This window comes from Streptomyces yangpuensis (assembly GCF_024666385.1).
In the GTDB taxonomy this organism is placed as follows: Bacteria; Actinomycetota; Actinomycetes; order Streptomycetales; family Streptomycetaceae; genus Streptomyces; species Streptomyces yangpuensis.
This window is the reverse complement of sequence record NZ_CP102514.1, coordinates 2,551,168-2,608,838: the sequence shown is the minus strand read 5'-3', so window position 1 is coordinate 2,608,838 and position 57,671 is coordinate 2,551,168. Positions and strand designations below refer to the sequence as shown.

The window sequence follows — 57,671 nt, the reverse complement described above, 5'->3', positions numbered from 1 at the left end:
CCAACTGCTCTGCATGGCGCTGATCCTCGGCGGGGTCGGGCTGGGAAGTGCCCGGCGGTAGGTTCGGGCCCATGACCGAGTGGGACATCAAGAAGCTGCGGATCCTGCGGACCCTCGCCGAACAGGGCACCGTGACCCGGGCGGCCGAGGCTCTCCACATGACGCCCTCGGCCGTGTCCCAGCAACTGACGAACCTCGCCCGGCAGCTGGGGGTGGTGCTGCTGGAGGCGCAGGGCCGCCGGGTCCGCCTCACCGACGCCGCCCACCTCGTGCTCCGGCACGCGGAGGCGGTGTTCGCGCAGCTGGAGCGGGCCGACGCGGAACTGGCCGGCTACCTCGCCGGGGACGCGGGAGAGGTACGGCTCGGCGCGTTCTCCACCGCCGTTCCCGCGCTGGTGGTCCCGGCGGTGGCGGAACTGCGCAGGGCCCATCCGGGCGTGGAGGTACGGGTCCGGGAGACCGAGGCCGCGGAGTCGTACGAACTCCTGTCGGCCGGAGGTGTGGACCTGGCGCTCTCGCTGGCCGCCCACGCACCGACCGCGCGGGACCGGAGGTTCACCCGGGTCACGCTGATGGAGGACCCGCTGGACGTGGCACTCCCGCCCGGGCACCCCCTGCGGGACGCGGCGGACCTGCGGCTGGCGGACCTGTCCGGGGATCCGTGGATCTACGGGGGCAGCGGGCCGTGGTCGGAGATCGCCCGCGGCGCGTGCGAGGCGGCGGGCTTCGTGCCCGAACAGGCCCACTCGGCGTCGGGCTGGACCGCGATCCTGGCCATGGTCGAGGCGGGGATGGGCGTCGCCCTGGTCCCCCGGATGGTGTCGAGCCGGGCCTCGGGGGTGGCGGTCCGGGTGCTGTCGCGGGACCGGCCGACGCGGCACGTGATCGCGGCGGTGCGGCGCGGAGCCGAGTCCGCTCCCGCGGTGGCGCACGTCCTCACGGCTCTGCGGACCGTCGCTGCCGCACGCTGACCGCGGGGCTCCGCCCCGGACCCCGCGCCTCAAACGCCGACGGGGCTGGATTTTCCAGCCCGTCCGGCGTTTGAGGACCGGGGGTCCGGGGGCGTAGCCCCCGGGACAGGCAGGCCCTCAGACCTGAGCGGAGGCGGCAGCGGCCGCGTCGGCCGCCTGGGCCTTCAGGGCGCGCTCGACGCCCGCGCGGGACTCCGACACCAGACGCCGCAGCGCGGCGTTCGGCGCGGCCGAGGCCAGCCACGCGTCCGTCGCGTCCAGGGTCTCCTGCGAGACCTGGAGCGCCGGGTACAGGCCCACCGCGATCTGCTGGGCGATCTCGTGGCTGCGGGTGTCCCAGACCTCCTTGACGGAGGCGAAGTACTTCTCGGTGTACGGGGCCAGCAGCTCGCGCTGGTCGGTCTGGACGAAGCCGCCGATCACCGCCTCCTGCACCGCGTTCGGCAGGTCGCCGGACTCCACCACCGAGGCCCAGGCCGCCGCCTTGGCCTCCGCCGTCGGGCGGGCCGCCCGGGCCGTCGCCGCGTGCCGCTCGCCGGCCGCCGTCGCGTCCCGCTCCAGCTCCGCCGCGATGGCCGCCTCGTCGGCCACGCCCGTCGCGGCGAGCCGCTCCAGGAACGTCCACCGCAGCTCGGTGTCGACGGCCAGGCCCTCGATCTCCGCCGAGCCGTCCAGCAGCGCCGACAGGTAGGACAGCTGCTCCTCGGTGCGGGCGGTGGCCGCGAAGGCCCGCGCCCACGCCAGCTGGTGGTCGCCGCCCGGCTCCGCCGCACGCAGGTGCTCCAGGGTGGCCTCGGTCCAGGCCGCCAGGCCCTCCTCGCGCCACGCCGGGTCGGCGTACAGGTCGACGGCCAGCTTCACCTGGCGGTGCAGCGACTGGACGACGCCGATGTCGGACTCCTTGCCGATGCCCGAGAGCACCAGCGAGACGTAGTCACGGGTGGCGAGCTCGCCGTCACGCGTCATGTCCCAGGCCGAGGCCCAGCACAGGGCGCGCGGCAGGGACTCCGTGAAGTCGCCGATGTGCGAGGTGACCGCGGCGAGGGAGGCCTCGTCCAGGCGGACCTTCGCGTACGACAGGTCGTCGTCGTTCAGCAGGACCACCGTCGGGCGGGTACGGCCCACCAGCTCCGGCACCGTCGTCAGCGCGCCGTCGATGTCCAGCTCGATCCGGTCGGTGCGCACCAGTGCGCCGTCCTGGAGCTCGTACAGGCCCACCGCGATGCGGTGCGGGCGCAGCGTGGACTCGCCCTGGGCGCCGGCGGGCAGCGCGGGCGCCTCCTGGCGGATGCCGAAGGCGGTGATCACACCGTCGGCGTCGGTGCTGATCTCGGGGCGCAGGACGTTGATGCCGGCCGTCTCCAGCCACGCCTTCGACCAGGCGGTCAGGTCGCGGCCCGAGGTCTCCTCCAGGGCGCCCAGCAGGTCCGACAGGCGGGTGTTGCCGAAGGCGTGCGCCTTGAAGTAGGCCTGCACGCCCTTGAAGAAGGCGTCCGTGCCGACGTAGGCGACGAGCTGCTTGAGCACCGAGGCGCCCTTGGCGTACGTGATGCCGTCGAAGTTGACCATGACGTCGTCGAGGTCACGGATGTCGGCCATGATCGGGTGCGTGGACGGCAGCTGGTCCTGCCGGTACGCCCACGTCTTCATGGAGTTGGCGAAGGTGGTCCACGCGTGCGGCCACTTCGAGCCCTCCGCGTACGCCTGGCACGCGATAGAGGTGTAGGTGGCGAACGACTCGTTCAGCCACAGGTCGTTCCACCACTCCATGGTGACGAGGTCGCCGAACCACATGTGGGCGAGCTCGTGCAGGATGGTCTCCGCGCGCACCTCGTACGCCGCGTCCGTCACCTTCGAGCGGAAGACGTACTGGTCGCGGATGGTGACCGCGCCCGCGTTCTCCATCGCGCCCGCGTTGAACTCCGGCACGAAGAGCTGGTCGTACTTGGCGAACGGATAGTCGTAGGCGAACTTCTCCTGGAACCAGTCGAAGCCCTGCCGGGTCACGTCGAAGATCTCGTCCGCGTCGAGGAACTCGGCGAGCGAGGGCCGGCAGTAGATGCCGAGCGGTACGGACTGGCCGTCCGGGCCCTCGTAGGAGCTGTGCACCGAGTGGTACGGGCCGACGATCAGCGCCGTGATGTACGAGGAGATGCGCGGGGTCGGCTCGAAGCGCCAGACGTTGTCCTTGACGTCGGCGGGCGCCGGCGTCGGGGAGTTCGAGATGACCGTCCAGCCCTCGGGGGCCGTCACGGTGAACTGGAACGTGGCCTTCAGGTCGGGCTGCTCGAAGCTGGCGAAGACCCGCCGCGCGTCCGGCACCTCGAACTGGGTGTAGAGGTAGGCCTGCTGGTCGACCGGGTCGACGAAACGGTGGAGGCCCTCACCGGTGTTGGTGTACGCGCAGTCCGCGACGACCCGCAGCTCGTTGGCCCCGGCCGCGAGGTGCGCCAGGGCGATCCGGGAGTCGCGGAAGACGGCGGCGACGTCGAGCGACTTCCCGTTGAGGACGACCTCGTGGACCGCCGGGGCGACCAGGTCGATGAAGGTCTCCGCCCCTGCCTCGGCCGACTGGAAGCGCACGGTGGTCACGGACGGGTAGGTGCCGCCCTCCTGCGCACCGCTGAGATCGAGTTCGATCTCGTACGAGTCGACGGTGAGCAGCTTCGCACGCTGCTGAGCCTCTTCACGGGTGAGGTTCGTGCCTGGCACGCGGTCATCTCCTTCGATGGTGACGTTGCCCGGACATCCTTCCACGGGGTGAGGGCTGCCGCCTCTGAGTAATCCACGGGCGAACGCGAGGTCGCAAACCTGCCGGACCGCCGTGCCCGGCCCGGGCACGCTGAGGGGCATGAGCAGCAGATACCGGGCCAGGCCCATCGAGGAGGCGGCGCTCGAGGAGCTCCGCGTGCGCGACGACGCGGGACGCAGCCGCGTCCCCTACACGGACGGGGAGGGCGGGGCACCCCTGCGGTGCTGCCTTCGCGTCAGTACGGCGGGGGAGCGGATCACGCTCGTCTCCTACGCGCCGCTGCGCCGCTGGGCGGCCCGGACCGGTGCCGATCCCGGCGCCTACGACGAGCAGGGGCCCGTTTTCGTCCACGCCGAGGACTGCGGCGGTCCCGCGGGCGGCGGCGGGTACCCCTTCGCCCGGGCGGGAGTGCAGCGCACCGCCCGGCGGTACGACGCCCGCGGGCACATCCTCGGCGGGCGGGTCCTGGACCTCGGGGAGGATCCGGACGGGGTGATCGAGCGGGCCCTCGACGAGGCCTTCGCCGATCCCGGGGTGGCCCTCGTACACCTCCGCTTCGCCGAGTTCGGCTGCTTCCAGTTCGAGGTGCGCCGGCCCTGAAACGGCGGGAGGGCGGGCGCCGTGCGGCGTCCGCCCTCCGGGTCGTGCGGGGTGGGATCAGCCGCGCAGTTCCTCGGCGACGAGCTCCGCGATCTGGACCGCGTTCAGCGCGGCGCCCTTGCGGAGGTTGTCGTTCGACACGAACAGCGCGAGGCCGTTCTCCACCGTCTCGTCGGCGCGGATGCGGCCCACGTACGAGGCGTCCTGGCCGGCGGCCTGGAGCGGGGTCGGGATCTCGGAGAGCTCCACGCCGGCGGCGTCCTTCAGCAGCTCGTAGGCGCGCTCGACGCTGATCGGGCGGTCGAAGCGGGCGTTGATCTGGAGGGAGTGGCCGGAGAAGACCGGCACGCGCACGCAGGTGCCCGAGACCTTCAGCTCCGGGATCTCCAGGATCTTGCGGGACTCGTTGCGGAGCTTCTGCTCCTCGTCGGTCTCGAAGGAGCCGTCGTCGACGATCGAGCCCGCGAGCGGGAGCACGTTGAAGGCGATCGGACGCTTGTAGACGCCCGGCTCGGGGAAGTCGACGGCACCGCCGTCGTGGACCAGCCCGGTCGCGCCCTCGGAGACGGCCTTGACCTGGCCGTCGAGCTCGGCCACACCGGCCAGGCCGGAGCCGGAGACGGCCTGGTAGGTGGTGGCGATCAGCGCGGTCAGGCCGGCCTCGTCGTGCAGCGGGCGCAGCACCGGCATGGCCGCCATGGTGGTGCAGTTCGGGTTCGCGATGATGCCCTTGGGGCGGTTCTTGATCGCGTGCGGGTTGACCTCGGAGACGACGAGGGGGACCTCGGGGTCCTTGCGCCAGGCGGAGGAGTTGTCGATGACGACGGCGCCCTGCGAGGCGACCTTCTCGGCCAGGGCCTTCGAGGTGGCGCCGCCCGCGGAGAAGAGCACGATGTCCAGACCGGAGTAGTCGGCCGCGGAGGCGTCCTCGATCGTGATCTCGCGGCCCTCCCACTCGATCGTCGTGCCGGCGGACCGGGCCGAGGCGAACAGGCGCAGCTCGTCCACCGGGAACTTGCGCTCGGCGAGGATGCTGCGCATGACTGCGCCGACCTGACCGGTGGCTCCGACGATTCCGACCCTCACGGTGACTCCTTCTGCTCCGTACGACGCGGGCGCGCGTGAGGCCATCATGCGTTCGACCCCACGCGCCTTGTCCAATCTATTGTCCGAGGAACGGACGGTGTTCTGAATGTGAACACCCATGACGAGTGCGTGGCGGCCGTGTTTCACGCCCCCTGTACGACCGTTTTGCCTGATCGGGACCGGTTAGCGTCCGGTCTGTCGTGCCCGCTATCCGGACATGATCGACTTCAGGCCGAACCACAGACTCGGGGAGATCCACCGTGCGCGCCATCCGCCGCCACAGCCACCGCCGCCGGTCCATACCGGCGCTCGCCGCCCTCGCGGCCGTCGCCCTCGCCGCACCCGTCCTGCTCGCCGCCGCCCCGGCCTCCGCCCACCCGCGCGAGGGCCGGCTCGCCCGGGAGCTGGTGGAGGAGGTCACGGCCAAGGGCGCCCACCGCCACCTGAAGAAGTTCCAGCAGATCGCCGACGCGAGCGGCGGCAACCGCGCCGCCGGCACCCCCGGCCACGCGGCCTCGGCCGCGTACGTGCACGACACGCTGAAGACGGCCGGGTACGACGTCCGGTACCAGGACTTCGACATCCACGAGGCGCACACGCGGACGGAGCGGACCACGGTCCTCGGCCCGGACCCCCGCGAGCTGGCCACGGCCGCCTTCACCTTCACCAGGTCCACCCCGGCGGGCGGCCTGACCGCGCCGCTCGCGCCCGCCCGGGTCGACGAGACCCCCGGCTGCACGGCGGACGACTACCCGACCGGTGCCTTCACGGGGAAGATCGCCCTGGTCAAGCGGGGCGCCTGCACCTTCCTGGAGAAGCAGCGGGCCGCGGCCGCGGCGGGGGCGCTCGGCGTCATCGTCTACAACCACAGCGGTACCACCCCGGTACGGGGCGGCTTCTCCTCGCCCACCGAGGGGATCATCCCGAGCGCCGGCATCACCCTCGCCGACGGCGAGGCGCTGGCCGCCGCCGCCGGCCGGGGCGAGGTGACCGTACGCCTGGACCTGGACCAGGAGCACCTGAGGAAGACCACCCGCAACGTGATCGCCGAGACCAGGGGCGGCCGCTCCGACCGCGTGGTCACCGTCGGGGCGCACCTCGACTCGGTGCCCGAGGGCCCGGGTATCAACGACAACGGCTCCGGCTCGGCCGGGCTGCTGGAGGTGGCCCTCAAGCTGGCCGAGGAGGGCGCCAACAAGAAGGGGAAGGGGACCGCCAACAAGGTCCGCTTCGGCTGGTGGTCGGCGGAGGAGCTGGGCCTGCTCGGCTCGGAGCACTACGTCGCGCAGCTGTCGGAGAAGCAGAAGAAGGACATCGCGCTCTACCTGAACTTCGACATGATCGCCTCGCCGAACCCGGTCCAGTTCGTCTACGACGGCGACGACTCGGACCGGACGGGCGCCGGGGCCGGCCCGGCGGGCTCCGCGCAGATCGAGGCGCTGATCAACGGGTTCCTCGACAGCAAGGGCAAGCCGCACGAGGGCAGCGACTTCGACGGCCGCTCCGACTACGGGCCGTTCATCGCGAACGGTATCCCGGCCGGCGGCACCTTCACCGGGGCCGAGGGCATCAAGACCGCCGAGCAGGCGCGGCGCCACGGCGGCACCGCCGGGGCTCCGTACGACCCGAACTACCACGGGGCGGGCGACGACCTGAAGAACATCGACCTCAAGGCCTTCGACACGAACCTGGACGTCATCGCGCACGCGGTCGGCACCTACGCCGAGTCGCTGCGCACGCTCGGCCGGCCGTAGGGGCTGTCCGGGGAACGGCCCGAGGGGGCGGTGCTCGTCAGAGCGCCGCCCCCTCGGGTTTTCCCTGCAGAAGGTGCTACGGGAGGACCTTCTCGATCTGCACGCTGCCGGTGCCGGCGGCGGTGCCGCGGGTGTTGAGCAGCTCGACCTGGCCGAAGAACTGACGGCCCTCGGGGGCCGCGCTGGTGACCAGGACGTTCGCCGAGACCTGCGCGGTGGCGCCGGTGGCGAGGTTCACCGTGGCGGCCTCGTCGACCTGGACGGAGCCCAGGGCGGCCGAGAAGAACACGTCGCGGTAGTCGTACGTGGTGGAGCCGGACGGGACGGCGTAGCCGATCACCTTGACGGTGTAGGTGCCCGCGGCCGGGTTCTTCAGGCTCACGGCCTCCTCGGAGTCGCCGTCGGCGGCGGAGCCGACCTTGACGCCGTCCTTGTAGACCTCGAGGTCGAGGTCGGCGCCGGTGTCGGACACCTTGCCGATCGCGACGTCGAGGCGGGAGGTGCCGGCGGGGACGGCGATCTCGGTGGTGTGGGTCTCACCGTTCGCAATGGTCGGCTTGGCGACCTTCGCGGAGCCGAGCGGGCCGCCCTTGAGCTTGCCGTCGCCGATGGCCGCGCCGGCGTTCTTGACGCTCCACTGGACCGGGGCGGGGGTGCCCTGCTTCACCTCGGGCAGGACCTTGACCGCGGGGTCGAAGGCCGCGCCGAGCACGGAGACGTCCAGCTTGAACGGGTTGTCGAGCACCGGCGACGTACGACGGGCCTCGACCTCGATCTCCCAGACGCCCGGCGTCGGCTCGGGGTACGAGCGCACGTCGGGGCGGCAGGTGTTCGCCGGGTTGTCGTAGTTCGGGTAGCAGTTGGTCGTGGCCGTCGGGTCGACCGGCACGCCGTACGGGTGGATCGCGATGAAGCGCGTCTGGGCTCCGGCCGCGAGACCGCTCAGGGCGACCTCCAGGCTCTTGGCGCCCGGCGGCACGGTCACGAAGTACGACTTGTGCGTGTTGCGCTGCACGGTGGAGGACTCGGACAGGGAGAACGCCGGCGCGGCCAGGGGGGCGGAAGCCACGACGGTGGTCAGGATCTGCTTGTCGATGCCCTCGGTGGTCTCGTCGTCCAGCTGCAGGATGCCGCTGTGGACGCCGGCCGTCTTGGCGTTGGCCTCGACCTTGATGGTGACGGGCTTGTTCAGCGGCAGCGTGACGTAGTCGTAGCCGCCGATGATCTTGAAGGTGCCGTCGTTGTTGCGCCAGCTCAGGTCGTGCCGGGTGCCGTACTTGACGCCCGTGGTGCGGGTGACGACGACGTTGTAGACCTTCTTCTGGCCGACCTTGAGGCCGCCCTCGCGGTCGTACAGGCCGGTGCCGAAGCCCGGGGTCTTCAGGAACTGGTCGATCGCGGTGTCGACCGGGGCCTTGACCGTGAACTCGTTGGCCTTGGCGTCGCGCTGGACGGACTCCCAGGCGCCGTTCACGTCGATCAGACCGGAGCCCTGCGCGTGCGCCGGGACGCCGTCGATCTTCTTCGCGGAGCTGGTGAGCGCGACCCGCAGGGAGGCCGGGGTCAGCTTGATGCCCTGCTGCTTCGCGGCCGAGATCAGCAGTGCGCTCGCGCCCGCCGCCTGCGGCGAGGCCATCGAGGTGCCCTGGAGCATGCCGTAACCGGCCGGCAGGCTGTAGCCCGCCTCCTTCACCGGCGCGCCGGGCAGCCAGGTCTGGATGGTGTTGATGGCCGCGCCGGGGGCGCTGATGGTCGGCGTGAAGCCGCCGTCCTCACGCGGACCGCGCGAGGAGAAGGGGAACATGTTGTACTTCGTGCTCACGCCGGAGCCGTAGTTGGCGGCCCACGTCTCCTTGGAGACCGAGGCGCCCACGGAGATGACCTTGTCCGCGAGGGCCGGGTCGCCGATGGTGTTCACACCCGGACCGGAGTTGCCGGCCGAGATGACCAGCTGGACGCCGTAGGTGTCGACGAGGTTGCGGTAGAGCTCGGCGCGCGCGTTGTTGCCGTCGTTCAGCGCCGGCAGGCCGCCGATCGACATGTTGACGATGTCCACGCCGCGGTTGACGACGAGGTCGATCATGCCCTCGGTCAGTGCGATGTTGGTGCAGCCGCCGGACCAGGAGCAGGCGCGCGAGGAGACGAGCTTGGCGCCGGGCGCCTCACCGTTCATCTTGCCGCCGAAGAGGCTGTTGGCGGCGGTGATGCCGGCGACGTGCGTGCCGTGCTCGGACTCGATGATGCCGATGTTGACGAAGTCGGCCTTCTTGCCGACCCAGTCCCCGCCCAGCGGGTCCATCGGGACGTCCTTGCGGATCTCGATCACGAACGGGATCCGCTCGGCGACCTCGGTCGCCGGGTTGTCCGTGCCGAAGTAGCCGATCTGGTAGCCGTCCTTGTACGGCTTCATCGGCTCGTTGTTGGTGAAGTCGCCGTCCTGGTCGGTGTCGACGCGGACGGTGCCGGCGGCGGCGTCGTAGAGCATGCCGAACCGGTCGGTGGTGTCCCCGTCCCGGTTGACGTCGCCCGCCATGTCACCGGTGGCGGTGATCGACTCGCTGAACCGGCTCCACTGGAAGCTGCCCTCGGGCGCCTTCCAGCTCTGGCCGCCCGCGGTGAAGGTACCGCCGGCCGCGGTCACCGGGGTGATCTGGGCGCGCCAGGTGCCGTCGTTGTCGGTGATCGGGTCGGTGGCCGTCACCCAGTCGACGATCTTGCGCTCGCCGGTGGTGGTCTTCTGCAGGGCCGGGTGGCCGAGGTCGACACCCGAGTCCATGATGCCGATGGTCACGCCGCGGCCGTCGGCCTGCGGGTTCTTCTCGACGAACTCGACCGCGCCGGTCTCGAAGGACGGGTTGTACGGGTTCTTCGCCGGCGTGTTCCCGTCCGGCGCCGCGTACGTCTCGGCCGCGGTCTTCTTGACCGTGCCGCTCTCCCGCCCGGCGTCCGGGCGCGGGTCCGGCAGCTGGATCTCGTGACGCAGGTCGATGCCGTGCACCGAGGACAGCTTGGCGGCCGCCTTCAGCGCGGCCTCGGCCTTGCCCGTCGGCAGGGTGGCGCGCACGTAGCCGAGGTTGTCGTACGTCCGGCCGACCGAGGCGCCCTGGACGGCGTCCAGCTGGTCGGCGACCTGCTTGGTCTGGCCGGGGGCGGTGGCGACCATGACGGTGACGTTCGCGTCACCCTTGGCCTTGGCCTCCTGGAGCAGTTCGACGTCGGCCGAACCGAGCTTCTGGTCGGCGGACTTGACCGCGGGCGAGGTGCCCGGGGTGTCCGCGCCGGTCGCCGCGAACACGGGCCCGGCACCGGTCGCCGCGAGGGCGGCGACCAGGCCGGCCGCGGCCGCGACGCGCGCGACGCGTCTTGCCCCGGGTATGGAACTGGGGGATTCGAGGGTCATCAGCATCCCTGGTAAGTGAAAGATACGGTCCGGATTTCGGTGCCGGATGACCGGTCAGCTTTCCTCAACCGACAGGTCTTTGGGGAGGGATGTCATCGACCGAGACCTGTCGTGGCGGACATCCGCCAGTGCGGGAATTCCGCCAGTGAGGCCGTATCCGGGCACAGTGGTGCGAACCACAGGGGCTGAAGAGTTGATTTATCGACTTAGTGGCCCCAAGTCGGCACCGGGGTGCAGTCGTTCCCCGGTGCGGGTGTGACAGATTTTGTGCGGTCAGCGCTCGCGCGTGCGCGCGTAATGGCGCGATGCCTTCGCGCGGTTTCCGCAGGCGGACATGGAGCACCAGCGCCGGGTTCCGTTGCGCGAGGTGTCGTGGAAGTGCAGGACGCAGGTCTCGGAGGCGCACTTGCGGATCCGGTCGGGCGCGGTGTCCAGCAGTTCCAGGTAGTTCCGGGCGGCCGTCCAGGCCGGACCCCAGGTGCGGTCGTCGAACTCGGCGCGCTCTCCCGGGCCTTCGGCGGTCAGCGTGGCGCGGATGCGCCCGTGCTCCAGTACCGCGTCCACCAGGGCGCGCGCGCTCTCGTCGGCGGGGTCCGCGACCGCCCGGGCGAGTGCCTCGCGGGCGGTCATCAGATGGACGAGGGTCGGGGCGTCGGCCCGGAAGCGCCCGGCCAGCCCTGCGGACTCCAGCCAGACCGCGAGCCCTTCGACCCGGCTCAGCCCGAAGGCCCCGGCGAAGAGGTCGACGAGCTCCCCCTCCCGCATCCAGCGGGTGTTCAGCAGGTCGAGGGCGATCGGCTCCCCGGTCAGGGGCCGCGGGTCCGCCGTCGTCATGTCCGTCTCCTCGCTCGCTAACCCCTCAAGAGTACGTGAGCGGTTGACGCCTTCCGCTCTAACCCTTAAATTGAATATAGAAGGTTAGAACTCGTGGAACGGCCCCTGGGGAGGACCCGTCATGACCACCGCCATCAGCAAGCTCCGCACCGGACACATCGGCCTGAACGTCACCGACCTGGAGCGCTCGCTCGCCTTCTACCGGGACGCCCTGGACTTCCAGGTGCTGGGGGAGGGCAAGGAGGAGGACCGCCGCTACGCCTTCCTCGGCCGGGACGGCGAGCTCGTCCTCACGCTCTGGCAGCAGGCCGACAGCGCCTTCGCACCGGCCGCGGCCGGACTGCACCACCTGGCGTTCTCGGCCGGCGCCATCGAGGAGGTGCGCGCGTACGAGGAGCGGCTGCGCGGCCTCGGCGTCGACTTCGCCCACGAGGGCGTCGTCGCGCACCGCGAGGGCGCGGCCTCCGGCGGCATCTTCTTCCACGACCCCGACGGCACCCGTCTGGAGATCTCCGTACCGACCGGCGCCGAGGGTGCTCCCGCTCCCACCGCGGGGGCGCCGACCTGCGGGTTCTTCTAATGGGCGGCGTCTACCACTGGGGGTCTGTGGCGGTGCAGGAGCGGGTCGGCGTACGCGGGCCGGCCGAGCACGTCGGCCGCTCGATCGGTACGGGCATCCGCGACGTCGCCGCTGCCTTCCTGGAGCTCCAGCCGCACCTGGTCGTCGGAGCCGCCGACGACGCCGGCCGGATGTGGGCCTCCCTGCTCACCGGGCCGCCCGGCTTCGTACGGGCCACCGGGGCGCACCGGGTCACCGTCACGGGCGGTCCGCCCGCCGGCGACCCGCTCGCCGAGGCGCTGGCCACGGCCGGGACCCGGGTCGGGACCATCGCGCTCGACCCGCGCACCCGGCGCCGGATGCGGCTGAACGGAACCCTCACGGCCACCCCGCGGGGCTTCGCCGTCGAGGCCGAGCAGGTCTTCGCCAACTGCCCGAAGTACCTGCAGCAGCGGCAGCCGCTGGAGCTGGTCGCGGACGGGGCCGGCGTGGTGCGCCGCGGGGACGCGCTCACCCCCGGCCAGGTGCGGACCGTGCGGGGAGCCGACACCTTCTTCGTCGCCACCACGGCGGAGTCGGAGGGTGTCGACGCGAGCCACCGCGGCGGACTGCCGGGCTTCGTGGAGGTCCTCTCCCCGGTCGAGCTGGCCTGGCCGGACTACGCCGGGAACGCGATGTTCCTGACCCTGGGGAACCTGATGACCGACCCGCGGGCCGGGCTGCTCTTCCCGGACTGGGAGAGCGGTGCCGTCCTCCAGCTCAGCGGCCGGGCCCGGACGGAGTTCGCGCCCGACGGCGGCCGCCGCACCCGCTTCTGCGTGGAGTCGGTGGTGGAGGGCGTTCATCCGGGGCGGCTGCTGTGGAGCACCCCGGAGTACTCCCCTCACCTGGGGAGCACCACCAGGTAGGCGGCGGGCTCGTGGTCGCCCGAGGCCGTCAGGGCGGTCCGGATGACCGCGGCCTGCTGCTCGGGCCAGTCGCGCAGCTTGCGCGGGGTGATGTGCAGGACGGTCACCCCGAGCCGCTCCAGCGTCTCGCGCTTGCGCACGCACTCGGACCACTCCTCGTCCTCGCCCTGGCGCGGGGCACGGGTGTCGATCTCCACGGCCACCGAGTGCTCGGGCCAGTACGCGTCGACCCCGCCCAGGTGCGGGCCGCCGGGGATGCGCAGGTCCACGTTCCAGACGGGGTCGGGGAGTTCCCAGCCGCGCACGAGGTGGTACAGCCGGTCCTCGGCGATGGCCCGCCCCTCCGCCAGGAGGGACTCGACGGCGTCGACCACGTGCGGCCGGTTCAGCAGCCGGGCCACCGTCAGCTCGCGTACGACGGCACTCGGTTCGCAGTGCCCGCTGCGGACGGCCTCGCTCAGCAGCCGGCGTACGGTGCCGGCGTCGGACAGCTGCGCGACGGCGTCGGCGACCGCCCGGGCGACGGGCGCGACGGGCAGCCCGGTGACCTGCTGGGACCGGGGCGCGGTGTGCGTGCGCACGATCCGTACGTCCCCGGTGGAGCGGAGCCGCCGCAGGCCCGGCACCAGTACGTCGATGTGCGCGACGGCGGTCAGCGGGGGCGCGGAGGCGAAGCGGTACAGGGCCAGCGCCGCCAGCCCGGTGATCATGGCCTCGCCCCCGCCGCGCCGGCCCGCGTACAGCAGCGCGGCGTGCAGCCGTTCCTCGCTCGTCGCCGGCCCGGAGTGGAGCAGGAACACGCCGGGCAGGATCTGCTGCCAGGGCCGCTCGGCGGCCTCGGAGGCGCTCACGCCGTGCTCGCGCAGCTGTGCGAGGGTCAGCACGCGGGGGCTGTTGCCGGTGAGGTGGGCGAGGGGGAGGGGTGCGTTGTGGTTCATGACGCGGTGATTCCCTCAGGCCATGGCCTTGCTAACCCCTGTTACACGCTCGTCGACAAATCCGGACAAGCTGGGGCTAAAGTACGGGCGTTCGACTGCCGATGGGGTGCGCCCGTACGGGGGACCTGCTCCCCGGGCTCCGCCCGGACCCGGTCCTCACCCGCCGGACCGGCTGGAGAATCCAGCCTCGCCGGCGTTCGAGGCGCGGGTCCGGGGCGGCGCCCAGGCGGCGCCCCCGCGGACTAGGGGGTGTCCGCCGCCGCGTCGCACCGCTGCGCGGCAAGGGCCCGGGCCAGGTCGTCGCGGGACTCCAGCACCAGGCGGCGCAGCGCCGGGGCGGCGCCCTCGTGCCCGGCCAGCCACGCGTCCGTGGCCTCCAGCGCGGCGGCGTCACCCTGCAGCGAGGGGTAGAGCCCCTTCACGATGTCCATCGCGATCTGGATCGACCGGTCCGCCCACACCCGCTCGATGACCTCGAAGTAGCGCCCCGTGTGCGTGGCCAGCAGGTCCCGCTGCGAGGGCTGCTGCATGCCCGCGATCGTCGACTCCACCAGCGCGTTGGACAGCGCGTCCGACTCGACCACCGCCGCCCACGCCTGGTCCTTCACCGCCTGCGAGGGGCGCGCCGCCAGGCACCGGACCTGGTGCCGCTTGCCCGACGCGGTGTCGTCCCGGGCCAGTTCGGCGGCGATGACGCCCTCGTCCACCGCCCCGTGCGCGGCCAGCGGCAGCAGGAAGTCCCAGCGCAGCTCCTGGTCCACGTCGAGCCCGTCGATCCGCGCCGACCCCTCCAGCAGCCCCAGCAGCAGCTGGAAGTCGCCCTCCGTCGCCGCGCTCGCCGCGAAGAACCGCGCCCAGGTCAGCTGGCCCTCCGACCCCGGCTCGGCCACCCGCAGCTGGTGCAGCGCGCCCGCCGCCAGGTCCCGGCTGCCCTGCTCGCGCCGGTCCGGCGCCGTGTAGTGGGTGACCGCGGTCTGCGCCTGCGCGTGCAGTTGCTGCAGGACGCCGACGTCCGTCTCCCGGCCCGCGTGCGCCAGGACCAGCGAGACGAAGTCGCGCGCCGGCATCAGGCCGTCCCGCGTCAGGTTCCACAGCGCCGACCAGCCGAGCGCCCGCGCCAGCGGATCCGTCAGATCCCCCAGGTGCGCCCGCAGCGTGGCCAGCGAACCCTCGTCCAGCCGGATCTTGCAGTAGGTGAGGTCCTCGTCGTTGACCAGGACCAGGTCGGGCCGGTCCTGCCCGGCCAGCTCCGCGATCACCGAACGGGCGCCGGAGACGTCCGCCTCGGCCCGCGCGTAGCGGACCAGCGCACCGTCCGTCTCCAGCCGGTACAGGCCGACGCCGACCCGGTGCGGCCGCAGCTCGTCGCCCTCCTGGACGACCGCGAGCTCGGTGATCCGCCCCTCCGCGTCGTAGCTCACCACCGGAGTCAGCGCGTTCACGCCCGCCGTCTGGAGCCAGGCACGCGACCACTCGGTCATGTCCCGCCCGGACACCTCGCCGAGTACCGACAGCAGGTCGTCCAGCGTGGTGTTCCCGTACGCGTTGGCCTTGAAGTAGCGGCGCGCGCCCTCCAGGAACGCGTCCCGGCCGACGTAGGCGACCAGCTGCTTGAGCACCGCCGCGCCCTTGGCGTAGGTGATGCCGTCGAAGTTCAGCTTCGCGTCCTCCAGGTCACGGATGTCGGCCGTGATCGGGTGCGTGGACGGCAGCTGGTCGGCGCGGTAGGCCCATGCCTTGCGGTTGTTGGCGAAGGTCACCCACGCCTGGTCGAAGCGGGTGGCCTCGACGAGTCCGAAGGAGCCCATGAAGTCCGCGAAGGACTCCTTCAGCCACAGGTCGTCCCACCACTTCATGGTGACGAGGTCGCCGAACCACATGTGCGCCATCTCGTGGAGGATCACGTTCGCGCGCCGCTCGTACGAGGCCTGCGTGACCTTGCCGCGGAAGATGTACTCCTCCCGGAAGGTCACCATCCCCGGGTTCTCCATGGCGCCCAGGTTGTACTCCGGCACGAAGGCCTGGTCGTACTTCCCGAAGGGGTAGGGGTAGTCGAAGATCTCGTGGAAGAGGTCGAAGCCCTGCTTGGTGACGAGGAAGATGTCGTCCGCGTCGAAGTGCCTGGCCAGCCCCTTGCGGCACATCGCGCCCAGCGGGATGGTGAGGTCCCCGCGGGTGTAGGTGTCGGTCACGTAGTGGTAGGGGCCCGCCACCACGCAGGTGATGTACGTGGAGATCGGCGCGGTCTCGGCGAACCGCCACACCGCACCCTCGCGGGACTCCTCGGCGCCATTGCTCCACACCTGCCAGCCCTCGGGCGCGGTCACCTCGAAGCGGTAGGGCGCCTTCAGGTCCGGCTGCTCGAAGTTCGCGTACACCCGCCGGGCGTCGGCCGGCTCGTACTGCGTGTACAGGTAGACCTCGCCGTCCTCCGGGTCCACGAAGCGGTGCAGGCCCTCGCCCGTCCGGCTGTACGCGCAGTTCGCGTCCACCACCAGGACGTTCTCGGAGGCCAGGCCGGCCAGGGCGATCCGCGAGCCGTCGAAGACGGCGGCCACGTCCAGCGCCCGCCCGTTGAGGGTGACGGAGTTGACCGAAGGGGCGATCAGGTCCGCGAAGGTGGCGCTGCCGGGGACCGCGGCCCGGAAGCGGACCGTCGTCACCGAGCGGAAGGTTCGCGGGCCCTGCGCGGGCTCGGCCTCGTCGACCGCCGACCGGATGTCGAGGACGACCTCGTACCCGTCGACGGACAGCAGCTCGGCCCGCTCGCGGGCCTCCTCGCGGGACAGATTCTCTCCGGGCACCTGCACTCCTTCGTGCGTGATCGCGTTCTTGGGTCGAATCCTCGCACGAGGGGAATGCGCGCGACGGTGTCCTGGTTGGGGACGGAGGACATGCGCCGTTGATGCCTTTTTCCCGCCTGAGACCGACACCGAGGAGAGACATGACCGAGACCCAGGTGCGCGAGAAGACCCCGGTCGACTTCTGGTTCGACCCGCTCTGCCCTTGGGCCTGGATGACGTCCCGTTGGATGCTGGAGGTCGAGAAGGTCCGCGACGTCGAGGTGCGCTGGCACGTGATGAGTCTCGCCGTCCTCAACGAGAACAAGCTCGACGAACTGCCCGAGGTCTACCGCGAGCTGCTCGGCCCCAAGGGCTGGGCTCCCGTGCGCGTCGTCATAGCGGCCCAGCAGAAGCACGGCGACGAGGTCACCGGCAAGCTCTACACCGCGCTCGGCACCCGCATCCACAACGAGGACAAGGGCCCGACCCGCGAGGTGATCGCCGAGGCGCTGGCCGAGGTCGGCCTGCCGGCCGAGCTGCTCGCGTACGCCGACTCCGACGAGTACGACGAGGTGCTGCGGGCCTCGCACAACAACGGCATCGACCGTGTGGGCCAGGAGGTCGGCACACCGGTGATCTCCGTTCCGGGCGCCGACGGCGAGGGCGACGTCGCCTTCTTCGGTCCGGTGGTCACCCCGACCCCGCGCGGCGAGGCCGCGGCCCGGCTGTGGGACGGCACCCTGCTCGTCGCCTCCACGCCCGGCTTCTACGAGATCAAGCGCACCCGCACCAAGGGCCCCTCCTTCGAGTAGCCCGCACGGCGAAGACACGAAGACACGAAGACACGAAGACACAGAAGACCCCCGCGAGTCACGTCCTCACGGGGGTCTTCTGCTGGACACGCCCGCCGGTGAAGGTTGAGAAGACGATCACGAGGCGGACGGGCTCGGGGGTGCGATCAGCCCTTGACGGGGATCAGCAGCGGGGTGTTGGCCTTGGCGTCGGCGTAGCGCCTGGAGACGTCCTGCCAGTTGACGACGTTCCACATCGCCTCGATGAAGTCCACCTTCTGGTTCTTGTACTGCAGGTAGAAGGCGTGCTCCCAGGCGTCGAAGACCAGGATCGGGGTGCTGGCGACACCCACGTTGCCCTGGTGGTCGTAGACCTGCTCGACGACCAGACGGCCGCTGACGGGCTCGTACGCGAGCACGCCCCAGCCGGAGCCCTGGGTCGCGGAGGACGCGAAGGTCAGCTGCTTCTTGAACTTCGCGAAGGATCCGAAGGACTCGGTGATCGCGTCGGCCAGGTCGCCCAGGCCGTCGGCCGCGGTGGGCTCGCCGCCGCCCTCGCCGGTCTTCGGGCTGGCCATGTTGTGCCAGTAGATGCTGTGCAGGATGTGGCCGGAGAGGTGGAACGCGAGGTTCTTCTCGAGGCCGTTGAGCGCGCCCCAGTTCTCCTTGTCGCGCGCCTCCGCCAGCTGCTCCAGCGTGTTGTTGGCGCCCGTGACGTAGGCCGCGTGGTGCTTGTCGTGGTGCAGCTCGATGATCTGCGGATTGATCACCGGCTCCAGCGCCGCGTAGTCGTACGGAAGCTCAGGAAGCGTGTAGATGGCCATGCGTGTTATCCGGTCCCCTCGGCGTGCCAATCGCTTATTGCAATCAATGCGCAACTGCACGCTAGCAGCATCTATTCCGCCTCACACGTAAGGGTCACCTCTGTGAACGCAGGTGGGCCCCGTGCGTCCGCACGGGGCCCACCTGTGGTCGAGGGGTGTCAGCGGGCGGCGGGCGCCCGGCGCTGCAGCAGATATCCGGTCACGGCGAGGGCGACGGTGAGCCCGCCCGTGAAGATCACCTGGACCCGGGTGTCCTCGCCCAGCGCCATCAGCACCAGGACCCCGGCCACCCCGGTCAGCGCCACCCAGGTCAGGTACGGGAAGCCCCACATCCGCACGACGAGCTTCCCGGGAGCCTCGCGCTCCAGCCGCCGGCGCAGCACGAACTGCGAGACGGCGATGAAGCCCCAGACGACGAGGATGACGCCGCCGACCATGTTCAGCAGCCAGGCGAACAGGGTGTCCGGGTACCAGTAGGACAGCAGCACGGTGACGAAGCCGAAGCCGGAGGAGGCGAGCACCGCCCGGCGCGGCACGCGGCCGGTGACCTTGCCCAGCGCCTTGGGGCCCTGGCCGCGGGAAACGAGGGAGTAGGCCATGCGGGAGGAGCCGTAGATGTTGGCGTTCATCGCGGACAGCAGGGCGATCAGGATGACCACGTTCATGATCTCGCCGGCCGCCGGGATGCCCAGGTGGTCCAGGGTGGCCGCGTAGGGGCCCTGTTCGGTGACCTTCGGGTCGTTCCACGGCAGCAGGGTCACGATGACCAGCATCGAGCCGACGTAGACGACGGCGATGCGCCACATGGTGGTCCGCACGGCCTTGGCCACGCCCTTGACCGGATCCTCCGACTCGGCGGCGGCGATGGTGACCGTCTCCAGTCCGCCGTACGCGACGACCGAGGCCAGCAGGCCGACCAGCAGGCCGTCGACCCCGTTGGGCAGGAAGCCGCCGTCGTGCAGCAGGTTGGCCGTGCCGGGCGCGCCGGTACCGGGCAGCAGGCCGAGGACGGCCAGCACGCCGAGGCCCAGGAAGAGGCCGATGGCGCCGATCTTGAGGGCGGAGAACCAGAACTCGAACTCGCCGAAGTTCGAGACGGCGGCCAGGTTGGAGCCGCAGAACAGCGCCATGAAGACCAGCACCCACATCCACGACGGGGTGCCCGGGAACCAGCCCGTCATGATGTGCGCCGCGCCGATGGCCTCGATGGCCACGCCCACGCACAGCAGCGTCCAGAACATCCAGCCGGCGGTGAACCCGGCCCACGGACCGATCGCTCGCTCCGCGTGCACCGAGAAGGAGCCGGAGGCGGGGTTGGCGGCCGACATCTCACCGAGCATCCGCATCACGAACATGACGAGCAGTCCGGACGCGGCGTAGGCGAGCACGATCGAGGGGCCCGCCGCGGCGATGCCGGCTCCGGAGCCGACGAAGAGTCCGGCGCCGATGACACCACCGAGGGCGATCATCGAAAGGTGGCGCTGCTTGAGGCCGTTGCCGAGCGGGGATCCGGTGTCGGTCCGCGGCGTTTCGGGCGGTGTCAGGGTGCTCTGGCTCATTGCGGGTGTGCCTGTCCGGTTGTGCGGGGGGACGTGATGAGGTGCCCCAGTCTCACCTCTGTCCGATCTTCGGATGATCGGCGTCCGGTATTCGGACAGCCGAATGACCGGCCGTGATCACACCCGTACGCTGCCGGCAGGACGCGGGTGACGCGACGACAGGTGACGGGGGGACGACCGGATGGACCACGGCGTAAGGGAATTGGCCGCCACGGGCCGGGGGGTGCTCGTCACCGGGGCCTCCCGGGGGATCGGGCGGGCCGTCGCCACCGCCTTCGCCGAGCAGGGTGACCGGGTCGCGGTGCACTGCACGGCCCGGCATGCGGACGCCGAGCGCACCCTCGCGGACCTCCCGGGCGAGGGCCACGTCCTCGTCACGGCGGACCTCGGCGACCCGGCCCGCGTGGAGGCCCTCGCCGCCGAGACCGAGGAGGCCCTCGGCGGCATCGACGTCCTCGTGAACAACGCCGCCGTGATGCTCGCGCACCCGCTGCCCACCACCTCGTACGCCGACTGGCAGGAGGCCTGGCGCCAGACGGCCGCCGTCAACCTCTTCGCCCCCGCCAACCTCACCCACTGCGTCGCCCGCCGCATGATCGACGGCCGGCGGGAGGGCCGCGTCGTCAACATCGGCTCGCGCGGGGCGTTCCGGGGCGAGCCCGACCACCCCGCCTACGGCGCCACCAAGGCGGCCCTGCACGCGCTCGGCCAGTCCCTCGCCGTCTCCCTGGCCCCGCACGGCATCGCCGTGGCCTCCGTGGCGCCCGGTTTCGTGGCCACCGAACGGGTCGCCGGGCGGCTCGAAGGGGAGGAGGGCGAACGGATCCGGGCGCAGAGCCCCTTCGGCCGGGTCGGCACGCCTCAGGAGGTCGCCGCCGCCGTGCTGTACCTGGCCTCGCCCGCGGCGCGCTGGAGCTCGGGCACCGTGCTCGACGTCAACGGAGCCTCGTACCTGCGCACCTGACGCGCGAAGGCCCCCGCGCCGGGTGCGCGGGGGCCTTCGGGGGGTGTGAGCCGTGGACAGCGGCCGTGGACAGCGGCCGAGCCGGCGGGCGGTCAGGCCTTCGGGCCGCGCCGCTCCCGCAGCTCGCGGACCCCCGCCATGGCGAGGACCAGCAGGGCGGCGCCCGTCGACCACAGCAGCTGCGGGCGCGCGGAGTCGTCGAACAGCATCAGCACCAGGACCGCCGCCATCCCGGCCAGCGCGGCCCAGGTGGCGTACGGGAACAGCCACATCGGCAGGACCAGCCGCTCGGGCATGTCCCGCTCGATCCGGCGGCGCAGCTTCAGCTGCGAGACCGCGATCAGCGCCCACACGAACAGCAGGACGGCGCCGACCGCGTTGAGCATGTAGAGGAAGATCGTGTCCGGCCACAGCAGGTTGAGGACCACCGAGACGAAGCCGAAGGCCACCGACGCGAACACGGCCCGGCGCGGCACGCCGCCGCCCGAGACCTTCAGCAGCGACTTCGGCGCCTCCTCACGCTCGGCCAGCGAGAAGATCATGCGCGAGGACCCGTACAGGTTCGCGTTCAGCGCCGACAGCAGGGCCACGAACACCACGATGTTCATGATCTGGCCGGCGCCGGGGATGCCGATGGAGTCGAGGACGGCGACGTAAGGGCTCTGCCCCGGCTCCAGCGAGTCCCACGGCAGCAGGGTCACGATGACGACCATCGAGCCGACGTAGAAGAAGAGGATGCGCCACACCGCGCTGCGCACCGCGCGCGATACCGAGCGGGCCGGGTCGTCGGACTCGGCGGCCGCGATGGTGACGACCTCCAGGCCGCCGAAGGCGAAGATGACGGCCAGCATGCCCGCGACCACGCCGCCGAAGCCCTGGGGGAAGAAGCCGCCGTGGCCGGTCAGGTTGGTCATGCCGACCGGATCCGTGTCCGGGAGCACACCGAAGATCGCCAGGGTGCCGAGGATCAGGAAGAGCACGATCGCGCCGACCTTGAGGGCGGCGAACCAGAACTCGAACTCGCCGAAGTTCTTCACCGCGGCCAGGTTGCTCACGGTGAAGACCACCATGAAGAGCAGCACCCAGACCCACTGGTCGACCGAGGGCACCCAGCCGTTCGCGATCTTCGCAGCGCCGGTGGCCTCCACGGCCAGCACCACGACCAGCAGGAACCAGTACAGCCAGCCCGCCGAGAAACCGGCCCAGCGGCCGAGCGCCCGCTCCGCGTAGACGGAGAAGGAGCCGGAGGCGGGCATCGCGGCCGACATCTCGCCCAGCGCGCGCATCACCAGCATCGCGAGGACGCCGGCGAGGAGGTAGGAGCAGATGATCGCGGGGCCGGCGATGCCGATGCCGGCGCCGGAGCCGACGAAGAGGCCGGCGCCGATCACGCCGCCGAGCCCCAGCATGGTCAGGTGGCGCTGCTTGAGGCTGTGGCTGAGGGGTTCCGGGGGCAGGTCGCCCGTCGTGGGAGGTGCGTCTGGCAAACGCTCACGCATGAGGAGTGCTCGTACTCTCGTTCGGCCCAGCGGTGGTGGGGACTCCGCCATTGGCTTGGCAGGATCCAACAGTCTCGCTGAGCGGCGGTCGTCCGTGCAAAACGGACGTGTTGTCGGATGTTGCTCGTGACGAGGATCACGCTGCGCCGACCAGGGGCGTTGCCTTTGTCCGGTCCCCACCAATGGGGGGAGCGGGGCTTTGTCCCGGGCGGCGGTGGGGCGGCTCCGGACCCCGCACTAACGTCGGTGATCGTCCCGACCCCCACCACTGTGCGGAGCCCCTGATGAGCACTGCTTCCGTCTCCCTCCGGCCCGGCGCCGTCCTCGCCGACCTGCTGCCCGCGAGCCGCGTGCGCGATATCGCGCTCGTCGTCGGCGGCGCCGCCCTGACCGGGATCGCCGCGCAGATAGCGGTGCCGGTCCCCGGCTCCCCGGTCCCCGTCACGGGCCAGACCTTCGCCGCGCTGCTCGTCGGCACCGCCTTCGGCGCCCGCCGCGGCTTCCTCTCGCTGGCGCTGTACGCCCTCGTCGGCATGGCCGGCGTGCCGTGGTTCGCGGGCGGGACCTCCGGGGCCGGCGGCGCCTCCTTCGGCTACGTGCTCGGCATGATGCTCGCCGCCACCGTCGTCGGCGCCCTCGCGCGGCGCGGCGCCGACCGCTCGGTCCTGCGTACGGCGGGCACGATGGCGCTCGGCTCCGCGGTGATCTACGCGGTGGGCGTGCCGTACCTGATGGCCGCCACCGGGATGTCCCTGGGCGCGGCCGTCGCGGCGGGCCTGACCCCGTTCCTGATCGGCGACGCCCTCAAGGCCGCCCTCGCGATGGGCGCCCTGCCGGCCGCCTGGAAGCTGGCCGGCCGCCGCGGCTGACGCGGGTCCCTCCTACGGCCGGAGCCCGGCCCACCTGACGAGGCGGGCCGGGCTCCGGCGTGTGTACGGGACGCGGTCGGGCGGTCAGCCCTGGACGGCGGCGCGCTTGCGGCGCAGGTCCAGGACCACACCGACGGCCACGACCAGGCCGGCGACGAGGGTGGACAGGGTGACCACCTCGCGGTTGGCGTCGTCCACGAACATGTAGCCGATCACGAACACGATCAGTGCGGCGGTGGCCCAGGTCAGCCACGGGAAGAGCCACATCTTCACGGTCAGCTTCTCCGGGGCCTCGCGGACCAGGATCCCGCGCATCTTCAGCTGGGTGAAGCAGATCACCAGCCACACGAAGAGCGCGATGGCACCCGAGGAGTTCAGGAGGAAGTTGAAGACCGTGTCCTTGAAGGCGTAGTTGAAGTAGACGGCGACGAAGCCGAAGACCGTGGAGCCGAGGATCGCGGCGACCGGGACACCCTTCTTGTTGACCTTGGCGAACGCCTTGGGGGCGTCGCCGCGCTCACCGAGCGAGAAGGCCATGCGGGAGGCGGTGTAGAGGCCGGAGTTCAGGCAGGAGAGCACGGCGGTCAGGACGATGACCTCCATGATCGTGCCGGCGTTCGCGATGCCGATCGAGTCGAGGGCGGCGACGTACGAGCCCTTCTCGGTGATCGACTTGTCGTTCCAGGGGAGCAGCGTCAGCACGACGAAGATCGAACCGAGGTAGAAGACGCCGATACGCCAGATGACGGAGTTGGTGGCCTGCGTGACCGCCTTGCGGGGGTTCTCCGACTCGCCGGCGGCGAGCGTGACGATCTCGCTGCCCATGAAGGAGAAGACGACCATCAGCACACCGGTCAGGACGGCGCCGTACCCGTTGGGGAAGAAGCCGCCGGTGTCGGTCAGGTGCGCGAAGCCCGCGCCGGGGTTGTCGGAGCCGGGCAGGACGCCGAAGACGGCCAGCATGCCGATGACCACGAAGGCACCGATGGCGACGACCTTGATGCCCGCGAACCAGAACTCGAACTCACCGTAGGAGGCGACCGAGCCGAGGTTGGTGACGGTCAGGACCGCCATCACGATCAGGGCCCAGGCCCACTGCGGGACGGCCGGGATCCAGTTCTCCAGGATGGCGGCGCCGGCGGTGGCCTCCACCGCGAGGACGACGACCCAGAAGAACCAGTAGAGCCAGCCGATGGAGAAGCCGGCCCAGCGGCCGAGCGCCCGGTCGGCGTAGGCGGAGAAGGAGCCCGAGTTCGGGCTGGCGGCGGCCATCTCACCGAGCATCCGCATCACGAAGACCACCATGGCGCCGACGAGGGCGTAGGAGATCAGGATGGCGGGACCGGCCTTGGCGATACCGCCACCGGAGCCGACGAAGAGACCGGCGCCGATGACACCGCCGATGGCGATCATGGACAGGTGGCGGTTCTTGAGACCGGCCTTCAGACCGTCGGAGGGCAGGCCGCCGTCACCGGGGTTTCCGGTGGGGTCGCCTGCCTTCTGAAGGGTCGTCGTGGAGCTCATGGACGGATCCTTAGGTTCTCGGGTTGCGAGCCCCGGCATTCAAACCTGAGATGAACGCAGGACGGAAGACCTCAATCCGGATCGTTGCGTGGGGACGAACGTCCGGAACCGACGTCCCGCCGTGTCCCATCTGCGTTCTTTGGGTTTACTTGAGCTTTAGAAGTGACTTACGCGACACCCGCTGCGGGCCGTCGGGCCTCCACGTGCCACACTCGACCCATGCGCGTGTACCTCGGATCCGACCATGCCGGCTTTGAGCTCAAGAACCACCTCGTGGACTGGCTCAAGAACAACGGCCACGAGCCCGTCGACTGTGGCCCCCACATCTACGACGCCGTGGACGACTACCCGCCCTTCTGCCTCCGCGCCGCGGAGAAGACCGCCGCCGACGAGGGCAGCCTCGGCATCGTGATCGGCGGCTCCGGCAACGGGGAGCAGATCGCCGCGAACAAGGTCAAGGGCGTCCGCGCCATCCTGGCCTGGAGCGTCCAGACCGCCCAGCTCGGCCGCGAGCACAACAACGCCAACGTCATCTCCGTCGGCGGCCGCATGCACACGCAGGACGAGGCCGTCAGCTTCATCGAGGCCTTCCTGGCGACCCCGTACTCCGGCGAGGAGCGCCACACCCGCCGCATCGACATGCTCTCCGCCTACGAGCAGACCGGCGAGCTCCCCCCGATCCCGGCCCACCACCCGCAGGGCTGATCCCGCTTCCGGCCGTGCCACTCCCGCCGGGGGTGGCACGGCCGTTCCATTCCTCCATTCCTCCGATCCTCCGATCCTCCGAGGAGCCTGCCGTGCCCGAGGGGCATACGATCCACCGCCTCGCCCAGGACCACGGCGAGAGGTTCGCCGGGCGGCCGGTCGCCGTCAGCAGTCCGCAGGGGCGCTTCGCCGAGAGCGCGGCCCTGCTCGACGGACGGACCCTGGACGGTGTCGACGCCCACGGCAAGCACCTCTTCCTCGGGTTCGAGGGGGACGAGTGGATCCACATCCACCTCGGCCTCTTCGGCAAGCTCGGCTTCGGCCCGGCCCCCGCCCCGCCCGCGACCGACACGGTCCGGCTGCGCCTGCTGAACGCGGACCACTACGCCGACCTGCGCGGCCCGACGGCCTGCGCGCTGATCGGCGAGGGCGAGAAGAAGGCGATACACGACCGGCTCGGCCCGGACCCGCTGCGGCCGGGCGACGACCCCGACCGCGCCTGGGCCCGCATCTCCCGCTCCCGCACCACCATCGCCGCGCTGCTCATGGACCAGAAGGTGGTCGCGGGCGTCGGCAACGTCTACCGCGCCGAGGTCCTCTTCCGGCACGGCATCGACCCGTACCGGCCGGGCAGGGAGCTGCGGCGCCCGGAGTGGGACGCCATGTGGGCGGACCTGGTCGCCCTGATGCGCGAGGGCGTGCGCAACAACCGCATCGACACCGTGCGTGACGAGCACCTGCCCGAGGCGATGGGACGGCCGCCGCGCGTGGACGACCACGGCGGCGAGGTGTACGTGTACCGCAGGGCGAACATGGCCTGCCACATCTGCACCACCGAGATCCGCACGGCGGACCTGGCGGCCCGCAACCTCTTCTGGTGCCCCGGCTGCCAGGGGGCCTGAGGCGGGGAGCCTGAGGCGGGGAGCCTTGGGCGGGCGCAGGGCGGGCGTAGGGGGCATCCCGCCCATCGGCTGGCAAGGGGCGCATCTCCAGAGCCATGCGCCCATCCCTACCAGGGCATTCCCCATCACCGGGGAGGTTTTCGGGCACCCCCCGGCTTCCGGTCCGGGGGTACCCCTGCGCATTCACAGCCAGGATGGATAGGGTCCCGAAGCAATGGCCGGAGCACGCGTGGAGTCCCTTCTGGCCCGGATGCGCATGCGGTCGCACCGGGGCCGCACCGCCCTGCGCAAATCCGCCGTCGACTACTTCCGCGGCGACGCCTCCGACTGGCTCGCCTTCGGCGGCCTGCTGCTCACCGTCCCCGCCATAGCCTGCGGCACGCTGATGCTGCCCGTCTGGTTCTCGCCGGCGGCACTCGTCCTGCCGATCGTGGCCGGGGGACTGCTGCTGCGCCCCGCCAGCCTCCTCGCCCTGTACGCGGCCTCCGCGGCCGCACTGATCGTCGAGGCCCTCGTGCTCGGCCCCTACACCCAGGGCCCGGCACGGGTCACCCCCGGCACCGTCCTGGTCGTCGCGGCCTGCGGGTTCTTCGGACTGGTCATCGCGCAGTTCCGCAGCCGCGTCGGCGTGCCCTGGCGGCGCGGCGGCACCATGCTCTTCGACCTGCGCGAACGCATCCGCGTACAGAGCAAGCTGCCCGCCCTGCCCCGCGGCTGGCACCGCGAGATGGCCCTGCGCCCCGCCGGCGGCCAGTCCTTCTCCGGCGACTTCGTGGTCGCGGCCCGCACCAACGGCGGCCGGACCCTGGAGGTCGTCCTGACCGACGTCTCCGGCAAGGGCATGGAGGCGGGCTCCCGGGCCCTTCTGCTGTCCGGCGCCTTCGGCGGACTGCTCGGCGCGCTGCCGCCCCACGGCTTCCTGCCCGCCGCCAACGGCTACCTGCTCCGCCAGGACTGGGACGAGGGCTTCGCCACCTCCATCCACCTCGTCCTGGACCTGGAGACCGGCGACTACGAACTCCTCTCGGCCGGCCACCTCCCCGCCCTCCAGCTCTGCGCCGGCACCGGCCGCTGGCAGGAGAAGTCCGGCGAGGGCCCGCTGCTCGGCGTCTACGACGGCGCCGAGTTCACCCCCGTCCGCGGCAACCTCCGCCGCGGCGACGTCCTGATGCTCTTCACCGACGGCCTCGTCGAGACCGCCGACCGCGAGATCAGCGAGGGCATCGACCGCCTCACCGGCGAAGCCGACCGCTACGTCTCCGCCGGCTGGGAGGGCGCGGCCTGGCACCTGATCGAGAAGGTCGCCAAGGACGTCAACGACGACCGGGCCCTGCTGCTCATCCGCCGCTCCCCCTGAGCGGTGCGGGGGGCGGGGGCGGGGGCGGAGTCGGGGTGTGTGCCTGGGTGGCGCCTGGGGGTGTGCCTGGGTGGGGCCCGGGTGGGGCCAGCCCCACCCGCGGGACCCCGGGCCGCTCCATGGCCGCCGCCCCGCCATGATCCGTAGCGTCGGAGCCACGGTCAGGACGGCTCGAGAGGCGGCACACCATGGGACTGCGGGGACTGCGACGGCGCGGGCGGACGGACGCGAACACCGCGGCGGGGGAGCGGCACACCACGGCCGCCGCCGTGGAACTGCGCGGCGTACGGCGCTCCTACGGGCGCGGGGCCTACGCCGTGCACGCGCTGCGCGGGATCGACCTCAGCCTTCCGCGTGGCAGCTTCACCGCCGTGATGGGCCCCTCCGGCTCCGGCAAGTCCACCTTCCTCCAGTGCGCCGCCGGACTCGACCTGCCCACCGAGGGCTCCGTCCGCCTCGGCGGGACCGAGATCACCGGCATGGACGAGAACGCGCTCACCCGGCTGCGCCGCAGCCGGCTCGGCTTCGTCTTCCAGGCCTTCAACCTGCTGCCCTCCCTCACCGTCGAACAGAACGTGCTGCTGCCGATGCGGCTCGCCGGCGGCCGCCAGGACCGGGCCCGCGCCGCCGACCTGCTCGCCCGCGTCGGCCTGGAGGGTACGGGGAACCGCCGCCCCGCCGAACTGTCCGGCGGCCAGCAGCAGCGGGTGGCCGTCGCCCGGGCCCTCGTCACCCGGCCCGACGTGGTCTTCGCCGACGAACCCACCGGCGCCCTCGACACCACCACGGCCGCCGAGGTGCTGGGCCTGCTCCGCGAAGCCGTCGACGCCCTGGGCGCCACCGTCGTCATGGTCACCCACGACCCGGCCGCCGCCGCCCACGCCGACCAGGTGCTCTTCCTCGCCGGAGGCCTGGTCGCGGACCGCCTTCCCCGCAGCCCCGCCACCACGGTGGCCGCCCGCATGACCACCCTCACCCCCACCCCCCAGGCCGCCTGACCCCGGGTAGGGCTCGGGGGTGGGTGTGCCCCGGTTCGGGGCCGACATCGTCGCGGGCGTCGCGTCCGGGCCGTGCTCGGCCCCGGACGCGACCGGCCCGCGGCGCCGACGGCGTACCGCACCCCACGGCCCCACGAGCGCCCCCGGAGCGGTACGGGGGCCACTCGCCCGGGATTGGCAGGTCCGCAGCGGCCCGCGCGGCCCTACCGTGCCCCCATGGACCGCACGCTCGCCGCCGACCTCGCCCGGCTCCCCGACCTCCTCGACGCCACCCGCCGCGCCGCCGCCGAAGCGCTCGCCACCCTGGACGAGCGCGCCGTCGTACCCGCCGCCCCCGAGCCGGCCGGCCCCGAACCGCTCCCGGAGCGGGGGGACGGCACCGAGACCGCCCTCGCGGCCTTCCGCGCCCGCTGGGAGCCGCGGCTCTCGGCCTCCGCCGGCCCCCGCTACCTCGGCTTCGTCACCGGCGGCGCCACCCCCGCGGCGCTCGCCGGGGACTGGCTCACCGCCGCCCACGACCAGAACTCCAACTCCTCCATGGACGGCGCCGGCCAGGACCTCGAACGCGAGACCGTGGGCTGGCTGCGCGAACTCTTCGGCCTCTCCGACGCCCACACCGGCACCTTCGTCAGCGGCGCCACCATGTCCAACACCACCGGCCTCGCCATCGCCCGCGAATGGCTCGGCGAACGCCTCGGCGTCTCCCCGGCCGAGGACGGCGCCGCGGCCCTCGGCCCGGTCCGCGTCCTCTCCGGCGCCCCCCACTCCTCCATCGCCAAGGCCCTCTCCTTCCTCGGCCTCGGCCGCAGCTCCCTCGTCCCCGTCCCGACCCTGCCCGGCCGTGAGGCCGTGGACCCCGCCGCCCTGGACCGGGCGCTGGCCGACACCCCCGGACCGGCGGTGGTCGTCGCCAACGCGGGCACCGTCAACACCGTCGACTTCGACGACCTCCCCGCCATCGCAGCCCTCCGCGCCCGGCACGACTTCTGGCTCCACACCGACGCCGCCTTCGGCGCCTTCGCCGCACTCTCCCCGGACCACGCACACCTCACCGAAGGCCTCGACGCCTCCGACTCCGTCTGCGTCGACCTGCACAAGTGGCTCAACGTCCCCTACGACAGCGCCGTCCAGTTCACCCGCCGCCGCGACCTCCAGGCCCGCGTTTTCCAGAACGCCGCCGCCTACCTCGGCCCCCTCGGCGAACACCCCGACCTCGTCCACCTCACCCCGGAGAACTCCCACCGGCTGCGCGCCCTCGCCGCCTGGTTCACGCTGCGCGCCTACGGCCGCCAGGGGCACCGGGAGATCGTGGAACGCAACATCGCCGGCGCCCGGGCCCTGGGCGCGGCCCTGGAGGAGGACCCCGCCTTCACCCTTCTGGCGCCCGTCCGCCTCAACGTCGTCTGCTTCACCCTCGCCGACCGCCCCGATCCGGCCCGACTGACCGCCCTGCGCGAGGCGGTGGCCGCCGAGGTGTTCGTCACGCCCACCGTCCACGAGGGAACCGCCGGGCTGCGTGCCGCGTTCTCCAACTGGCGTACGACGCAGGCAGACGTCCACCGGGCCGCCCGGGCCCTGCGCACGGCAGCGAGGGAGATCGCATGACGAGCAGTCCCCTGACCCTCCTGGAGGTCGAGGCCCTGGCGCGCGATGCGCACGAGGGCCAGACCGACAAGGCCGGCAGGCCGTATGCCGAGCACCTCGCGGCCGTCGCCGAGGGCGTGCGCGTACGCGGCGGCAGCCCCGAACAGCAGGCGGCTGCCTGGCTGCACGACGCGATCGAGGACGAGGCGCTCAGCCTCACCTGGCTGGATTCCGCCGCTCTCCCGCAGTCCGTCAAGGACATCGTCCTCGCCGTCACCAAGCGCCCCGGTGAGCCGGTCGAGCGTTACGCCGCCCGCATCCTGGCCACCCCGGGCGCCCTGCTGGTGAAGGAGGCCGACCTCGCGCACAACGCCGACCCCGTACGTCTCTCCGTCCTGGACGCCCCCACCCGCGAGCGGCTGTCCGCGAAGTACGCCTATGTCCGGTCCCTCCTGGGGCTCACCGCCCCCTGAAACCCCCTCTGCCGCGGCGGTTGGTGAAAACGGAACCATGGCCTTTCGTCACGGGGCGTATGACCGTGGCCGGTTGGTGGGAGGATGGTCCATGTGGGGGCATTCCCGGCCGTGCGCCCCCGGCCGACCAGGGGACGACCGAAGGTGTGATCAGTAGTGGCCATTTCGCTCTCAGTTGTGGTTCTGTTGGGCGTCATCCTGGTGGTGCTGATCCGCGGCAACCACATCAAGGCGGGCCCCGCCATCGTCGCGGCCCTCTTCGGCTTCTTCCTGGCGTCCAGCTCGATCGCGGACGACGTGAACCGTTTCCTCAACTCCCTGGCGACGATGATCGCCAACATCAAGCTCTGACGGTGACGACGCCCGCCGACGGCCCGAACCACCCCGTGGGCCAGGCGCGGCGGCTCGCTGCCGAGCGTTTCCCCGACGCCCTGAGCGTCGTCCTGGCGGGCTCCACCGTGGCCGGCCGCGCCACCGCCACCAGCGACCTGGACCTGGCGGTCCTGGTCGAGGACGGCGGTGCCACCCGACGCGAGACCCTCCGCTTCGAGGGACGGCTGGTCGAGCTGTTCATCCACACCCGGGCCGGCCTCGACGAGCTCTTCGCCGCCGACACGGCATCCCGCCGCGGCGTCATGCAGCGCATGTACGCCGAGGGCCTGGTCCTCACCGAACGGGACGGGGCGGGCACCGGCCTCAAACACCGGGCCGCGGCCGCACTCCGCGAGGGCCCGGGCGCTCTGGCGCCCGCCACGGTCGAGGACCGCCGCTACGCGCTCACCGACGCGCTGGACGACCTCTCCGACGCCGCGGACCCCGTCGAACGACTCACCGTGGCCGGCGTCGTCCTCGATGTCGCCGCCGACCTCCTCTTCGACCACCACAGGGCCTGGAAGGGTGGCGGAAAGTGGCTGCCCCGCCGCCTCCTCCAGGCCGACCCCGACCGCGGCGCAGCCCTCCTCGACGGCTACCGCCGCCTCTGCGAAACCGCCGCCCCCCAGCCCCTCACGGCCGCCGCGACCGACATCCTCACCCTCACCGGCGGCCCCCTCCGCGAAGGCCACGCCCGCACCTGGCCCGTCTCGCACGACCCATCGCCGGTCCCCGGCGCCTGCACGCGCGACGATCCGGATGCCGGACCCGCCTGACACCGTGCGCCCGCGAGGCTGACATGGGTCGACTTCCGGGCACAGTTCTTGAACGCCAGGGGCACGCCGGACTGATCCGGGCCCCGGGAACGACCGAGGGCCAGGTCGAGGAGATGTCCTCCGACCTGGCCCTTCGGTACTCAGAGCGGGCGACGGGAATCGAACCCGCGTAGCTAGTTTGGAAGACTAGGGCTCTACCATTGAGCTACGCCCGCAGGGGTTGCGCCGCAGGTCCGGGACCTTGGCACGGACAGCATCCTAGCGGGTCGTTCCAGCGGATCGCACACCACATTCCGTGCCCGCGCCGTCGTCCGTCCGAAACGGCTCCGGAAACACCGCGCATCAGAGGGTCTCCGGGCATGTACCCTACGTGTCGCACCGACGGGGTGTGGCGCAGCTTGGTAGCGCGTCCGCTTTGGGAGCGGAAGGTCGTCGGTTCGAATCCGGCCACCCCGACCACCGCAAGATCGCGTTGTGGGCTGATTGCCGCTTGCGGCTACTATGCAAGCTGCGTGCCCGTGTGTCTGATGTACCGGGCCGAAGTCCGCCGGGCCGCTGATTCCAGCGAGACGGCAGATCCCCCAGCAGTCAGCCACAAGGAGACCGAACCGTGAAGAGCGCCGTTGAGACCCTGAACCCGACGCGGGTTCGGCTCACTGTTGAGGTGCCCTTCGAGGAGCTCAAGGACAGCCTCGACGCGGCGTACAAGAAGATCAACCAGCAGGTCACGGTGAAGGGCTTCCGCAAGGGCAAGATCCCGGCCCGCGTCATCGACCAGCGCTTCGGCCGCGGTGCGGTGCTGGAGGAGGCCGTCAACGACGCCCTCCCGAAGTTCTACACCGAGGCCGTCAACGAGGCCGACCTGAACCCGCTGGGCCAGCCCGAGGTCGACATCACCGAGCTGAAGGACGGCGAGCTGCTGGCCTTCACCGCCGAGGTCGACGTGCGTCCCGAGATCGAGATCCCGGACTACTCCGGCATCGAGGTCGAGGTCGACGCCATCGAGGTCTCCGACGAGGACGTCGAGAAGTCCGTCGAGCAGCTGCGCAACCGCTTCGCGTCCACCAAGGACGTCGAGCGCGCCGCCGCCGAGGGTGACGTCGTCACCATCGACCTGGAGGCCAAGGTCGACGGCGAGGTGCTGCCCGACGGCGTCGCCTCCGACGTCTCCTACACCATCGGTTCGGGCGAGCTGCTCGAGGGCATCGACGAGGCCGTCACCGGCCTCGAGGCCGGCGGCGAGGCCACCTTCACCTCGCAGCTGAAGGGCGGCTCCGCCGAGGGCAAGGACGCCGAGGTCACCGTCAAGGTCACCAAGGTCTCCGCCAAGGAGCTCCCGGAGCTGGACGACGAGTTCGCCCAGATGGCGAGCGAGTTCGACACCCTCGAGGACCTCAAGGCGGACAGCCGCACGCGCCTCGAGAACATGAAGCAGTACGACCAGGCCACGCAGGCCCAGGAGCGCGTCCTGGAGAAGCTGCTGGAGCTCGTCGAGGTGCCGATCCCCGAGAAGCTGCTCGAGGACGAGGTCAACACCCGCAAGCACAACCTGGAGCACCACCAGCTCGGCCAGATGGGCCTGGACCTGGCGAAGTACCTGGAGTTCCAGGGCAAGACGGTCGAGGAGTTCGACGCCGAGACCAAGGAGCAGGCGATCAAGGGCATCAAGACCCAGTTCGTCCTGGACGCCCTGGTCAACAAGGAGAAGCTGGGCGTGAACCAGGAGGAGCTCACCGAGCACCTCATGCGCCGTGCGCAGTCCTCCGGCATGTCCCCCGACCAGTTCGCCCAGGCCGTCGTCGAGGGCGGCCAGGTCCCGATGCTGGTCGGCGAGGTCGCCCGCGGCAAGGCCCTCGCGGTCGTCGTCGAGGCCGCCAAGGTCGTCGACACCAACGGTGACGTGGTCGACCTCTCCGACGACGAGGACGAGGTCGAGACGGCCGCCGAGACCGTCGAGGCCGCCGTGGACGGCGACGACGAGGTCAAGGCCGACGAGGCCAAGTAACACTCCGGGCGAAGCCCGCCGAGCAGTGCCCCGACAGGGCCCGGACGCAGCCGCGTCCGGGCCCTGTCGCATGGCTGCGGGGCGGTCCCCGCAAGGCCGCCGGAGCTTGCGCTCCGAGCGAACAGTTCGGGAAGCGGGATGGCGTTGTCCGACCTGCGCGTTAGGGTCCATGAATACGAGGGCACGTGAGTACCCGGGCGCCGGCGGACCCGTCCGCTCCGGCTCGACCGCGCCCCAGAACGAGACGCTGAGACGGCACATGGCCGTCGGAGACGAGCAGGTGGATACGTGACGAATCTGATGCCTTACGCCGCGGGTGAGCCGTCCATCGGTGGCGGCCTCGGCGACCATGTCTACAACCGGCTGCTCGGCGAGCGGATCATCTTCCTCGGCCAGCAGGTCGACGACGAGATCGCGAACAAGATCACCGCGCAGCTCCTCCTCCTGGCCGCCGAGCCGGAGAAGGACATCTACCTCTACATCAACAGCCCCGGTGGCTCCGTCACGGCCGGCATGGCCGTCTACGACACCATGCAGTACATCCCCAACGACGTCGTGACCATCGGTATGGGCATGGCGGCCTCGATGGGCCAGTTCCTGCTCACCGGCGGCGCCAAGGGCAAGCGCTTCGCCCTGCCGAACACCGACATCCTGATGCACCAGGGCTCCGCCGGCATCGGCGGCACCGCGTCGGACATCAAGATCCAGGCCCAGTACCTGCTGCGCACCAAGCAGCGGATGGCCGAGATCACCGCGTTCCACTCGGGCCAGACCGTCGAGGCGATCATCCGCGACGGTGACCGTGACCGCTGGTTCACCTCCGAGGAGGCCAAGGAGTACGGCCTCATCGACGAGATCATCTCGGCCGCGTCCAACGTTCCGGGCGGCGGCGGCACCGGGGCCTGATCCCGGCCCCACCGCAGCAACCCCGCAGCCGACAGCCCGCAGAACGCCACCAGGATGGTGAACACCCAGATGCAGAACAACTTCTCCGCGAGCTCCGCGAGCGGCCTCTACTCCGGCCCGCAGGTGGACAACCGCTACGTCATCCCGCGCTTCGTCGAGCGCACCTCGCAGGGCGTGCGCGAGTACGACCCGTACGCGAAGCTCTTCGAGGAGCGCGTGATCTTCCTCGGCGTGCAGATCGACGACGCCTCCGCCAACGACGTCATGGCGCAGCTGCTGTGCCTGGAGTCGATGGACCCGGACCGCGACATCTCGATCTACATCAACAGCCCGGGCGGCTCCTTCACCGCGCTCACGGCGATCTACGACACGATGCAGTTCGTGAAGCCCGACATCCAGACGGTCTGCATGGGCCAGGCGGCCTCCGCCGCCGCGGTCCTGCTCGCCGCCGGCACCCCCGGCAAGCGCATGGCCCTGCCGAACGCCCGCGTGCTGATCCACCAGCCCTCCGGCGGCACCGGCCGAGAGCAGCTCTCGGACCTCGAGATCGCGGCCAACGAGATCCTGCGCATGCGCGACCAGCTGGAGACCATGCTGGCCAAGCACTCGACGACGCCGATCGAGAAGATCCGCGACGACATCGAGCGCGACAAGATCCTCACGGCCGAGGACGCCCTCGCGTACGGCCTGATCGACCAGATCATCTCCACCCGCAAGAGCAACAAGCTCTGACCCTTGCCGTCAGTTGGCGCGGGCACACCACCGGATTCGGCGATGTGAACCACGTCAAGGGGGCCCCGCACGGGGCCCCCGGCAAGGTACCGTCGGATATGAGGCACCAGGAGCGCTGAACCAGGCGTCTCCCAGGCGAAGGGGAAGCACCTCGTGGCACGCATCGGTGACGGCGGCGATCTGCTCAAGTGCTCGTTCTGCGGAAAGAGCCAGAAGCAGGTGAAGAAGCTCATCGCAGGACCCGGTGTGTACATCTGCGACGAGTGCATCGACCTCTGCAACGAGATCATCGAAGAGGAACTCGCGGAGACCTCCGAGGTCCGGTGGGAGGAGCTCCCCAAGCCCCGTGAGATCTACGAGTTCCTGGAGAGCTACGTCGTCGGCCAGGAGCCGGCGAAGAAGGCGCTCTCGGTAGCGGTCTACAACCACTACAAGCGGGTCCAGGCCGGCGAGAACGGCGGCGCGCAGGGCCGCGAGGACGCGATCGAGCTCGCGAAGTCCAACATCCTGCTGCTGGGCCCCACGGGCTCCGGCAAGACGCTCCTCGCGCAGACGCTCGCCCGCATGCTGAACGTCCCGTTCGCCATCGCCGACGCGACGGCGCTGACGGAGGCCGGGTATGTCGGCGAGGACGTCGAGAACATCCTGCTGAAGCTGATCCAGGCCGCCGACTACGACGTCAAGAAGGCCGAGACCGGGATCATCTACATCGACGAGATCGACAAGGTCGCCCGCAAGAGCGAGAACCCGTCGATCACCCGCGACGTGAGCGGCGAAGGCGTCCAGCAGGCCCTGCTGAAGATCCTCGAGGGCACGACAGCCTCGGTGCCGCCGCAGGGCGGGCGCAAGCACCCGCACCAGGAGTTCATCCAGATCGACACGACGAACGTGCTCTTCATCGTGGGCGGCGCCTTCGCCGGCCTGGAGAAGATCATCGAGTCACGTGCGGGCGCCAAGGGCATCGGTTTCGGGGCGACGATCCGCTCGAAGCGCGAGATCGAGGCCAGCGACCAGTTCCAGGAGGTCATGCCGGAGGACCTGGTGAAGTTCGGGATGATCCCCGAGTTCATCGGCCGTCTCCCCGTCATCACCTCGGTCCACAACCTGGACCGCGAGGCCCTGCTCCAGATCCTCATCGAGCCGCGCAACGCGCTGGTGAAGCAGTACCAGCGGCTGTTCGAACTCGACGGTGTCGAGCTGGACTTCGAGCGCGAGGCGCTGGAGGCCATCGCGGACCAGGCGATCCTCCGCCAGACGGGCGCGCGGGGTCTGCGCGCCATCATGGAAGAGGTCCTGATGTCGGTGATGTACGAGGTCCCGTCCCGCAAGGACGTGGCCCGGGTCGTCATCACCGCCGACGTGGTCCGCTCCAACGTCAACCCGACGCTGGTCCCGCGGATCGTCCCGAAGGACCAGGGCCCGCACGAGAAGTCGGCCTAGCCGCAGGGCAGTAGACCGGTACAGGAAAGGGGCGCCCCCACCAGGGGCGCCCTTTCGCGTGTTCCGCCGTCCGCTACTTCTTGACGCGGGCGGTGTTGTAGAGCTTCGCGGCCAGTTCCGCGGCCTGCTCCTGGGTGTAACCCGGCTTGCTCGCCAGGATCGACGCCACGTCGGAGGCGCTGACCATGGCGATGGTGCTGTAGTCGCCCCAGACGCAGAAGGGCAGCGTGGCCTCCTTGGGGCCCTTGGCGGAAGGGTCCTTCGACGTGAACTTGATGTCCTGGCACTTCATGACGGCGCCCTTGAAGTTGGGCGGGGACATCGTCTTCGGGCTGCCGAGCAGCTGCACTTCGGACTTGCCGTCCTTGGCGGCGTCCACCTGGGCCTTGGCGAAGTAGCCGTCCACCGCCTTCTCCGGGTCGGCGATCTCGCCGTAGAGCCCGGAGAACTTGAGGCCCTTCGCCGTCAGCGGGTTCTTCGGGTCGCCGGCCAGGTAGTCCATGCCCACCTGGGTCGGGTTCTTGATGCCCGCCGCCTCGGCCTCCTTCTTGTCCGCGTCGTCGAATTCGGCCTCCTTGTACTTGGCGTCCTTCTTGAAGTCGTCGACCGCGTCCGGGGCGGCCAGCTTGTAGCCCTTGGTGTCGTCCGAGATGGCGCTGCCGCCGCCCAGGAGGTACCAGCCGCCGCCTGCGATCACCGCTACGGCCACGACCACGCCGATGATGAGGCCCGCCTTGGACTTCTTCGGGGGCTCGCCGCCGTACGGGGCCTGCTGCGGGTAGCCGTAGGCCGGGGTCGGCGGCTGCTGGGGGTAGCCCTGCGGGGGGACGCCCGGCTGCTGCGGGTAGCCGTAGCCCGGCTGCGGGGGCGCGGGCTGGCCGTACGGGCCCGGCTGGGCCGGCTGGCCGTACGGGCCGGGCGGCGGCGGGGGCTGCTGACCGTACGGTCCAGGCTGCTGCGGCTGTCCGTACGGCCCCGGCTGGTTGTGGCTCATCCCGTGTCCCCCTATGAGGTAGCTCTTTATGCGACCCTGACATCCTCGCGGAAGGCGGCGCCGGGCAGTGCGCCGGGCCCCGGGATTACCGGTTTCATGACTGGACTGTTACCGCCTTAAACTGTGGCCCGTGACCGAGAACACGCAGACACCCAGCAGCCCCGACTCCGAACTGCCGACCGCCTACAAGCCGGCCGACGTAGAGGGGAAGCTCTACGAGCGCTGGGTAGAGCGTGGGTACTTCACGGCGGATGCCGCGAGCGAGAAGCCCCCGTACACCATCGTCATCCCGCCGCCGAACGTCACCGGCTCCCTCCACCTGGGCCACGCCTTCCAGCACACGCTCATGGACGCCCTCACCCGCCGCAAGCGCATGCAGGGCTTCGAGTCCCTGTGGCTGCCCGGCATGGACCACGCGGGCATCGCCACCCAGAACAAGGTCGAGCAGCAGCTCGCCGAGGAGGGCAAGTCCCGCCACGACCTGGGCCGCGAGGAGTTCGTCGAGCGCGTCTGGCAGTGGAAGGAGGAGTACGGCGGCAAGATCCTCGGCCAGATGCGCCGTCTCGGCGACGGCGTCGACTGGTCCCGTGAGCGCTTCACCATGGACGAGGGCCTCTCCAAGGCCGTCCAGACCATCTTCAAGAAGCTCTTCGACGACGGCCTGATCTACCGTGCCGAGCGCATCATCAACTGGTGCCCCCGCTGTCTGACGGCCATCTCCGACATCGAGGTGGAGTACCAGGAGGACGCGGGCGAGCTCGTCTCCATCCAGTACGGGGAGGGCGAGGACACCCTCGTCGTCGCCACCACCCGCGCCGAGACGATGCTCGGTGACACGGCCGTCGCCGTCCACCCGGACGACGAGCGCTACAAGCACCTGGTCGGCAAGCAGATCAAGCTGCCGCTGACCGACCGCACCATCCCGGTCGTCGCGGACACGCACGTCGACCCGGAGTTCGGCACCGGCTGCGTCAAGGTGACGCCGGCGCACGACCCGAACGACTTCGCCATCGGGCAGCGCCACAGCCTGCCCAACATGACGATCATGGACGAGCACGGTGTCATCACCGTCCACGGCCCCTTCCTCGGCCTGGACCGGTACGAGGCCCGCTCCGCGGTCGTCGGCGCACTGCGCCAGCAGGGCCGCATCGTCGCGGAGAAGCGCCCGTACCTGCACTCCGTCGGACACTGCTCGCGCTGCAGCACCACCGTCGAGCCGCGGCTGTCCCTCCAGTGGTGGGTCAAGGTCGAGACCCTCGCCAAGAACGCCGGCGACGCGGTCCGCGACGGCCGCGTCGCGATCCACCCGGTGGAGATGGAGAAGCGCTACTTCGACTGGGTCGACAACCTCAACGACTGGTGCATCTCGCGCCAGCTGTGGTGGGGCCACCGCATCCCGGTCTGGTACGGCCCGGAGGGCGAGGTCGTCTGCCTCGGCCCCGACGACGAGGTGCCCACCGGCGAGGGCTGGACGCAGGACACCGACGTCCTGGACACCTGGTTCTCCTCCGGCCTGTGGCCGTTCTCCACGCTCGGCTGGCCGGAGAAGACCCCGGACCTGGAGAAGTTCTACTCCACCGACGTCCTGCTCACCGGCCACGACATCATCTTCTTCTGGGTCGCCCGGATGATGATGTTCGGCCTGTACGCCATGGACGGCCAGGCGCCGTTCAAGACGATCGCGCTGACCGGCCTGGTCCGCGACGAGCGCGGCAAGAAGATGTCGAAGTCCTTCGGCAACGTCGTCGACCCGCTGGACTGGATGGACAAGTACGGCTCCGACGCCGTCCGGTTCACCCTGGCCAAGGGCGCCAACCCGGGCACCGACGTCCCGATCGGCGAGGACTGGGTCCAGGCGTCCAGCAAGTTCGCCAACAAGATCTGGAACGCCACGCGCTTCGCGCTGATGAACGGCGCCACGATCGAGGGCGAGCTGCCGCCCGCCGAGCAGCTGTCGGCCACCGACCGCTGGATCCTCTCCCGTCTCAACAAGACGGTCGCCCAGGTCGACGCCTACTACGAGGACTTCCAGTTCTCGAAGCTCAGCGAGGCGCTCTACCACTTCGCGTGGGACGAGGTCTTCGACTGGTACGTCGAGCTGTCGAAGACGACCTTCTTCGCGGGCGGCGAGCAGGCCAAGGTCTCCAGCCGGGTCCTCGGCGAGGTCATCGACGTCATGCTGCGCCTGCTGCACCCGGTGGTCCCCTTCGTCACCGAGACCCTGTGGACCACGCTGACCGGCGGCGAGTCCCTCGTGATCGCCGACTGGCCGAAGGACAGTGGCTTCCGCGACGAGGCCGCCGAGACCGAGATCGGCAACGTCCAGAACCTCGTCCGCGAGGTCCGCCGCTTCCGCAAGGAGCAGGGTCTCGACGACAAGCAGAAGGTCCCGGCCCGTCTGGACCTGTCCGGTACGGCGCTGGCCGCGCACGAGGCGGCCATCCGCCAGGTGCTGCGCCTCCAGCCGGAGGGCGACGACTTCAGCGCCTCCGCGACCCTCCCGGTCGGCGGCGCCACGGTCGCGCTCGACCTGTCGGGCACCATCGACGTGGACGCCGAGCGCAAGCGCCTCACCAAGGACCTCGGCGCCGCCGAGAAGGAGAAGCAGCAGGCCGAGGCGAAGCTCGGGAACGAGGCCTTCCTGGCCAAGGCCCCCGACGCCGTCGTGGACAAGATCAAGGGCCGGCTGGCCAAGGCCGAGGCGGACATCGCCCGGATCCAGGCCCAGCTGGAGACGCTGCCGGCCGCGTAGCCCTTCGTACGAGGCGAGGCCCCCGCACCGGATCGCCGGCTGCGGGGGCCTTCGCCGTACGCGGACCCGCACGCGGACCTGTACGCGGACCCGTACGCGGGCCGTCGTTCCCGGCGTCCCTGGCGTTCCCGTCGTCGTTCCTCCGAGGCCAGGAGCGCGGGCGGGGCCCGCGGCAGGGCGCAAGGTCGCGACCGCCGGGACTTCCGACCCTGTCCGAAGTGCCCTGAATCACCGCGTTTACCTGTCTGCCGGGTCTCATCCGCCGCACCGACCACGGATGATGGAGGGCATGCACGTCAAGCCCCTCGCCCCGGTGTTCCACCGATGCGTGGCCGCCGGCCGTCGGCTGACCGGCACCTGGGCCGGTACCCCGCAGGCGGTCGACGTGCTCACCGCGCTGGGCTGCCTCGGGCTGATGGCCCTCGACCTGCCGGGCCTCGCCGCCGCCGACAACTCGCTGAGCGGGCCCGCCGCGGCCGTCGTGCTCGCCCTGGGCTGCACGACCCTGCTGGTGCGCCGCCGGCTGCCCTGGATCTCGTACCTGGCCGCGCTGCTCTTCATCGGATGGCTCCACGAGCTGACCCTGGTCCAGTTCGCCCTCTACTCGGTCGGCCGCTTCCGCGGGCGCCGCGCGGGGATCCTGGCGACGCTCGGGTACATCGCCTTCGCACTGGTCATGTTCTGGGTGCCGGGCTGGCCCGAACCCCCGGGGCAGACGCTCAGCGGCTTCCTTAGCATCGTCGTACCGATCGGCGCGCTGGCCTCCGCGGTGGGGATCGCCGCCTACCGGCACGACCTGGTGCGGGAGCTCACCGTCCGGCGGGCCGAGTCCGCCGTGCTCCAGGCCGTCCAGCAGGAACGCACCTCCGTCGCCCGCGACGTGCACGACTTCGTCGGGCGGGAGCTGACCCTGCTGACCGTGCGGTCCGAGGTGCTGTCGGTACGGGCGCGCGAGAGCGCACACGCCAAGGACTTCGAGGAACTGGCCGACACCGCGCGCCGCGCCCATCTGGTGCTCAACGAGATCATCGTGCAGCGGGGCGAGCGGCCCTCGACCCCCGGGGTGGACGGGCTGGCGGCGCTCGCGGAGGAGAGCGGCCGGGCCGGATCGCCCGTCCGGCTGGCCATGGACGAGGACGTGCACGCGCTGTCGCCACTGCGGCAGGCGGCGGTCTACCGGGTGGTGCAGGAGTGCCTCACCAACGCCGCCAAGCACGCGCACGGCGAGACCATCGACGTGTCGATCGCGGCGGACGGCCCGCGGCTGCGGATCGCCGTCAGCAACGCCGTGCCGGCCCGCACCCCGGGCCGGGCCCCCGTCTCGGCGGGCTCCGGCACGGCGAGCATGTCCGAGCGCGTCCGCAGCCTCGGCGGCTCCCTGACGGCGACCCACACGGACGACACCTACGAGGTCGTCGCCACGCTGCCGAGAGGTTAGGCCGTCTCTTCCGGACCTCGCCGCCTCTCCCGGATCCTGCCCGACCCGCGCCGCCCGGCACCGCACCTCGCCGCGTCGCCCAGGCACCCGTCCGCCCCGACCGCCAGGGCGCCGGTGGTGCCCGCCCTGACGGCGACCTCGGACGGCTCATCGAGGACGATCCCGTGCCCCCGGGCGTGGACGAGGGTGTTCGCGGTCCCCAGGCCGATCCCTTCGGCGCGGCCGGCAGCTGTCCTGTCGGTGCTGGCCTGCGGCATTCGCTCCCCTGTCCGATGCTCGCAGGGCGTGCACGACGATCAGGTCGCTCCCGGCGTCGAAGGTCCCGAAACGGCCGGGCCGAAAGTCCTCCGGGCCGCCGTCCGTAGACTGGCCCTGTGAGTGACCAGCAGCCCGAGAACCCCGACCGACACGACCACGACGACCTCGCAGGCGCCTTCGACGAGTTCGACCAGATCGTGGCGGAAGAGTCCGACCGCGATCCCGACCTGGCGGTGATCGAGGCCGGCAGCCGCACCCTGCGCGCCCACGCCGGACCGCCCCAGGGGGACCCGGTGCCCGCCCGGCCCGTCGACCCCGAGGTCGCCGAGGCGCTGCTGGAGGTGGAGCGAGAGCTCTCGACCCGCTGGGGCGAGACCAAGCTGGAGCCCTCGGTGTCGCGGATCGCGGCGCTCATGGACGTACTGGGCGAGCCGCAGCGCGCGTACCCCTCGATCCACGTCACCGGGACCAATGGCAAGACCAGCACGGCCCGCATGATCGAGGCCCTGCTGAACGCCTTCGAGCTGCGCACCGGCCGCTACACGAGCCCGCACGTGCAGTCGATCACCGAGCGGATCAGCCTCGACGGGGCGCCGATCGAGGCCGAGCGCTTCGTGGAGACGTACCACGACATCAAGCCGTACGTGGAGATGGTCGACGCCGCCGAGGAGTTCCGGCTGTCCTTCTTCGAGGTGCTCACCGGGATGGCCTACGCGGCCTTCGCGGACGCCCCGGTGGACGTGGCCGTGGTCGAGGTCGGCATGGGCGGCAGCTGGGACGCGACCAACGTCATCGACGGCTCCGTCGCCGTGGTCACCCCGATCAGCCTGGACCACACCGACCGGCTCGGCTCCACGCCCGGTGAGATCGCCGTGGAGAAGGGCGGCATCATCAAGCAGGACGCCACCGTGATCCTGGCGCAGCAGCCGGTCGACGCGGCCCAGGTGCTGCTGAAGAAGGCCGTCGAGGTCGACGCGACGGTGGCCCGCGAGGGCATGGAGTTCGGCGTTGTCTCGCGCGAGGTCGCGGTCGGCGGGCAGCAGCTGACGCTGCGCGGCGTGGGCGGCGAGTACGACGGTATCTTCCTGCCGCTGTACGGCGCGCACATGGCGCACAACGCGGCGGTGGCGCTCGCCGCGGTCGAGGCCTTCTTCGGGGTCGGCGGGCAACACGCCCGGGTGCTGGACGTGGACACCGTCCGGAAGGCCTTCGCGTCGGTGACCTCGCCGGGCCGCATGGAGGTCGTGCGGCGCAGCCCGACGGTGATCCTGGACGCGGCGCACAACCCGGCGGGCGCGGCGGTCACCGCGGAGGCGGTCACCGAGGCGTTCGGCTTCAGCCGGCTCGTCGGCGTGGTGGCGGCGAGCGAGGACAAGGACGTGCGCGGGGTGCTGGAGGCCTTCGAGCCCATCTTCGCGGAGGTCGTGGTCACGCAGAACTCCAGCCACCGGTCGATGGGCGCCGACGATCTGGCGGCCGTCGCCGTCGAGGTCTTCGGCGTGGACCGGGTGCAGGTGGAGCCGCGGCTGGACGACGCCCTGGAGGCGGCGATCACCCTGGCCGAGGAAGAGGCCGAGTACGGAGGGGCCGGGGTCCTGGTGACCGGTTCCGTGATCACGGTGGGCGAGGCCCGCCTGCTGCTGAAGAGGGGCTGAGGATGCGCACGCTGTGTGCGAGCACGCTGATCGGTGAGTTCTTCGTGATCGGTTTCGCGGGACTCGTCGCCATGAAGGACCCGGACCTGACCCAGGCCACGGTCTGGACGGTGTGCGGGATCGCGATGCTGCTGTCGGTGCTGCTGTGCGGGATGCTGTCGCGCCCCGGGGCCGTCCAGCTGGGCTGGGCCCTGCAGATCGGTCTCGTCGCGAGCGGGTTCGTCGTTCCGACGATGTTCTTCCTCGGTGCGGTCTTCGCCGGCCTGTGGTGGTGCTCCGTGCACTACGGCCGGAAGATCGACTCGATCAAGGAGCGCTGGGCCGCCGCCCAGGAGGCTCCCGCGGCGGCCGCGGCGTCCGGAGCGCCCGACACGGCCTGAGGGATCCCCGGGCCGCCCCGTGCCGCCCGGAACCCCGGGCCGTCCGTACCGCCGACGCACCCGGACTGCCGGACCGACCCGGACGGCCCTGTAGATTCGCCCTACCGCACCCGTATGCCGCAAGGAGCCGCAACATGACCCAGCGCACCCTCGTCCTGCTCAAGCCCGACGCCGTCCGTCGTGGCCTGATCGGCGAGATCATCGGCCGCATCGAGCGGAAGGCCGGCTGGACCATTCCCGCACTGGAGCTGCGTACGCTCGACCAGGAGACCCTGGAGGCGCACTACGGTGAGCACAAGGGCAAGCCCTTCTACGAGCCGCTGATGGGCTTCATGGCCGGCGGACCGATCGTGGCCCTGGTCGTCGAAGGGGAACGCGTGATCGAGGGTGTCCGCCAGCTGGCCGGACCCACCGACCCGATCGCGGCGGCCCCCGGCTCCATCCGGGGTGACTTCGGCACCATCACCCGTGAGAACCTGATCCACGCCTCGGACTCCGAGGAGTCCGCCGAGCGCGAGCTGAAGCTCTTCTTCCCCGCGCTCTGATCAGTCTTTCCTGACGAGACATCAGCCGAATAGCGCTCATGACCTGGGGCGACCGAAGTAATTTCGGTCGCCCCCCGGTAATTCCGGGCCCGAGCGGGAACGCCTGGGCAGGACACGTCGTCACCACTGAGGGGGCGGGTATCCATTCCGGCGGGATTGCCGGAGTCCCGTCGCGCGGTGTCCGCACCCCGGCACTACGATGGGGCCTCCACCCACACACCCACCTCGCCGACCTGACAGCAGCCGCTATCAACTGGAAGGCCAGACGCTCCTCATGGGGAACAAGGGGAACAACATGTCGTTCATCGGCCGTGACATGGCGATCGACCTCGGGACCGCCAACACGCTGGTGTACGTGAGGGGCCGGGGGATCGTCCTGAACGAGCCGTCCGTGGTCGCCATCAACACGAACACCGGCGGCATCCTGGCGGTCGGCTCCGAGGCGAAGAAGATGATCGGGCGCACGCCCGGCAACATCGTCGCCGTACGGCCCCTCAAGGACGGCGTCATCGCCGACTTCGAGATCACCGAGCGTATGCTCCGGTACTTCATCCTCAAGATCCACAAGCGCCGCTACCTGGCCCGTCCGCGCGTCGTGGTCTGCGTGCCCTCCGGTATCACGGGAGTCGAGCGCCGCGCGGTCATCGAGGCGTCCACGCAGGCCGGCGCCCGCCAGGTGCACATCATCGAAGAGCCCATGGCCGCCGCCATCGGCTCGGGCCTGCCCGTCCACGAGGCCACCGGCAACATGGTCGTGGACATCGGTGGCGGTACGACCGAGGTCGCCGTCATCTCCCTCGGCGGAATCGTCACGGCGCAGTCCATCCGGGTGGCCGGTGACGAGCTCGACAACGCGATCATCCAGCACATCAAGAAGGAGTACTCGCTCCTCCTCGGTGAGCGGACGGCCGAACAGATCAAGATCACCATCGGCTCGGCGTACGACCTCGACAAGGACGAGCACACCGAGATCCGCGGCCGGGACCTGGTCTCGGGCCTGCCCAAGACGGTCGTCATCTCGGCCGCCGAGGTCCGCAAGGCCATCGAGGAGCCCGTCAACTCCATCGTCGACGCGGTCAAGACCACGCTCGACAAGTGCCCGCCGGAGCTCTCCGGCGACATCATGGACCGCGGCATCGTCCTGACCGGCGGCGGTGCCCTGCTCCGCGGCCTCGACGAGCGGCTGCGCCGGGAGACCGGCATGCCGATCCACATCGCCGAGGACCCCCTCGACTCCGTCGCCCTCGGCTCCGGCAAGTGCGTCGAGGAGTTCGAGGCCCTCCAGCAGGTCCTGGACGCGCAGCCCCGTCGCTGACAACACCCCTCCCGGCCGGGGAGGGGCCAAGCGGAACACAAGGATCCGCCGTACGGGTGCTACCGGGCCCGTGCGGCGGATCGTTGATATACAGGCAAAAGAGAATTCCGACGAGGAAGGCACGGCCGCCGCACGTGAGGGACACACGAGAAAGCCGGCTGCTCCTGGTGCTTCTGATCGCCATCGCGTTCGCGTTGATCACGGTGGACATCAGGGCAGGCGAGGAGTCACCGGTCGACGGTGCCCGGCAGGCCGCCGCAGCGGTCTTCGGGCCGGTCGAGGAAGGTGTGGCGACCGCGGTCGATCCGGTCGCCAACGCCATAGGGGCCGTACGGGACTCCGGGGAGCGCCACAACCGGATCGCCGTGCTGGAGCGCGAGAACGCCGCCCTCAAGGCCAAGCTCGGCAGCGAGGACCAGACCCGCAGCCGCATCCACGAACTCGACGAGATGCTCAAGCGGGCCGGCGCCGGACAGTACGGCATCAAGGGCGCCGAGGTCATCGCGATAGGAGCGGCCCAGGGCTTCTCCTGGACCGTCACCATCGACGCCGGCAGCAAGGACGGCATCGAGCGCGACATGACCGTCCTCAACGGCGACGGGCTCGTCGGCCGGGTCACCACCGTCGGCCCCGACACCTCCACCGTCGTCCTCGCCAACGACCCCGACTTCACCGTCGGCACCCGCCTGGAGAAGACCGGCGAACTCGGCTTCGCCACCGGCCAGGGCGACCGCGCCCTGTCCGTCCAGATGCTCAACGGCAAGGCCAAGGTCAGCCCCGGCGACCGGCTCGTCACCTTCGGCTCGCGCGGCAACAAGCCCTTCGTGCCCGGCGTCCCGATCGGCGAGGTGGTCAAGGTCGACCCCTCGCGCGGCGACCTGACCCGTACCGTCTGGGTGCGTCCGTTCGTCGGGTTCTCCCGACTGGACATCGTCGGCGTCGTGGTGATGCCGCCGCGCGAGGACCCGCGCGACGCCGTCCTGCCGCCCAAGCCCGAGGCCCCCAAGCCCACCCCGACGGTCACCGTCACGGTCACCCCGTCCGGGTCCGCCAGCCTGCCCGCCCAGCCGGCCGACGACTAGGAGCCGACCCCGCATGCGCTTCAACCGGATCCTGCTCTCGGCCACGCTCGTCGTGGTCGCGCTCGTCATCCAGGTCACCGTCCTGGGCCGGCTCCAACTGCCCGGCGCCGTACCCGACCTGCTGCTCCTCACCGTCGTATCCCTCGCACTCGTGTACGGGCACGTCAGCGGTGCGCTCATCGGCTTCGGCGCCGGACTCCTCGCCGACCTGGCACCGCCCGCCGACCACGCGGCCGGGCGGTACGCACTCGTGCTGTGCGTCATCGGCTACGTCGCCGGCCTGGTCCGCCCCGACGGCGGGCGGTTCCGCTCCGCCTGGGGCCCCATGCTGACCGTCGTCGCCGCCGCGATCGGCTCGACCCTGCTCTACGCGGGCGTCGGCGCCCTCGTCGGCGACACCGCCGCCCGCCACGTGGGCCTGACCGGGCTGGTGTTCACCGCCACCCTCTACGACCTGCTGCTCGCGCCCTTCACCGTGCCGTGGATCATGGCGCTGGCCCGGCGCGCCGAGAACGACCCGATGGCCGTCGAGGCCGGCGGCGGCCCCGCCAACAAGGCCGCCGACGTCTCCGCCGGCTGGCTGGCAGGCGGCACCGGACTGCGCATCGGCAGCCAGCGCGGCGGCCTGCGCCTGAAGACCGCGCGGTCCCGCGCCAACAAGGCCGTCCGCATAAAGGGCATCAAGCCCGCCAAGGGTGTGAAGAGCGTCAAGAAACTGTGAGGGAGGAGCAGACGTGACCAACGTCCCGGAGACCGGCCGCACCTCCCGGGTGCAGATCAGGCTCGTCATCATGCAGGTTCTCGTCTTCTCGATGCTCATCACCCTCGGCGGCCGGCTCTGGTTCCTCCAGATCCGCAACGGCGCCGAGTACTACCACGAGGCCAAGAGCAACCACGTCCAGCGGGTCGTCCAGCCCGCCGTGCGCGGCTCGATCCTCGACGCCCGCGGGGTCCCGCTCGCCGACAACGAGACCCGCCTCGTCGTCTCCGCCAGCCGCACCGCGCTGATGAAGATGAAGGACAAGGGCAAGGGCGTCATGACCCGCCTGGCCGGCGTCCTGGACATGACCCCCAAGGAGGTCATGGACAAGGTCCGGCTCTGCGACTCCCAGACGCCCAAGCCCTGCTGGAACGGCTCCCCCTACCAGCCGATCCCGGTCACCCTCGAAGCCACCACCCAGCAGGCGCTGCAACTGCGCGAACGCCCGGAGGAGTACCCGGGCATCACCGCCGAGCCCACCGCCGTCCGCCGCTACCCGGCCCCCGGCGGAGCCCGCGCCGCGCAGGTGCTGGGCTACCTCTCGCCCGTCACCGACGACGAGATCCAGAAGGCCAAGGACACCGACTCCCCGCACCTGCGCTCCGACCAGGTCGGCCGCTCCGGGATCGAGCGCACCTACGACCGGCAGCTGCGCGGCAAGGCGCAGGTCACCTCGTACGAGGTCGACAACCTCGGCCGGGTCATGGGGCAGACCAGGTCCGACCCGGGAGTCGCCGGGTCCACCCTCGTCACCAGCATCGACGCCCGGGTCCAGGCCGTCGCCGAGTTCGAGCTCCAGCAGGCGATGAAGGTCGTCCGCAACGAGACCGACAACATCACCGGCCGCAAGTACGAGGCCGACTCGGGCGCCGTCGTCGTCATGGAGGCCAGGACCGGCCGCATCGTCGCGATGGCCTCCCAGCCCGACTACGACCCCAACGCCTGGGTCGGCGGCATCTCCGGCGCGGACTACGCCAAGCTCACCAGCAAGAGCTCCAACTACCCGCTGCTCAACCGCGCCATCCAGGGCATGGCCCCCGCCGGCTCCATCTTCAAGGTGGTCTCCGCGAGCGCCGCCGTCCGGGCCGGATACAAGTTCAACGACAAGTACAACTGCAGCAGCTCCTACAGCCTCGGCGGCCGCAGCTTCGCGAACTTCGAGTCCAAGGGGCACGGCCCCATCACCCTCGGCGAGGCCCTCAAGTTCTCCTGCAACACCGTCTTCTACGCCCTCGGGCACAAGGAGTGGCAGCGCGACGGCGGCCTCAGCCCCAAGAAGGACGCCCACGACTGGTTCTACCGGACCGCCCGGGAGTTCGGGCTCGGTTCCGAGACCGGGATCGACCTGCCGAACGAGGTCAAGGGCCGCATCCCCGACCGCCACTGGAAGCAGAGCTTCTGGGCGGCCAACAAGAACTCCTGGTGCAAGCAGGGCAAGCGGGGCGGCACCTACGTCGAGCAGATCGCCTACGAGAGCTGCCTCGAGGGCAACCAGCTGAAGGCCTACGACAGCATCAACTTCGCCATCGGCCAGGGCGACGTCCTGGTCACCCCCATCCAGATGGCCACCGCCTACTCCGCCATCAGCAACGGCGGCACCCTCTACAACCCCACCGTCGGCAAGGCCGTGATCAGCCCCGACGGCAAGCACGTCGAGATGGTCGCGCCCCAGTCCCACGGCAGGCTGCCGATCGACGCCCGGACCATCGCCGACCTCGACCGGGGCCTGCGCACCGTCGTCGAGCCCGGCGGCACCGCGGCGTGGCGCTTCGGCGGCTGGCCCCAGGACAAGATCCCGATGCACGCGAAGACCGGTACCGCCCAGGTCTACGGGAAGCAGACCACCTCGTGGCTCGCGACCTACACCAAGGACTTCACGATCGTCATGACGATCTCCCAGGGCGGCACCGGCTCCGGAGCCTCCGGCCCCGCCGTACGCAACCTCTACAACGCCATCTACGGTCTGACCATGGACGGGAAGCAGGACCTGAAGAGGGCCCTGCTGCCGGCCCCGGAGACGAAACTGCCCAGGATCAACCCCGACGGCTCCATCGATTCCCCCGAGATCCGGCCGTACGTACCGCCGTCCCCGGAGGAACTGGAACCGCCGGCGCTCGCCGGGCCTCCCCCGACACGGCACGACTGAGGACCCCATACCGACATGCCAACCGCCAACAAGTTCTCCGTCTCCCGGTACGCGCCCGAGCGCGGCCCGATGGCCAAGCTCACCGCCCGCGACTCGGTGCTGCGCCGGCTCGACTGGCCGATCCTGCTCTCCTCGCTCGCCCTGTCCTTCCTCGGCGCCCTGCTCGTGTGGTCGGCGACCCGCAACAGGACCACCCTGAACCAGGGCGACCCCTACTACTTCCTCGCCCGGCACGCCCTGAACACCGGCATCGGCCTGGTGCTCATGATCGGCACCATCTGGCTCGGCCACCGCACGCTGCGCGGAGCCGTGCCGGTGCTCTACGGGCTCTCGCTCGTGCTCATCCTCGCCGTGCTCACCCCGCTCGGCGCCACCATCAACGGCGCCCACGCGTGGATCGTCATCGGCGGCGGATTCTCCCTCCAGCCGTCCGAGTTCGTGAAGATCACGATCATCCTGGTCATGGCGATGCTGCTCGCCACCCGGGTGGACGCGGGCGACCTCGCCCATCCCGACCACCGCACGGTCGTCAAGTCGCTCTGCCTGGCCGCAGCCCCGATGGGCATCGTCATGCTGATGCCCGACCTCGGCTCCGTCATGGTCATGGTCGTCATCGTGCTCGGCGTACTGCTCGCCTCCGGCGCCTCCAACCGCTGGGTGTTCGGCCTGCTCGCCTCCGGCGTGGGCGGAGCCGTCCTGATATGGCAGCTCGGCGTCCTCGACGAGTACCAGATCAACCGCTTCGCGGCCTTCGCCAACCCCGAGCTCGACCCCGCCGGCGTCGGCTACAACACCAACCAGGCGCGCATCGCGATCGGCTCCGGCGGCCTGACCGGCTCCGGACTCTTCAAGGGCTCGCAGACCACCGGCCAGTTCGTGCCCGAGCAGCAGACCGACTTCGTCTTCACCGTGGCCGGCGAGGAGCTCGGCTTCGTCGGCGCCGGACTGATCCTCGTCCTGCTGGGCGTCATCCTCTGGCGGGCCTGCGTGATCGCCCGGGAGACCACCGAGCTCTACGGGACCATCGTGTGCGCCGGCATCATCGCCTGGTTCGCCTTCCAGTCCTTCGAGAACATCGGGATGACCCTCGGCATCATGCCCGTGGCCGGACTGCCGCTGCCGTTCGTGTCCTACGGAGGCTCGTCGATGTTCGCCGTGTGGATAGCGGTCGGACTCCTCCAGTCGATCAAGGTCCAGCGGCCATTGTCAGCCTGAAGTCCCGTTCATCCTGCAGAGGTGTTCCGTTCAGGACTAAGTTCGGTACATGGCGGACACAAAGCGCGAGATCGAGCGGAAATTCGAGTTCTCCAAGGCCAAATCTGCCCGGCGCGGGGTGCCGGACCTGACGGGGACGGCCGCGATCGCGGCCGTCACCGACCAGGGCACCGTCGACCTCGACGCCGTCTACTACGACACCCCCGACCAGCGGCTCGCCGCCGACGGTCTCACCCTCCGGCGCAGAACGGGCGGCGCGGACGAGGGCTGGCACCTCAAACTGCCCGTCTCCCCGGGAGTGCGCGACGAGGTCGGGGCGGAACTGAGCGACACCGTCCCGCCCGCCCTCGCCGCCCTCGTCCGCTCCCGCGTCCGTGACGCCGCACTCGCGCCGCAGGTCAGGCTGGTCTCCTCGCGCCGCGTCAGCCACCTGCTGGACGCCGACGGAGCGCTCCTCGCCGAACTGAGCACCGACGAGGTCCTCGCCGAGCGCGGCGACACCACCGCCGGCTGGACCGAGGTCGAGGTGGAACTCGCCGAGGGCGTCGGCCCCGACCTGCTCGACGCCGTCGAGAAGACCTTCCGCAAGGCCGGGCTCAAGGTCTCCGACGCCCCCTCCAAACTCGCCCGCGCCCTCGCCGAGACCGACGCCGAGCCCCCGGCCCGGCCCTCCGGCGGCGGACCCGACGGCACCGCCGGCGCGCACGTCGTCGCGTACCTGGCCGAGCAGCGCGACGCCCTCGTCGCCCAGGACCCCGCCGTACGCCGCGACCTGCCGGACTCCGTCCACCAGATGCGGGTCGCCACCCGCCGGCTGCGCAGCGCCTTCAAGACGTACCGCAAGGTGCTGGACCGCGAGGTCACCGACCCGATCGGCGAGGAGCTGCGCTGGCTGGCCGCCGAACTCGGCGTCGACCGCGACCAGGAGGTCCTGATGGAGCGCCTCCAGGCCCACCTCGCAGAACTGCCGCGCACCCTGTTGACCGGCCCGGTCCGCACCCGGCTGCGGACGTGGAACACCGCCCGGCGCACCGGATCGCGCCGCAGGGCGCTGGCCGCACTCGACAGCGACCGCTACGTCACCCTGCTGAACGGCCTCGACGCCCTGCTGGACGAGCCCCCGCTGCTGGACGGCGCCGCCAAGTCCCCCAAGAAGGTCCTCCCCAAGGCCGTGCTCCGCGACTACGCGCGCCTCGCCACCCGCATCGACAGCGCCCTCGCCCTCGACGAGGGCAAGGAGCGGGACCTGGCCCTGCACGAGGCGCGCAAGGCGGCCAAGCGCGTCCGGTACGCGGCGGAGTCGGCCGAGCCCGAACTCGGCAAGCCGGCGAAACACCTGGCCAAGGCCGTGAAGAAGGTCCAGACCCTGCTCGGTGACCACCAGGACAGTGTGGTGGCCCGCGAGGCCCTGCGCGGCCTCGCGGCCCTGGCCACCGACGCGGGGGAGCCGGCCTTCACCTGGGGTGTGCTCTACGGCCGTGAGGAGGCACTGGCCGAGCGGCGCGAACGGGAGCTTCCGGCCATCTGGGCGAAGGCGTCGGCCCCGGCCCTGCGGACCGCCCTGAAGTGATCATGCGGGTGGGGGCGGCCGAGCCGTCGGGGTACGCTAGATAGCTGCCCCCTGCCCGCTTCACGAAAGTCGCGTGATGACCGAGTCGGTCTTCCCTCAGCTTGAGGCCCTGCTTCCGCACGTGCAGAAGCCCATCCAGTACGTCGGCGGTGAACTCAACTCCACGGTGAAGCCGTGGGAGAGCTGCGACGTCCGCTGGGCGCTCATGTACCCGGACGCGTACGAGGTCGGGCTGCCCAACCAGGGCGTCATGATCCTGTACGAGGTGCTCAACGAGCGCGAGGGCGTCCTGGCCGAGCGTACCTACAGCGTGTGGCCGGACCTCGAAGAGCTGATGCGCGAGCACAAGGTGCCGCAGTTCACCGTGGACAGCCACCGCCCCGTCTCCGCCTTCGACGTGTTCGGCCTGTCCTTCTCCACGGAGCTGGGCTACACCAACATGCTCACGGCCCTGGACCTGGCGGGCATCCCGCTGGAGGCCAGGAACCGCACGGTGGACCACCCGATCGTCCTCGCGGGCGGCCACGCGGCCTTCAACCCGGAGCCGATCGCGGAGTTCATCGACTGCGCGGTCATCGGCGACGGCGAGCAGGCCGTCCTCGACATGACCGAGATCATCCGCACCTGGAAGGCCGAGGGCAGGCCGGGCGGGCGCGAAGAGGTCCTCCTGCGTCTCGCCAAGACCGGCAACGTCTACGTGCCGGGCTTCTACGACGTCGAGTACCTGCCGGACGGCCGCATCGGCCGCGTCGTCCCCAACCGCTCCGGCGTGCCGTGGCGCGTGTCCAAGCACACCGTCATGGACCTCGACGAGTGGCCGTACCCCAAGCAGCCCCTGGTCCCGCTCGCCGAGACCGTCCACGAGCGCATGTCCGTGGAGATCTTCCGCGGCTGCACCCGCGGCTGCCGTTTCTGCCAGGCCGGCATGATCACGCGCCCCGTGCGGGAGCGAAGCATCACCGGCATCGGCGAAATGGTGGAGAAGGGTCTCAAGGCGACCGGTTTCGAGGAGGTCGGCCTGCTCTCGCTGTCCTCCGCGGACCACACCGAGATCGCCGACATCGCCAAGGGCCTCGCGGACCGCTACTCGGACGACAAGGTGGGCCTGTCCCTCCCGTCGACCCGTGTGGACGCCTTCAACGTGGACCTGGCCAACGAGCTGACCCGCAACGGTCGCCGCTCCGGCCTGACCTTCGCCCCCGAGGGCGGCTCCGAGCGCATGCGCAAGGTCATCAACAAGATGGTCTCCGAGGAGGACCTGATCCGGACCGTCGCCACCGCCTACGGCAACGGCTGGCGCCAGGTGAAGCTGTACTTCATGTGCGGCCTGCCCACCGAGACCGACGAGGACGTGCTCCAGATCGGCGACATGGCGGTCAACGTAATCGCCAAGGGCCGCGAGGTCTCCGGCCAGAACGACATCCGCTGCACGGTGTCCATCGGCGGCTTCGTGCCCAAGCCGCACACCCCGTTCCAGTGGGCGCCGCAGCTGTCGGCCGAGGAGACGGACGCCCGCCTGGGCAAGCTCCGCGACAAGATCCGCGGCGACAAGAAGTACGGCCGTTCCATCGGCTTCCGCTACCACGACGGCAAGCCCGGCATCGTCGAGGGCCTCCTCTCCCGCGGTGACCGCCGCATCGGCGACGTGATCCGCGCCGTCTACGAGGACGGCGGCCGCTTCGACGGCTGGCGCGAGCACTTCTCCTACGACCGCTGGATGCAGGCCGCGGAGAAGACGCTGCCCGCCTACGGCGTGGACGTGGCCTGGTACACCACGCGCGAGCGCACCTACGAGGAGGTCCTGCCCTGGGACCACCTGGACTCCGGTCTCGACAAGGACTGGCTCTGGGAGGACTGGCAGGACGCCCTCGACGAGACCGAGGTCGACGACTGCCGCTGGACCCCGTGCTTCGACTGCGGCGTGTGTCCTCAGATGCAGACCGAGATCCAGATCGGCCCGACCGGCAAGAAGCTGCTGCCGCTGTCGGTCGTGAAGTGACCGGCCGGCCGGTCACGTAACCCTTGGGTCACGAGAGGCCCCCGCCCGCAACGGGTGGGGGCCTCCGTCGTGTCATTGACGGCATGGACATGGACAAACGGCCTCCCGCCGGCGGCGGTGACGGGTGCCTGGTGGGCGTCATCAGGGTCCCCGTGAAGATCGTCGCCGTACTCGTCGTACTGCCCGTACGAGTGGTGTGGGAACTGCTGGTCGCCGCGGGCCGGGCCGTGCACCGGCACGTGCTCGGGCCGCTGTACGTCCATGTCGTCGAGCCACTGCTCCGTGCGCTGGGATGGCTGCTGACCACCCTGTTCAAGATCGTTTTCGTCTGGCCGTGGGCCGGGCTGTGGCGGTACGTGCTCGTCCCCGTGGGGCAGGGACTGGCCTGGCTGGCGCGCGGGCTGTACGAGCGGGTGCTGGCGCCGGCCGGCCGGTTCCTGACCACCCACCTGCTGCGTCCCCTCGGGGCGGGGCTCGCCTGGCTCTGCCGGGGCGGCATGCGCTACCTGCTCGCCCCCCTCGCCAAGGGCGTCACCCGGATCGTCTGGGCGCTCGGCATGGCGCTGTTCTTCTGGCCGTGGGTCGCGCTGTGGCGGTACGTGCTCACCCCCGTCGGCCACGGGATCGCCTGGCTGGCCGCGGCGGTGTACGGGTACGTGCTCACCCCCGTCGGCCACGGCCTCGTATGGCTCGCGGTCGCGGTATTCCGGTATCTGCTGCGGCCCGTCGGGCTGGGCCTCGCATGGCTGATCGTCGCCGTGTACCGGTATCTGCTGCGGCCCGTCGGGCTGGGGACCGCCTGGCTGGCCGCCGGTCTGTACCGGTACGTGCTCACCCCGGCCGGGCAGGTGCTGCTCTGGGCCTGGCACGTGGCCGGGCGGATCGTCGCCGCCCTGTGGCGCGGGCTCAAGCTGGTCGGCTGGGTGCTGGTCGGGTGGCCCGCCTCCCGGGTGTACCGGCACGTGCTCACCCCCGTCGGACACGCCGTGCGCGAGGTCTGGCGGACCGGCCGCGCCGCGGTCCGCGAGGCACGCGCCACCGTACGCCGTGCGCTCTTCGGTACTCCTCCCGGGGAACCGGCGAGGTCACAGGCGCGTACTCTGGGTAGTACGACAGCCGCCGACGCGGCACCCGCTGACGAGATCTCCCTGCCCCGACGGCAGGGGTGAGCCGGAGCGGGTCGACCAGACCTCAGGGCGATGCGCGAGCCGCGGAGCCCCGCACAAGGAGAAGAACCACTGGGCAAGCGACAGCCCGAAGGCCCGCCCCCCGCACCGGTGGTGCAGCGCATCCGACTGCGCTACACCAAGCGCGGCCGCCTCCGGTTCACCAGCCACCGAGACTTCCAGCGCGCCTTCGAGCGGGCCCTGCGCCGCGCCGAGGTACCCATGGCGTACTCGGCGGGCTTCACCCCGCACCCGCGCGTCAGTTACGCGAACGCCGCCCCGACCGGGACCGGCAGCGAGGCCGAATATCTGGAGATCGGCCTCGCCGCACCGCGCGACCCCGAGAAGCTCCGTGAGCTGCTCGACGAGTCGATGCCGGTCGGGCTCGACATCATCGACGCCGTCGAGGCCCGCACCCCGGGCCTGGCCGACCGGCTGACCGCCTCCGTGTGGGAGCTGCGCCTGGACGGCGTGGAGCTCGCCGAGGCCGAGCGGGCCGTGGCGGTCTTCCTCGCCGCCGAGACCGTCGAGGTGCAGCGCAAGACCAAGAACGGCATCCGCACCTTCGACACCCGCGGCGCGGTCGTCAGCCTCGAAGCGCTTCCCGCGCCGGCTGATAGGCCGCTGGACAATGCCTGTGCGATACTGCGGCTGGTTGTTCGGCATCTGACACCTGCCGTGCGACCCGACGACGTCCTGTCCGGTCTCCGAGCTGTGGCCGACCTGGCGCCGCCGGTCCCCTCTGCGGTGACCAGGCTGGCGCAGGGGCTCTTCGACGAGGAGTCCGGCACGGTGACCGACCCGCTCGCGCCCGACCGCGAGGCAGACACGGCCGCCCCACCCACGGCCGCCGTGACCGCCGACGCGAAGGCGCCGGAAGGTCCCGCCGCGTAGGGATCGTCGTCGTCGCGCAGCCCTGGCACTCGGGAGCCACCTGGGTCGGGCCGCGTACAGACCTGAAGACTTCCGCCAGGCCGTACGGACAAACACGTACGGAACCGGCGGCCATGGACTACAGCTCCCGTGTGGCGAACGCGCCCCGGAGGCCGGCTCCGCGTTCCGCGCGGAGCCGTGCCGGACCGGAAGTCAGCCGCGGCGCCCGGGGGCGTGACGGGAGAACCGCCCGCAATGCTCAACAACGAGAACGACACCACCCCCGCCGGCGCCGACAGCGGCAGCCCCAGCGACAACCTGCCCCCGCGCAGGCGTCGCCGCGCCGCTTCCCGGCCGGCCGGTCCGCCCGGTGGCACCACCGCTGCCGCTGCTGCCGCCGAGCCGACGCCGGTGGCGGAGCCCGCCCCCGCCGAGGAGGCCGCTCCGGCCGCCGCCCCCGCTCGTCCCCGCCGCCGCGCGACCCGCGCCGTGGCCGCGCCGAAGACCCAGGCCGCGGAGGCCGCCGTCGTCGAGCCCACCGCCGTGACCCCGGCCCCCGAGGCCGCTCCGGCTCCGGTGGCCGAGGAGGCTGTGGCTGCTCCGGCTCCGCGTGCCCGTCGTCGTGCGACCCGTGCCGCGACCGCTCCGGCCGCCGAGG

48 protein-coding genes and 2 tRNA genes (2 of these 50 only partly in view) are annotated in these 57,671 nt (G+C 71.1%); 37 read left to right on the top strand and 13 right to left on the bottom strand.

Annotated features, from left to right (window positions below; all coding sequences use genetic code 11):
• On the top strand, positions 1-61 hold the final stretch of the coding sequence (locus tag NRK68_RS11955; RefSeq protein ID WP_257855751.1) for a DMT family transporter. Its footprint begins 860 nt before the window's first position; only the last 61 of its 921 coding nucleotides appear in the window; its start codon lies beyond the left edge, outside the window; its stop codon occupies positions 59-61.
• A 10-nt stretch (positions 62-71) separates the two neighbouring features.
• On the top strand, positions 72-971 hold the full coding sequence (locus NRK68_RS11950; protein ID WP_257855750.1) for a LysR family transcriptional regulator: 900 nt from the start codon (positions 72-74) through the stop codon (positions 969-971).
• Positions 972-1,088: 117 nt separating this feature from the next.
• Here the strand turns inward: NRK68_RS11950 and pepN (NRK68_RS11945) are convergent, their stop codons facing one another.
• On the bottom strand, positions 1,089-3,683 hold the full coding sequence (gene pepN / locus NRK68_RS11945; protein ID WP_183065424.1) for an aminopeptidase N: 2,595 nt from the start codon (positions 3,681-3,683) through the stop codon (positions 1,089-1,091).
• Between the two features lie 139 nt (positions 3,684-3,822).
• On the opposite strand from pepN (NRK68_RS11945), the gene NRK68_RS11940 reads away from it, so the two are divergent.
• Positions 3,823-4,323 carry a DUF1203 domain-containing protein gene (locus NRK68_RS11940; protein ID WP_183065423.1) on the top strand — a complete coding sequence of 167 codons (501 nt, stop codon included), beginning with the start codon at positions 3,823-3,825 and terminating at the stop codon, positions 4,321-4,323.
• Positions 4,324-4,380: 57 nt separating this feature from the next.
• On the opposite strand, the gene NRK68_RS11935 is transcribed toward NRK68_RS11940, so the two are convergent.
• Entirely contained in the window at positions 4,381-5,409 is a 1,029-nt protein-coding gene (locus tag NRK68_RS11935) for an aspartate-semialdehyde dehydrogenase (RefSeq protein WP_183065422.1), read from the bottom strand.
• A 260-nt stretch (positions 5,410-5,669) separates the two neighbouring features.
• Between NRK68_RS11935 and NRK68_RS11930 the strand changes: the two genes are divergently transcribed.
• Positions 5,670-7,163 carry a M28 family metallopeptidase gene (locus tag NRK68_RS11930; protein ID WP_257855749.1) on the top strand — a complete coding sequence of 498 codons (1,494 nt, stop codon included), beginning with the start codon at positions 5,670-5,672 and terminating at the stop codon, positions 7,161-7,163.
• 76 nt (positions 7,164-7,239) lie between these two features.
• Here NRK68_RS11930 and NRK68_RS11925 read toward each other — a convergent pair whose 3' ends face one another.
• Both NRK68_RS11925 and NRK68_RS11920 read right to left on the bottom strand, forming a co-directional pair.
• Positions 7,240-10,563, bottom strand: a complete 3,324-nt coding sequence (locus NRK68_RS11925) for a S8 family serine peptidase (RefSeq protein ID WP_257855748.1) — start codon at positions 10,561-10,563, stop codon at positions 7,240-7,242.
• A 273-nt stretch (positions 10,564-10,836) separates the two neighbouring features.
• Positions 10,837-11,397 carry a CGNR zinc finger domain-containing protein gene (locus NRK68_RS11920; RefSeq protein WP_183065419.1) on the bottom strand — a complete coding sequence of 187 codons (561 nt, stop codon included), beginning with the start codon at positions 11,395-11,397 and terminating at the stop codon, positions 10,837-10,839.
• A 121-nt stretch (positions 11,398-11,518) separates the two neighbouring features.
• Between NRK68_RS11920 and NRK68_RS11915 the strand changes: the two genes are divergently transcribed.
• Together NRK68_RS11915 and NRK68_RS11910 are read left to right on the top strand one after the other, a co-directional pair.
• Positions 11,519-11,977 (top strand): VOC family protein, encoded by a 459-nt coding sequence (locus NRK68_RS11915; RefSeq protein WP_183065418.1) that lies wholly within the window; start codon positions 11,519-11,521, stop codon positions 11,975-11,977.
• Entirely contained in the window at positions 11,977-12,864 is an 888-nt protein-coding gene (locus NRK68_RS11910) for a pyridoxamine 5'-phosphate oxidase family protein (RefSeq protein WP_257855747.1), read from the top strand. Before NRK68_RS11915 ends, NRK68_RS11910 begins: the two co-directional genes overlap by 1 nt.
• Here NRK68_RS11910 and NRK68_RS11905 read toward each other — a convergent pair.
• Complete coding sequence (locus NRK68_RS11905; protein ID WP_257855746.1) at positions 12,840-13,802, bottom strand: putative endonuclease domain-containing protein; 963 nt, start codon at positions 13,800-13,802, stop codon at positions 12,840-12,842. The genes NRK68_RS11910 and NRK68_RS11905 overlap by 25 nt on opposite strands.
• Positions 13,803-14,044: 242 nt before the next feature.
• Positions 14,045-16,606 carry an aminopeptidase N gene (gene pepN / locus NRK68_RS11900; protein ID WP_257855745.1) on the bottom strand — a complete coding sequence of 854 codons (2,562 nt, stop codon included), beginning with the start codon at positions 16,604-16,606 and terminating at the stop codon, positions 14,045-14,047.
• A gap of 140 nt (positions 16,607-16,746) precedes the next feature.
• Between pepN (NRK68_RS11900) and NRK68_RS11895 the strand changes: the two genes are divergently transcribed.
• Positions 16,747-17,397: a mycothiol-dependent nitroreductase Rv2466c family protein gene (locus NRK68_RS11895; protein ID WP_183065412.1), complete on the top strand. Its 651-nt coding sequence runs from the start codon at positions 16,747-16,749 to the stop codon at positions 17,395-17,397.
• A gap of 146 nt (positions 17,398-17,543) precedes the next feature.
• Here NRK68_RS11895 and NRK68_RS11890 read toward each other — a convergent pair whose 3' ends face one another.
• Positions 17,544-18,200, bottom strand: coding sequence for a superoxide dismutase (locus NRK68_RS11890; RefSeq protein ID WP_030036236.1), 657 nt, complete (start codon positions 18,198-18,200; stop codon positions 17,544-17,546).
• 158 nt (positions 18,201-18,358) lie between these two features.
• On the bottom strand, positions 18,359-19,759 hold the full coding sequence (locus tag NRK68_RS11885; RefSeq protein WP_257855744.1) for an amino acid permease: 1,401 nt from the start codon (positions 19,757-19,759) through the stop codon (positions 18,359-18,361).
• Positions 19,760-19,940: 181 nt separating this feature from the next.
• Here NRK68_RS11885 and NRK68_RS11880 point away from each other — a divergent pair, with 181 nt between their 5' ends.
• Positions 19,941-20,723 carry an SDR family NAD(P)-dependent oxidoreductase gene (locus NRK68_RS11880; protein ID WP_183065409.1) on the top strand — a complete coding sequence of 261 codons (783 nt, stop codon included), beginning with the start codon at positions 19,941-19,943 and terminating at the stop codon, positions 20,721-20,723.
• Positions 20,724-20,815: 92 nt separating this feature from the next.
• On the opposite strand, the gene NRK68_RS11875 is transcribed toward NRK68_RS11880, so the two are convergent.
• Positions 20,816-22,222, bottom strand: a complete 1,407-nt coding sequence (locus NRK68_RS11875) for an amino acid permease (protein WP_257855743.1) — start codon at positions 22,220-22,222, stop codon at positions 20,816-20,818.
• 284 nt (positions 22,223-22,506) lie between these two features.
• Between NRK68_RS11875 and NRK68_RS11870 the strand changes: the two genes are divergently transcribed.
• Positions 22,507-23,091, top strand: coding sequence for a biotin transporter BioY (locus NRK68_RS11870; RefSeq protein WP_046774895.1), 585 nt, complete (start codon positions 22,507-22,509; stop codon positions 23,089-23,091).
• Between the two features lie 84 nt (positions 23,092-23,175).
• Here NRK68_RS11870 and NRK68_RS11865 read toward each other — a convergent pair whose 3' ends face one another.
• A complete protein-coding gene (locus tag NRK68_RS11865) occupies positions 23,176-24,615 on the bottom strand; it encodes an amino acid permease (protein WP_183065405.1) in 1,440 nt (479 codons plus the stop codon).
• Positions 24,616-24,834: 219 nt separating this feature from the next.
• Between NRK68_RS11865 and NRK68_RS11860 the strand changes: the two genes are divergently transcribed.
• The 8 genes from NRK68_RS11860 to NRK68_RS11825 all read left to right on the top strand — a co-directional run bounded on the left by NRK68_RS11860 (position 24,835) and on the right by NRK68_RS11825 (position 31,782).
• On the top strand, positions 24,835-25,320 hold the full coding sequence (locus tag NRK68_RS11860) for a ribose-5-phosphate isomerase (RefSeq protein ID WP_030036244.1): 486 nt from the start codon (positions 24,835-24,837) through the stop codon (positions 25,318-25,320).
• 92 nt (positions 25,321-25,412) lie between these two features.
• Positions 25,413-26,222 carry an Fpg/Nei family DNA glycosylase gene (locus tag NRK68_RS11855; protein WP_183065403.1) on the top strand — a complete coding sequence of 270 codons (810 nt, stop codon included), beginning with the start codon at positions 25,413-25,415 and terminating at the stop codon, positions 26,220-26,222.
• Between the two features lie 214 nt (positions 26,223-26,436).
• A complete protein-coding gene (locus tag NRK68_RS11850) occupies positions 26,437-27,579 on the top strand; it encodes a PP2C family protein-serine/threonine phosphatase (RefSeq protein WP_183065402.1) in 1,143 nt (380 codons plus the stop codon).
• 188 nt (positions 27,580-27,767) lie between these two features.
• Entirely contained in the window at positions 27,768-28,577 is an 810-nt protein-coding gene (locus NRK68_RS11845; protein ID WP_257855742.1) for an ABC transporter ATP-binding protein, read from the top strand.
• Positions 28,578-28,793: 216 nt separating this feature from the next.
• On the top strand, positions 28,794-30,182 hold the full coding sequence (locus NRK68_RS11840; RefSeq protein WP_183065398.1) for a pyridoxal phosphate-dependent decarboxylase family protein: 1,389 nt from the start codon (positions 28,794-28,796) through the stop codon (positions 30,180-30,182).
• On the top strand, positions 30,179-30,634 hold the full coding sequence (locus NRK68_RS11835) for an HD domain-containing protein (RefSeq protein WP_183065396.1): 456 nt from the start codon (positions 30,179-30,181) through the stop codon (positions 30,632-30,634). Before NRK68_RS11840 ends, NRK68_RS11835 begins: the two co-directional genes overlap by 4 nt.
• A 156-nt stretch (positions 30,635-30,790) precedes the next feature.
• The gene (locus NRK68_RS11830) at positions 30,791-30,985 is read left to right on the top strand and encodes a hypothetical protein (protein WP_031145493.1); all 195 of its coding nucleotides are present in this window, start codon (positions 30,791-30,793) and stop codon (positions 30,983-30,985) included.
• Between the two features lie 2 nt (positions 30,986-30,987).
• The gene (locus NRK68_RS11825; protein WP_257855741.1) at positions 30,988-31,782 is read left to right on the top strand and encodes a nucleotidyltransferase domain-containing protein; all 795 of its coding nucleotides are present in this window, start codon (positions 30,988-30,990) and stop codon (positions 31,780-31,782) included.
• 144 nt (positions 31,783-31,926) lie between these two features.
• Here NRK68_RS11825 and NRK68_RS11820 read toward each other — a convergent pair.
• Positions 31,927-31,997, bottom strand: a tRNA-Gly gene (locus NRK68_RS11820).
• Between the two features lie 167 nt (positions 31,998-32,164).
• Between NRK68_RS11820 and NRK68_RS11815 the strand changes: the two genes are divergently transcribed.
• From NRK68_RS11815 to clpX, 5 genes are all read left to right on the top strand, one after another.
• A tRNA-Pro gene (locus tag NRK68_RS11815) sits at positions 32,165-32,241 on the top strand.
• A 151-nt stretch (positions 32,242-32,392) separates the two neighbouring features.
• Complete coding sequence (gene tig / locus NRK68_RS11810) at positions 32,393-33,787, top strand: trigger factor (RefSeq protein WP_183065395.1); 1,395 nt, start codon at positions 32,393-32,395, stop codon at positions 33,785-33,787.
• A gap of 288 nt (positions 33,788-34,075) precedes the next feature.
• On the top strand, positions 34,076-34,693 hold the full coding sequence (locus NRK68_RS11805) for an ATP-dependent Clp protease proteolytic subunit (RefSeq protein ID WP_308296137.1): 618 nt from the start codon (positions 34,076-34,078) through the stop codon (positions 34,691-34,693).
• A gap of 54 nt (positions 34,694-34,747) precedes the next feature.
• Positions 34,748-35,425 (top strand): ATP-dependent Clp protease proteolytic subunit, encoded by a 678-nt coding sequence (locus tag NRK68_RS11800; RefSeq protein WP_220818601.1) that lies wholly within the window; start codon positions 34,748-34,750, stop codon positions 35,423-35,425.
• A gap of 153 nt (positions 35,426-35,578) precedes the next feature.
• Entirely contained in the window at positions 35,579-36,865 is a 1,287-nt protein-coding gene (gene clpX, locus NRK68_RS11795) for an ATP-dependent Clp protease ATP-binding subunit ClpX (RefSeq protein WP_030840753.1), read from the top strand.
• A gap of 73 nt (positions 36,866-36,938) precedes the next feature.
• On the opposite strand, the gene NRK68_RS11790 is transcribed toward clpX, so the two are convergent.
• Positions 36,939-37,859: a hypothetical protein gene (locus NRK68_RS11790; protein WP_257855740.1), complete on the bottom strand. Its 921-nt coding sequence runs from the start codon at positions 37,857-37,859 to the stop codon at positions 36,939-36,941.
• A gap of 130 nt (positions 37,860-37,989) precedes the next feature.
• Here NRK68_RS11790 and NRK68_RS11785 point away from each other — a divergent pair, with 130 nt between their 5' ends.
• The gene (locus NRK68_RS11785) at positions 37,990-40,611 is read left to right on the top strand and encodes a valine--tRNA ligase (RefSeq protein ID WP_257855739.1); all 2,622 of its coding nucleotides are present in this window, start codon (positions 37,990-37,992) and stop codon (positions 40,609-40,611) included.
• A 289-nt stretch (positions 40,612-40,900) separates the two neighbouring features.
• Positions 40,901-42,049, top strand: coding sequence for a sensor histidine kinase (locus NRK68_RS11780; RefSeq protein ID WP_257855738.1), 1,149 nt, complete (start codon positions 40,901-40,903; stop codon positions 42,047-42,049).
• Here the strand turns inward: NRK68_RS11780 and NRK68_RS11775 are convergent.
• Positions 42,046-42,306, bottom strand: coding sequence for a rod shape-determining protein (locus NRK68_RS11775; protein ID WP_183065390.1), 261 nt, complete (start codon positions 42,304-42,306; stop codon positions 42,046-42,048). The genes NRK68_RS11780 and NRK68_RS11775 overlap by 4 nt on opposite strands.
• Positions 42,307-42,423: 117 nt before the next feature.
• On the opposite strand from NRK68_RS11775, the gene folC reads away from it, so the two are divergent.
• From folC to NRK68_RS11710, 13 genes are all read left to right on the top strand, one after another.
• Positions 42,424-43,962, top strand: coding sequence for a bifunctional tetrahydrofolate synthase/dihydrofolate synthase (gene folC, locus NRK68_RS11770; protein WP_183065389.1), 1,539 nt, complete (start codon positions 42,424-42,426; stop codon positions 43,960-43,962).
• 2 nt (positions 43,963-43,964) lie between these two features.
• Positions 43,965-44,342, top strand: coding sequence for a DUF4233 domain-containing protein (locus tag NRK68_RS11765; protein ID WP_183065388.1), 378 nt, complete (start codon positions 43,965-43,967; stop codon positions 44,340-44,342).
• A 134-nt stretch (positions 44,343-44,476) separates the two neighbouring features.
• Positions 44,477-44,887 (top strand): nucleoside-diphosphate kinase, encoded by a 411-nt coding sequence (gene ndk / locus NRK68_RS11760; protein ID WP_183065386.1) that lies wholly within the window; start codon positions 44,477-44,479, stop codon positions 44,885-44,887.
• Positions 44,888-45,182: 295 nt separating this feature from the next.
• The gene (locus NRK68_RS11755; protein WP_030008578.1) at positions 45,183-46,202 is read left to right on the top strand and encodes a rod shape-determining protein; all 1,020 of its coding nucleotides are present in this window, start codon (positions 45,183-45,185) and stop codon (positions 46,200-46,202) included.
• A 134-nt stretch (positions 46,203-46,336) separates the two neighbouring features.
• Entirely contained in the window at positions 46,337-47,284 is a 948-nt protein-coding gene (mreC, locus tag NRK68_RS11750; RefSeq protein WP_183065384.1) for a rod shape-determining protein MreC, read from the top strand.
• A gap of 13 nt (positions 47,285-47,297) precedes the next feature.
• Positions 47,298-48,005 carry a rod shape-determining protein MreD gene (mreD, locus tag NRK68_RS11745; protein ID WP_183065382.1) on the top strand — a complete coding sequence of 236 codons (708 nt, stop codon included), beginning with the start codon at positions 47,298-47,300 and terminating at the stop codon, positions 48,003-48,005.
• 13 nt (positions 48,006-48,018) lie between these two features.
• Positions 48,019-50,190, top strand: a complete 2,172-nt coding sequence (gene mrdA / locus NRK68_RS11740) for a penicillin-binding protein 2 (RefSeq protein WP_257855737.1) — start codon at positions 48,019-48,021, stop codon at positions 50,188-50,190.
• A 15-nt stretch (positions 50,191-50,205) separates the two neighbouring features.
• Positions 50,206-51,405 carry a rod shape-determining protein RodA gene (rodA, locus tag NRK68_RS11735; protein ID WP_183065378.1) on the top strand — a complete coding sequence of 400 codons (1,200 nt, stop codon included), beginning with the start codon at positions 50,206-50,208 and terminating at the stop codon, positions 51,403-51,405.
• Between the two features lie 49 nt (positions 51,406-51,454).
• Complete coding sequence (locus tag NRK68_RS11730; RefSeq protein ID WP_257855736.1) at positions 51,455-52,975, top strand: CYTH and CHAD domain-containing protein; 1,521 nt, start codon at positions 51,455-51,457, stop codon at positions 52,973-52,975.
• Between the two features lie 73 nt (positions 52,976-53,048).
• Positions 53,049-54,974: a TIGR03960 family B12-binding radical SAM protein gene (locus tag NRK68_RS11725; protein ID WP_183065374.1), complete on the top strand. Its 1,926-nt coding sequence runs from the start codon at positions 53,049-53,051 to the stop codon at positions 54,972-54,974.
• An 83-nt stretch (positions 54,975-55,057) separates the two neighbouring features.
• Positions 55,058-56,143 (top strand): hypothetical protein, encoded by a 1,086-nt coding sequence (locus NRK68_RS11720; RefSeq protein WP_257855735.1) that lies wholly within the window; start codon positions 55,058-55,060, stop codon positions 56,141-56,143.
• A 111-nt stretch (positions 56,144-56,254) separates the two neighbouring features.
• Positions 56,255-57,034 (top strand): TIGR03936 family radical SAM-associated protein, encoded by a 780-nt coding sequence (locus NRK68_RS11715; RefSeq protein ID WP_046775514.1) that lies wholly within the window; start codon positions 56,255-56,257, stop codon positions 57,032-57,034.
• A gap of 234 nt (positions 57,035-57,268) precedes the next feature.
• A protein-coding gene (locus NRK68_RS11710; RefSeq protein ID WP_257855734.1) for an Rne/Rng family ribonuclease crosses the window boundary here: on the top strand, positions 57,269-57,671 show its beginning. 3,569 nt of this gene lie beyond the right edge of the window; the window shows 403 of its 3,972 coding nt (coding positions 1-403); it begins with the start codon at positions 57,269-57,271; its stop codon lies beyond the right edge, outside the window.

What these genes read in the sequence shown, in the direction of transcription:
- NRK68_RS11950 (WP_257855750.1), top strand. Translation starts at nt 72, where the DNA reads ATGACCGAGTGGGACATCAAGAAGCTGCGGATCCTGCGGACCCTCGCC.
- NRK68_RS11940 (WP_183065423.1), top strand. Translation starts at nt 3,823, where the DNA reads ATGAGCAGCAGATACCGGGCCAGGCCCATCGAGGAGGCGGCGCTCGAG.
- NRK68_RS11925 (WP_257855748.1), bottom strand. Translation starts at nt 10,563, where the DNA reads ATGACCCTCGAATCCCCCAGTTCCATACCCGGGGCAAGACGCGTCGCG.
- NRK68_RS11920 (WP_183065419.1), bottom strand. Translation starts at nt 11,397, where the DNA reads ATGACGACGGCGGACCCGCGGCCCCTGACCGGGGAGCCGATCGCCCTC.
- NRK68_RS11915 (WP_183065418.1), top strand. Translation starts at nt 11,519, where the DNA reads ATGACCACCGCCATCAGCAAGCTCCGCACCGGACACATCGGCCTGAAC.
- NRK68_RS11910 (WP_257855747.1), top strand. Translation starts at nt 11,977, where the DNA reads ATGGGCGGCGTCTACCACTGGGGGTCTGTGGCGGTGCAGGAGCGGGTC.
- NRK68_RS11905 (WP_257855746.1), bottom strand. Translation starts at nt 13,802, where the DNA reads ATGAACCACAACGCACCCCTCCCCCTCGCCCACCTCACCGGCAACAGC.
- NRK68_RS11895 (WP_183065412.1), top strand. Translation starts at nt 16,747, where the DNA reads ATGACCGAGACCCAGGTGCGCGAGAAGACCCCGGTCGACTTCTGGTTC.
- NRK68_RS11890 (WP_030036236.1), bottom strand. Translation starts at nt 18,200, where the DNA reads ATGGCCATCTACACGCTTCCTGAGCTTCCGTACGACTACGCGGCGCTG.
- NRK68_RS11885 (WP_257855744.1), bottom strand. Translation starts at nt 19,759, where the DNA reads ATGAGCCAGAGCACCCTGACACCGCCCGAAACGCCGCGGACCGACACC.
- NRK68_RS11880 (WP_183065409.1), top strand. Translation starts at nt 19,941, where the DNA reads ATGGACCACGGCGTAAGGGAATTGGCCGCCACGGGCCGGGGGGTGCTC.
- NRK68_RS11875 (WP_257855743.1), bottom strand. Translation starts at nt 22,222, where the DNA reads ATGCGTGAGCGTTTGCCAGACGCACCTCCCACGACGGGCGACCTGCCC.
- NRK68_RS11870 (WP_046774895.1), top strand. Translation starts at nt 22,507, where the DNA reads ATGAGCACTGCTTCCGTCTCCCTCCGGCCCGGCGCCGTCCTCGCCGAC.
- NRK68_RS11865 (WP_183065405.1), bottom strand. Translation starts at nt 24,615, where the DNA reads ATGAGCTCCACGACGACCCTTCAGAAGGCAGGCGACCCCACCGGAAAC.
- NRK68_RS11860 (WP_030036244.1), top strand. Translation starts at nt 24,835, where the DNA reads ATGCGCGTGTACCTCGGATCCGACCATGCCGGCTTTGAGCTCAAGAAC.
- NRK68_RS11850 (WP_183065402.1), top strand. Translation starts at nt 26,437, where the DNA reads ATGGCCGGAGCACGCGTGGAGTCCCTTCTGGCCCGGATGCGCATGCGG.
- NRK68_RS11845 (WP_257855742.1), top strand. Translation starts at nt 27,768, where the DNA reads ATGGGACTGCGGGGACTGCGACGGCGCGGGCGGACGGACGCGAACACC.
- NRK68_RS11840 (WP_183065398.1), top strand. Translation starts at nt 28,794, where the DNA reads ATGGACCGCACGCTCGCCGCCGACCTCGCCCGGCTCCCCGACCTCCTC.
- NRK68_RS11835 (WP_183065396.1), top strand. Translation starts at nt 30,179, where the DNA reads ATGACGAGCAGTCCCCTGACCCTCCTGGAGGTCGAGGCCCTGGCGCGC.
- NRK68_RS11800 (WP_220818601.1), top strand. Translation starts at nt 34,748, where the DNA reads ATGGTGAACACCCAGATGCAGAACAACTTCTCCGCGAGCTCCGCGAGC.
- NRK68_RS11790 (WP_257855740.1), bottom strand. Translation starts at nt 37,859, where the DNA reads ATGAGCCACAACCAGCCGGGGCCGTACGGACAGCCGCAGCAGCCTGGA.
- NRK68_RS11780 (WP_257855738.1), top strand. Translation starts at nt 40,901, where the DNA reads ATGCACGTCAAGCCCCTCGCCCCGGTGTTCCACCGATGCGTGGCCGCC.
- NRK68_RS11775 (WP_183065390.1), bottom strand. Translation starts at nt 42,306, where the DNA reads ATGCCGCAGGCCAGCACCGACAGGACAGCTGCCGGCCGCGCCGAAGGG.
- NRK68_RS11765 (WP_183065388.1), top strand. Translation starts at nt 43,965, where the DNA reads ATGCGCACGCTGTGTGCGAGCACGCTGATCGGTGAGTTCTTCGTGATC.
- ndk (WP_183065386.1), top strand. Translation starts at nt 44,477, where the DNA reads ATGACCCAGCGCACCCTCGTCCTGCTCAAGCCCGACGCCGTCCGTCGT.
- NRK68_RS11755 (WP_030008578.1), top strand. Translation starts at nt 45,183, where the DNA reads ATGTCGTTCATCGGCCGTGACATGGCGATCGACCTCGGGACCGCCAAC.
- mreD (WP_183065382.1), top strand. Translation starts at nt 47,298, where the DNA reads ATGCGCTTCAACCGGATCCTGCTCTCGGCCACGCTCGTCGTGGTCGCG.
- rodA (WP_183065378.1), top strand. Translation starts at nt 50,206, where the DNA reads ATGCCAACCGCCAACAAGTTCTCCGTCTCCCGGTACGCGCCCGAGCGC.
- NRK68_RS11730 (WP_257855736.1), top strand. Translation starts at nt 51,455, where the DNA reads ATGGCGGACACAAAGCGCGAGATCGAGCGGAAATTCGAGTTCTCCAAG.
- NRK68_RS11720 (WP_257855735.1), top strand. Translation starts at nt 55,058, where the DNA reads ATGGACATGGACAAACGGCCTCCCGCCGGCGGCGGTGACGGGTGCCTG.